Source organism: Lysinibacillus sp. NPDC097279 (assembly GCF_044761745.1).
GTDB lineage: Bacteria > Bacillota > Bacilli > Bacillales_A > Planococcaceae > Lysinibacillus.
Genome location: NZ_JBIWDA010000001.1, coordinates 740,039 through 797,709 on the forward strand (window position 1 = coordinate 740,039; position 57,671 = coordinate 797,709).

The 57,671-nt window shown below is 38.4% G+C and carries 59 protein-coding genes and 2 riboswitches (1 of these 61 cut by a window edge); of the genes, 44 read left to right on the forward strand and 15 right to left on the reverse strand.

The window, feature by feature from the left end; translation table 11 throughout:
* Nucleotides 1–278 precede the first annotated feature (278 nt).
* The gene (locus tag ACIQ1H_RS03555; RefSeq protein ID WP_402886548.1) at nucleotides 279–1,019 is read left to right on the forward strand and encodes a tetratricopeptide repeat protein; all 741 of its coding nucleotides are present in this window, start codon (nucleotides 279–281) and stop codon (nucleotides 1,017–1,019) included.
* A gap of 156 nt (nucleotides 1,020–1,175) precedes the next feature.
* Nucleotides 1,176–1,808, forward strand: a complete 633-nt coding sequence (locus ACIQ1H_RS03560) for a LysE family transporter (protein ID WP_402886550.1) — start codon at nucleotides 1,176–1,178, stop codon at nucleotides 1,806–1,808.
* Between the two features lie 141 nt (nucleotides 1,809–1,949).
* Here the strand turns inward: ACIQ1H_RS03560 and ACIQ1H_RS03565 are convergent, their stop codons facing one another.
* Nucleotides 1,950–2,996 carry a Cj0069 family protein gene (locus ACIQ1H_RS03565; RefSeq protein WP_402886552.1) on the reverse strand — a complete coding sequence of 349 codons (1,047 nt, stop codon included), beginning with the start codon at nucleotides 2,994–2,996 and terminating at the stop codon, nucleotides 1,950–1,952.
* Between the two features lie 180 nt (nucleotides 2,997–3,176).
* Nucleotides 3,177–4,103 (reverse strand): EamA family transporter, encoded by a 927-nt coding sequence (locus ACIQ1H_RS03570; RefSeq protein WP_402888537.1) that lies wholly within the window; start codon nucleotides 4,101–4,103, stop codon nucleotides 3,177–3,179.
* Between the two features lie 108 nt (nucleotides 4,104–4,211).
* Here ACIQ1H_RS03570 and ACIQ1H_RS03575 point away from each other — a divergent pair, with 108 nt between their 5' ends.
* Together ACIQ1H_RS03575 and ACIQ1H_RS03580 are read left to right on the forward strand one after the other, a co-directional pair.
* Nucleotides 4,212–5,096, forward strand: coding sequence for an AraC family transcriptional regulator (locus ACIQ1H_RS03575; protein ID WP_402886553.1), 885 nt, complete (start codon nucleotides 4,212–4,214; stop codon nucleotides 5,094–5,096).
* A 170-nt stretch (nucleotides 5,097–5,266) separates the two neighbouring features.
* On the forward strand, nucleotides 5,267–6,307 hold the full coding sequence (locus tag ACIQ1H_RS03580) for a beta-carotene 15,15'-monooxygenase (RefSeq protein ID WP_402886555.1): 1,041 nt from the start codon (nucleotides 5,267–5,269) through the stop codon (nucleotides 6,305–6,307).
* A gap of 102 nt (nucleotides 6,308–6,409) precedes the next feature.
* Here the strand turns inward: ACIQ1H_RS03580 and ACIQ1H_RS03585 are convergent, their stop codons facing one another.
* On the reverse strand, nucleotides 6,410–6,934 hold the full coding sequence (locus ACIQ1H_RS03585) for a hypothetical protein (protein WP_402886557.1): 525 nt from the start codon (nucleotides 6,932–6,934) through the stop codon (nucleotides 6,410–6,412).
* 89 nt (nucleotides 6,935–7,023) lie between these two features.
* Complete coding sequence (locus ACIQ1H_RS03590; protein ID WP_402886559.1) at nucleotides 7,024–7,488, reverse strand: hypothetical protein; 465 nt, start codon at nucleotides 7,486–7,488, stop codon at nucleotides 7,024–7,026.
* Between the two features lie 230 nt (nucleotides 7,489–7,718).
* On the opposite strand from ACIQ1H_RS03590, the gene bioD reads away from it, so the two are divergent.
* From bioD to ACIQ1H_RS03615, 5 genes are all read left to right on the forward strand, one after another.
* Nucleotides 7,719–8,423 carry a dethiobiotin synthase gene (gene bioD / locus ACIQ1H_RS03595; RefSeq protein ID WP_402886561.1) on the forward strand — a complete coding sequence of 235 codons (705 nt, stop codon included), beginning with the start codon at nucleotides 7,719–7,721 and terminating at the stop codon, nucleotides 8,421–8,423.
* On the forward strand, nucleotides 8,404–9,807 hold the full coding sequence (gene bioA / locus ACIQ1H_RS03600) for an adenosylmethionine--8-amino-7-oxononanoate transaminase (protein WP_402886563.1): 1,404 nt from the start codon (nucleotides 8,404–8,406) through the stop codon (nucleotides 9,805–9,807). Before bioD ends, bioA begins: the two co-directional genes overlap by 20 nt.
* Nucleotides 9,774–10,367: a biotin transporter BioY gene (locus ACIQ1H_RS03605; RefSeq protein ID WP_173478995.1), complete on the forward strand. Its 594-nt coding sequence runs from the start codon at nucleotides 9,774–9,776 to the stop codon at nucleotides 10,365–10,367. The genes bioA and ACIQ1H_RS03605 overlap by 34 nt, the downstream gene beginning before the upstream one ends.
* Nucleotides 10,364–11,359, forward strand: coding sequence for a biotin synthase BioB (bioB, locus tag ACIQ1H_RS03610; protein ID WP_402886565.1), 996 nt, complete (start codon nucleotides 10,364–10,366; stop codon nucleotides 11,357–11,359). The genes ACIQ1H_RS03605 and bioB overlap by 4 nt, the downstream gene beginning before the upstream one ends.
* A gap of 356 nt (nucleotides 11,360–11,715) precedes the next feature.
* Nucleotides 11,716–11,838, forward strand: coding sequence for a hypothetical protein (locus tag ACIQ1H_RS03615; RefSeq protein ID WP_255639584.1), 123 nt, complete (start codon nucleotides 11,716–11,718; stop codon nucleotides 11,836–11,838).
* A 64-nt stretch (nucleotides 11,839–11,902) separates the two neighbouring features.
* Here ACIQ1H_RS03615 and ACIQ1H_RS03620 read toward each other — a convergent pair whose 3' ends face one another.
* The gene (locus ACIQ1H_RS03620; protein ID WP_402886568.1) at nucleotides 11,903–12,499 is read right to left on the reverse strand and encodes a LysE family translocator; all 597 of its coding nucleotides are present in this window, start codon (nucleotides 12,497–12,499) and stop codon (nucleotides 11,903–11,905) included.
* Between the two features lie 113 nt (nucleotides 12,500–12,612).
* Here ACIQ1H_RS03620 and ACIQ1H_RS03625 point away from each other — a divergent pair, with 113 nt between their 5' ends.
* Nucleotides 12,613–13,173 (forward strand): helix-turn-helix domain-containing protein, encoded by a 561-nt coding sequence (locus tag ACIQ1H_RS03625; RefSeq protein WP_402886570.1) that lies wholly within the window; start codon nucleotides 12,613–12,615, stop codon nucleotides 13,171–13,173.
* A gap of 50 nt (nucleotides 13,174–13,223) precedes the next feature.
* On the opposite strand, the gene ACIQ1H_RS03630 is transcribed toward ACIQ1H_RS03625, so the two are convergent.
* Nucleotides 13,224–14,387 (reverse strand): aminotransferase-like domain-containing protein, encoded by a 1,164-nt coding sequence (locus ACIQ1H_RS03630; RefSeq protein ID WP_402886572.1) that lies wholly within the window; start codon nucleotides 14,385–14,387, stop codon nucleotides 13,224–13,226.
* 128 nt (nucleotides 14,388–14,515) lie between these two features.
* Between ACIQ1H_RS03630 and ACIQ1H_RS03635 the strand changes: the two genes are divergently transcribed.
* Nucleotides 14,516–15,919: an aminotransferase-like domain-containing protein gene (locus tag ACIQ1H_RS03635; protein WP_402886574.1), complete on the forward strand. Its 1,404-nt coding sequence runs from the start codon at nucleotides 14,516–14,518 to the stop codon at nucleotides 15,917–15,919.
* A gap of 39 nt (nucleotides 15,920–15,958) precedes the next feature.
* Entirely contained in the window at nucleotides 15,959–17,197 is a 1,239-nt protein-coding gene (locus ACIQ1H_RS03640) for a DNA polymerase IV (RefSeq protein ID WP_402888539.1), read from the forward strand.
* Nucleotides 17,198–17,261: 64 nt separating this feature from the next.
* Here ACIQ1H_RS03640 and ACIQ1H_RS03645 read toward each other — a convergent pair whose 3' ends face one another.
* Nucleotides 17,262–17,810, reverse strand: coding sequence for a GNAT family N-acetyltransferase (locus ACIQ1H_RS03645; RefSeq protein WP_402886576.1), 549 nt, complete (start codon nucleotides 17,808–17,810; stop codon nucleotides 17,262–17,264).
* 221 nt (nucleotides 17,811–18,031) lie between these two features.
* On the opposite strand from ACIQ1H_RS03645, the gene ACIQ1H_RS03650 reads away from it, so the two are divergent.
* Both ACIQ1H_RS03650 and ACIQ1H_RS03655 read left to right on the forward strand, forming a co-directional pair.
* Nucleotides 18,032–18,277 (forward strand): YkuS family protein, encoded by a 246-nt coding sequence (locus tag ACIQ1H_RS03650; protein ID WP_401017425.1) that lies wholly within the window; start codon nucleotides 18,032–18,034, stop codon nucleotides 18,275–18,277.
* A gap of 189 nt (nucleotides 18,278–18,466) precedes the next feature.
* On the forward strand, nucleotides 18,467–18,907 hold the full coding sequence (locus ACIQ1H_RS03655) for a GNAT family N-acetyltransferase (RefSeq protein ID WP_401010194.1): 441 nt from the start codon (nucleotides 18,467–18,469) through the stop codon (nucleotides 18,905–18,907).
* A 245-nt stretch (nucleotides 18,908–19,152) separates the two neighbouring features.
* Here the strand turns inward: ACIQ1H_RS03655 and ACIQ1H_RS03660 are convergent, their stop codons facing one another.
* The 5 genes from ACIQ1H_RS03660 to ACIQ1H_RS03680 form a co-directional block, all read right to left on the reverse strand.
* A complete protein-coding gene (locus tag ACIQ1H_RS03660; RefSeq protein ID WP_402886579.1) occupies nucleotides 19,153–22,674 on the reverse strand; it encodes a S8 family peptidase in 3,522 nt (1,173 codons plus the stop codon).
* 84 nt (nucleotides 22,675–22,758) lie between these two features.
* Entirely contained in the window at nucleotides 22,759–23,631 is an 873-nt protein-coding gene (locus ACIQ1H_RS03665; protein WP_402886581.1) for an energy-coupling factor ABC transporter ATP-binding protein, read from the reverse strand.
* Nucleotides 23,628–24,401, reverse strand: coding sequence for a cobalt ECF transporter T component CbiQ (gene cbiQ / locus ACIQ1H_RS03670; RefSeq protein ID WP_402886583.1), 774 nt, complete (start codon nucleotides 24,399–24,401; stop codon nucleotides 23,628–23,630). Before cbiQ ends, ACIQ1H_RS03665 begins: the two co-directional genes overlap by 4 nt.
* A 3-nt stretch (nucleotides 24,402–24,404) precedes the next feature.
* Entirely contained in the window at nucleotides 24,405–24,677 is a 273-nt protein-coding gene (locus ACIQ1H_RS03675) for an energy-coupling factor ABC transporter substrate-binding protein (protein WP_402886584.1), read from the reverse strand.
* Nucleotide 24,678: 1 nt separating this feature from the next.
* Nucleotides 24,679–25,425, reverse strand: coding sequence for an energy-coupling factor ABC transporter permease (locus tag ACIQ1H_RS03680; protein WP_173478981.1), 747 nt, complete (start codon nucleotides 25,423–25,425; stop codon nucleotides 24,679–24,681).
* Nucleotides 25,426–25,567: 142 nt separating this feature from the next.
* Nucleotides 25,568–25,751, reverse strand: a riboswitch (cobalamin riboswitch).
* 258 nt (nucleotides 25,752–26,009) lie between these two features.
* Nucleotides 26,010–26,189, forward strand: a riboswitch (cobalamin riboswitch).
* Nucleotides 26,190–26,326: 137 nt separating this feature from the next.
* Between ACIQ1H_RS03680 and ACIQ1H_RS03685 the strand changes: the two genes are divergently transcribed.
* The 24 genes from ACIQ1H_RS03685 (at nucleotide 26,327) to ACIQ1H_RS03800 (ending at nucleotide 47,487) form a co-directional block, all read left to right on the forward strand.
* The gene (locus ACIQ1H_RS03685; RefSeq protein ID WP_173478980.1) at nucleotides 26,327–26,698 is read left to right on the forward strand and encodes a (2Fe-2S) ferredoxin domain-containing protein; all 372 of its coding nucleotides are present in this window, start codon (nucleotides 26,327–26,329) and stop codon (nucleotides 26,696–26,698) included.
* Nucleotides 26,699–26,701: 3 nt separating this feature from the next.
* On the forward strand, nucleotides 26,702–28,378 hold the full coding sequence (gene cobJ, locus ACIQ1H_RS03690; RefSeq protein WP_402886586.1) for a precorrin-3B C(17)-methyltransferase: 1,677 nt from the start codon (nucleotides 26,702–26,704) through the stop codon (nucleotides 28,376–28,378).
* Nucleotides 28,379–28,392: 14 nt separating this feature from the next.
* A complete protein-coding gene (locus tag ACIQ1H_RS03695; protein ID WP_402886588.1) occupies nucleotides 28,393–29,313 on the forward strand; it encodes a sirohydrochlorin chelatase in 921 nt (306 codons plus the stop codon).
* Complete coding sequence (cobK, locus tag ACIQ1H_RS03700; protein ID WP_402886590.1) at nucleotides 29,310–30,071, forward strand: precorrin-6A reductase; 762 nt, start codon at nucleotides 29,310–29,312, stop codon at nucleotides 30,069–30,071. Before ACIQ1H_RS03695 ends, cobK begins: the two co-directional genes overlap by 4 nt.
* A 12-nt stretch (nucleotides 30,072–30,083) precedes the next feature.
* Entirely contained in the window at nucleotides 30,084–30,743 is a 660-nt protein-coding gene (locus tag ACIQ1H_RS03705; protein WP_173478976.1) for a precorrin-8X methylmutase, read from the forward strand.
* On the forward strand, nucleotides 30,743–31,876 hold the full coding sequence (locus ACIQ1H_RS03710; protein ID WP_402886592.1) for a cobalt-precorrin-5B (C(1))-methyltransferase: 1,134 nt from the start codon (nucleotides 30,743–30,745) through the stop codon (nucleotides 31,874–31,876). The genes ACIQ1H_RS03705 and ACIQ1H_RS03710 overlap by 1 nt, the downstream gene beginning before the upstream one ends.
* Nucleotides 31,833–33,053, forward strand: a complete 1,221-nt coding sequence (gene cbiE, locus ACIQ1H_RS03715) for a precorrin-6y C5,15-methyltransferase (decarboxylating) subunit CbiE (protein WP_402886594.1) — start codon at nucleotides 31,833–31,835, stop codon at nucleotides 33,051–33,053. Before ACIQ1H_RS03710 ends, cbiE begins: the two co-directional genes overlap by 44 nt.
* The gene (gene cobI / locus ACIQ1H_RS03720; RefSeq protein WP_402886596.1) at nucleotides 33,046–33,753 is read left to right on the forward strand and encodes a precorrin-2 C(20)-methyltransferase; all 708 of its coding nucleotides are present in this window, start codon (nucleotides 33,046–33,048) and stop codon (nucleotides 33,751–33,753) included. The genes cbiE and cobI overlap by 8 nt, the downstream gene beginning before the upstream one ends.
* Nucleotides 33,753–34,538 (forward strand): precorrin-4 C(11)-methyltransferase, encoded by a 786-nt coding sequence (gene cobM, locus ACIQ1H_RS03725; RefSeq protein ID WP_402886598.1) that lies wholly within the window; start codon nucleotides 33,753–33,755, stop codon nucleotides 34,536–34,538. Before cobI ends, cobM begins: the two co-directional genes overlap by 1 nt.
* Nucleotides 34,531–35,652: a cobalt-precorrin 5A hydrolase gene (locus ACIQ1H_RS03730; RefSeq protein WP_402886600.1), complete on the forward strand. Its 1,122-nt coding sequence runs from the start codon at nucleotides 34,531–34,533 to the stop codon at nucleotides 35,650–35,652. Before cobM ends, ACIQ1H_RS03730 begins: the two co-directional genes overlap by 8 nt.
* Nucleotides 35,653–35,663: 11 nt before the next feature.
* Nucleotides 35,664–37,031, forward strand: coding sequence for a cobyrinic acid a,c-diamide synthase CobB (locus tag ACIQ1H_RS03735; RefSeq protein ID WP_402886601.1), 1,368 nt, complete (start codon nucleotides 35,664–35,666; stop codon nucleotides 37,029–37,031).
* Nucleotides 37,024–37,662, forward strand: coding sequence for a precorrin-2 dehydrogenase/sirohydrochlorin ferrochelatase family protein (locus ACIQ1H_RS03740; protein ID WP_402886603.1), 639 nt, complete (start codon nucleotides 37,024–37,026; stop codon nucleotides 37,660–37,662). The genes ACIQ1H_RS03735 and ACIQ1H_RS03740 overlap by 8 nt, the downstream gene beginning before the upstream one ends.
* Nucleotides 37,659–38,426, forward strand: a complete 768-nt coding sequence (gene cobA / locus ACIQ1H_RS03745; RefSeq protein ID WP_173478968.1) for a uroporphyrinogen-III C-methyltransferase — start codon at nucleotides 37,659–37,661, stop codon at nucleotides 38,424–38,426. Before ACIQ1H_RS03740 ends, cobA begins: the two co-directional genes overlap by 4 nt.
* Nucleotides 38,427–38,496: 70 nt before the next feature.
* The gene (locus tag ACIQ1H_RS03750; RefSeq protein ID WP_402886605.1) at nucleotides 38,497–39,057 is read left to right on the forward strand and encodes a nitroreductase family protein; all 561 of its coding nucleotides are present in this window, start codon (nucleotides 38,497–38,499) and stop codon (nucleotides 39,055–39,057) included.
* Nucleotides 39,058–39,071: 14 nt separating this feature from the next.
* Nucleotides 39,072–39,608, forward strand: coding sequence for a cob(I)yrinic acid a,c-diamide adenosyltransferase (locus tag ACIQ1H_RS03755; protein WP_402886607.1), 537 nt, complete (start codon nucleotides 39,072–39,074; stop codon nucleotides 39,606–39,608).
* 107 nt (nucleotides 39,609–39,715) lie between these two features.
* Nucleotides 39,716–41,215, forward strand: coding sequence for a cobyric acid synthase (locus tag ACIQ1H_RS03760; protein ID WP_402886609.1), 1,500 nt, complete (start codon nucleotides 39,716–39,718; stop codon nucleotides 41,213–41,215).
* A complete protein-coding gene (locus ACIQ1H_RS03765; protein ID WP_402886611.1) occupies nucleotides 41,212–42,048 on the forward strand; it encodes a class I SAM-dependent methyltransferase in 837 nt (278 codons plus the stop codon). Before ACIQ1H_RS03760 ends, ACIQ1H_RS03765 begins: the two co-directional genes overlap by 4 nt.
* A 95-nt stretch (nucleotides 42,049–42,143) precedes the next feature.
* On the forward strand, nucleotides 42,144–43,076 hold the full coding sequence (gene rnz / locus ACIQ1H_RS03770) for a ribonuclease Z (RefSeq protein WP_402886613.1): 933 nt from the start codon (nucleotides 42,144–42,146) through the stop codon (nucleotides 43,074–43,076).
* Nucleotides 43,077–43,280: 204 nt separating this feature from the next.
* Nucleotides 43,281–43,511 carry an acyl-phosphate glycerol 3-phosphate acyltransferase gene (locus tag ACIQ1H_RS03775; RefSeq protein WP_402886615.1) on the forward strand — a complete coding sequence of 77 codons (231 nt, stop codon included), beginning with the start codon at nucleotides 43,281–43,283 and terminating at the stop codon, nucleotides 43,509–43,511.
* A 159-nt stretch (nucleotides 43,512–43,670) separates the two neighbouring features.
* Nucleotides 43,671–44,291, forward strand: a complete 621-nt coding sequence (cdaS, locus tag ACIQ1H_RS03780) for a sporulation-specific diadenylate cyclase CdaS (RefSeq protein ID WP_402886617.1) — start codon at nucleotides 43,671–43,673, stop codon at nucleotides 44,289–44,291.
* 109 nt (nucleotides 44,292–44,400) lie between these two features.
* Nucleotides 44,401–44,844, forward strand: coding sequence for a MarR family winged helix-turn-helix transcriptional regulator (locus tag ACIQ1H_RS03785; RefSeq protein WP_402886619.1), 444 nt, complete (start codon nucleotides 44,401–44,403; stop codon nucleotides 44,842–44,844).
* A gap of 52 nt (nucleotides 44,845–44,896) precedes the next feature.
* Entirely contained in the window at nucleotides 44,897–45,838 is a 942-nt protein-coding gene (locus tag ACIQ1H_RS03790) for a ring-cleaving dioxygenase (protein ID WP_402886621.1), read from the forward strand.
* A gap of 14 nt (nucleotides 45,839–45,852) precedes the next feature.
* Nucleotides 45,853–46,908 (forward strand): LLM class flavin-dependent oxidoreductase, encoded by a 1,056-nt coding sequence (locus ACIQ1H_RS03795; protein ID WP_402886622.1) that lies wholly within the window; start codon nucleotides 45,853–45,855, stop codon nucleotides 46,906–46,908.
* Between the two features lie 12 nt (nucleotides 46,909–46,920).
* A complete protein-coding gene (locus tag ACIQ1H_RS03800; protein ID WP_173478957.1) occupies nucleotides 46,921–47,487 on the forward strand; it encodes an NADPH-dependent FMN reductase in 567 nt (188 codons plus the stop codon).
* A gap of 544 nt (nucleotides 47,488–48,031) precedes the next feature.
* Here the strand turns inward: ACIQ1H_RS03800 and ACIQ1H_RS03805 are convergent.
* Entirely contained in the window at nucleotides 48,032–49,057 is a 1,026-nt protein-coding gene (locus ACIQ1H_RS03805) for a DUF2332 domain-containing protein (RefSeq protein ID WP_402886623.1), read from the reverse strand.
* Between the two features lie 124 nt (nucleotides 49,058–49,181).
* On the opposite strand from ACIQ1H_RS03805, the gene ACIQ1H_RS03810 reads away from it, so the two are divergent.
* Both ACIQ1H_RS03810 and ACIQ1H_RS03815 read left to right on the forward strand, forming a co-directional pair.
* The gene (locus ACIQ1H_RS03810) at nucleotides 49,182–50,063 is read left to right on the forward strand and encodes a LysR family transcriptional regulator (protein WP_402886624.1); all 882 of its coding nucleotides are present in this window, start codon (nucleotides 49,182–49,184) and stop codon (nucleotides 50,061–50,063) included.
* A 178-nt stretch (nucleotides 50,064–50,241) separates the two neighbouring features.
* Nucleotides 50,242–50,520 carry a YuzB family protein gene (locus ACIQ1H_RS03815; protein WP_402886626.1) on the forward strand — a complete coding sequence of 93 codons (279 nt, stop codon included), beginning with the start codon at nucleotides 50,242–50,244 and terminating at the stop codon, nucleotides 50,518–50,520.
* 156 nt (nucleotides 50,521–50,676) lie between these two features.
* Here the strand turns inward: ACIQ1H_RS03815 and namA are convergent, their stop codons facing one another.
* Together namA and proC are read right to left on the reverse strand one after the other, a co-directional pair.
* Entirely contained in the window at nucleotides 50,677–51,687 is a 1,011-nt protein-coding gene (gene namA, locus ACIQ1H_RS03820; RefSeq protein ID WP_402886628.1) for an NADPH dehydrogenase NamA, read from the reverse strand.
* Between the two features lie 46 nt (nucleotides 51,688–51,733).
* Nucleotides 51,734–52,540, reverse strand: coding sequence for a pyrroline-5-carboxylate reductase (proC, locus tag ACIQ1H_RS03825; protein WP_402886630.1), 807 nt, complete (start codon nucleotides 52,538–52,540; stop codon nucleotides 51,734–51,736).
* 390 nt (nucleotides 52,541–52,930) lie between these two features.
* Between proC and ACIQ1H_RS03830 the strand changes: the two genes are divergently transcribed.
* From ACIQ1H_RS03830 to argH, 4 genes are all read left to right on the forward strand, one after another.
* Complete coding sequence (locus ACIQ1H_RS03830; RefSeq protein WP_402886632.1) at nucleotides 52,931–53,878, forward strand: MBL fold metallo-hydrolase; 948 nt, start codon at nucleotides 52,931–52,933, stop codon at nucleotides 53,876–53,878.
* 8 nt (nucleotides 53,879–53,886) lie between these two features.
* Complete coding sequence (locus tag ACIQ1H_RS03835; protein WP_402886634.1) at nucleotides 53,887–54,642, forward strand: SDR family NAD(P)-dependent oxidoreductase; 756 nt, start codon at nucleotides 53,887–53,889, stop codon at nucleotides 54,640–54,642.
* A 415-nt stretch (nucleotides 54,643–55,057) separates the two neighbouring features.
* Nucleotides 55,058–56,251 (forward strand): argininosuccinate synthase, encoded by a 1,194-nt coding sequence (locus tag ACIQ1H_RS03840; RefSeq protein ID WP_173478951.1) that lies wholly within the window; start codon nucleotides 55,058–55,060, stop codon nucleotides 56,249–56,251.
* A gap of 79 nt (nucleotides 56,252–56,330) precedes the next feature.
* Nucleotides 56,331–57,671 carry the 5' portion of an argininosuccinate lyase gene (argH, locus tag ACIQ1H_RS03845; RefSeq protein ID WP_402886636.1) on the forward strand. 33 nt of this gene lie beyond the right edge of the window, so 1,341 of the gene's 1,374 nt are visible here — the first part of the coding sequence; the start codon lies at nucleotides 56,331–56,333; its stop codon lies beyond the right edge, outside the window.

The window sequence follows — 57,671 nt, forward strand, 5'->3', positions numbered from 1 at the left end:
GAAAATAATCCAAATAATAACTATTATGGTGATGAAAAACTAGAATTATGCATTATGGTTTTCGTCTTTACTTTCAAACGAGCATGATTCGTATTTTTTGCTCCAATAATTTGCAAATCGAGATTTGAATGTTTTCGACAAGAACAATAGGGTGACCATATGTATATTAAAAAAATGGTCTTTTCATGCATTGCTTTTCATGATAATTGCTGTTTTTCTCTCTAAAGATGGTAAACTACCAATAAGACTTTTCTTTAGGTGAAGGTGAGGATTATATAGTGATAAATCAATTTAATGAACAAGTGCAACAAGTAAATGAATTTTTTGTAAGTGGTCAAGTAAAAGAAAGCTATAATTTGGCAAAAGCATTATTAGTGGATGAATCATTTGGAGCTGACGCTTCATTTCCAACTATCCAACAGCATGTGGCACTTTTAGAGGCAAATGGATATGCCAATATGCCGACGCCAAGTGCGGAAAATGTGCAACAAAGTGTTGAACGTGTAGATGGATCTTATCCTGAGCGTGATATCCTCGCCGCATATATTGGAACTCAGGACGATGAGCAGTTTGGCAAAGTAGTTGATGAATTATTAGCAGGGTCAATAGAAGCACAGGCGAATGCTTACTATACAATGGCTGAATATTTTGTCCTTGCCAAAGAGCCAGATAAAGCAATGGTACAATATGCGGAGGCGATAAAACTTCAGCCTAATAAAGCTTTATACTGGGGAGCCTTTGCCCAATTTATTAATCGTTTGGAAGCGAGCCCATATTTGGCACTGCGCCTTATTGAAGAAGCGATTGAGTTAGATAGAATGAACCCTCGTTGGTACTATATTCAAGGGAATATTTTTTTCCAGCTAGTAGCTTCTACAAAAAATTTAAGTTACATACCTGCATTGGAGGAAGCTTGGCAAAAAGCGAAAAAACGTTGCTCTGCCAAGCAAGTTGAGTTAAAGGTTGAAATTGCGAAGTCTGAGGATTTACTAGCTCAATGGAAGAAACAAATGTTGTAAAGCGAAAAAACACGTCGATAATTATAAATTGTTTGGGTGACTGGCACTTATAAATGAATAAATATAAAAAAATAAACAAATTCTGTATTTTTATGCTAGAATATTTATATAAACGGACGTAAGAAGCTTATTTTATAGCATGAAAGAAGTGTTTGTTTGAGTTTATATGTTGCGTATGTATTAGTTGGACTTGCTATCGCAATGCCTGTAGGCGCCATTACTGTCGAGATGACAAAACAAGGGTTAAAAAATGGCTTTATACATGGCTGGGCAGTAGGTCTTGGTGGTATGACGGTTGATGTAGTTTTAGTTTTTGCCCTATATATGGGACTTGCTACTATATTAGCCATGCCGATAATTCAACTGCCAATGTGGATTATTGGAGCTGGTTTTTTATTTTTACTTGGACTAGATTCGATTAAAAACGCCGATAAGGATATTACGCTAGCGGGTGAAAAGGTGACTAAATCATTTTTCACATCGTATCGAAATGGGCTGCTAGTGGCCATTTCGCCAGGCAACCTCGTTTTTTGGGTAAATGTATTCGGTGTCGTTCTAGCAAAATCGTATGATCAAGGGGAATCGGCTAGCTTCCTAGTAATAGCTGCTGGAATACTTAGCGGCATTTTACTGCACGACATAGGTTTAATGACAATTGTTTCGGTTACACGTAAAGCGATGAGTCGCAAGATGATTAAAACACTTACAATGATCTCAGGCGTCTTATTAATTTGTTTCGCAGGATATTTCATTTATGAGTTTATTCAAGGCATTAAAATGTACAGATAAAGATAAGCATCGACAAGGCATTGAGGAGATTCTCAATGCCTTTTTATAGTGCAACAAAGCTCTAAATACCAAAATAGAAAAAGACTATAAACAATTTGTTTATAGTCTAAAGCTGATGTGAAAATTTTTCGTAGTGAATAGTTATGCAGGAATTTCACGATGTTCATGAAGACAAGCTAAAATCTCTTCTGCAATTTGATGTGCCAAAGTTAGTTCCGAAGTAAAGCCTACACATGAACAATTCATTTCACCTAAAATGTAACAATCTTCTCCTGCTTCATTTGTATCCAACATGAAATCAGCTGTCCAAATAAGCGGTAGGTCGTAATTGCCTAATAAGTTCGTGACAAGAGGTAGCTGTGTTAAAAAGTTTTGTACAAGTTCTTCCCATTCCTCTGGTTTATCGTAGCGATATTGAGCACCGGAGAAAAGTGTTGCACTAAAGGCATCTTCAGTATCGGCTGGTTTTTTATGTACCACGTGAACTGGTTTGTCACGCAACATAAATAAGCGGATTTCGCCTTCAGTAATACGTGGAAGGAAGCGCATATCAATGAGCATCCCATTTGTGCCAGTGATATACTGCTCGCAAAATGTCATGAACTCGCCAAGCTTCCAATATTCTACATGATTGTCTTTTGCCTCAGTACATTTAATCTCGGCATCTAGCGGTACTTCTGTAATGCCAGCAGCAAGCGGTTCGACTAACTTTACACGCCAAATACCCTCTCCAGTTGAGCCTCTATTTTGCTTTAATACTCGCTCAGTAATTGCAAGGGAGGTAGGGAATTGTGCCTTAAATGCTTCAATTGTGTAATAAGCAAATGTATCATCAGGTACTAAATTTGTAGAGACTAATTTCGATAATACATCTTTAGAACCGTAGCCAATCATTGCATCGGGATGTGGCATGCCAATGACCCCAGCTGCACATAAATCACGCAGCATTTCGAAATATGCTTCCTCGTGTTCTAAATTACCAGGGTTAATGCGGGATACATAGGCAATGCCTTGTTCTTTAACGTACTCAAAGATGGCGTCTTTTTTTGTGATATCAAAGAACACTACTTCCGCATCTTGTCCGCGTTGTTTAAGTGCATTTACCATTGGCATCGTATCTTGTCTGAAGCCATCGGGTCCCTTATCAGTGCCTCCACGTACTTCGAAGAAAATTACTTTTCTATTCATATATATACCTCCTTATTGTCATGATATTTTTTAGTATACTGGACAAACAAGGAGAAAAGATATATGAAATATGTAAATTTTATATACAAAATCATAGTTGGAATTTTCAATCTAGTAGTTTATGACTATTAATTTTTGGAATTATCTAATTTTACCGCCTTATGCTAATAATTTGGTTTTTTAGCCCAATTCAAGTTGTTTTTTCTGAAATACCGTAAGATATAAAATCATGCATAGGATAAGAAATGTTCCAAGCATTTGGAAGCCCCCAAACGGAATTTGTAGCCATAGCACACTTGTCAATACAGCTGTTAATGGCTCTAGGCTGCCTAGTAAACTTGTTTCTTTTGGTGATAGGTAATGCAAACTTGCAATGTAGAACCAAAAGGCAAGCATTGTCCCAAAAATAATGATAAACAAAAAGTAAGCGCTCGTAGCAATGGTCCATGTCGATAAGTCGATGTGCCATGGCTGATAAAAAATGCTCATGACAGAACCGCCAATTAGCATTGCCCAACCGACTACAAGTAATGAATGAAATTGCTGTAAAAGCGGTACTGCATATAATGTATAAAAAGCGACAGAAAGCCCCGATAGCACACCCCAAACTACGCTCATCGCTGGTACAGAAAGCGTAGAAAGAGATCCATTTGTCAGCAATAATGTCGTACCTGTAAGTGTGAGTGTAACTGCAATTCCATCCTGCTTCGTGAGTTTGCTTTGCCTTTTAATAATATAAAAAGCGATGATGAAGAGAGGAGCCAAATATTGCAGTAAAGTCGCTACAGCAGAATTGCCGATAGCAATGGACATCATGTAGGTGTATTGTACAGCAAGCATGCCGAGTATACTAAAAAGAATTTGTCTAAAAGCATCTTGCTTTGTTCGCCACATTACAAAAATGGATTGTTGACGGTGTGTAATCTTGTAGACGGCAATTAACAGCATACCTGCTAACAGAAGCCTGCTCGAAACAAGCCACCCAACTTCAATTTGTTCTTGTTGGAAAAGTTTTTGGGCGACTGTTCCACCAATTCCCCAAAAGCTTGCGCCGAGAATGACAAGTATAAAACCAAAAAAGGAATTTTTTTTATTTTCTTGATTCATCACTATAACATCTCCTAAACTATCAATATAGAGATATTATAAACACTTATTACTTTGAGAAATATCGAATTATACGGTTAGAAATATCAATATATTGAGGTGATTACAATGGCGCTAACACATATTAAAGTAGCGAAAGATTTACAGGAATTAACGTTACATGGCTCGAATGCTTTTCCTGTTGCGTTATATGAAACGTATTTGCGAATTGATCGGCGTGATTTTTTACCATTACATTGGCATAAGGAAATTCAATTTGTCTATGTAAAAAGTGGACGCATCAAATATCGTGTAGGTGCTGATGTGTTAATACTTGAGGAGGGCGAGGGCTTATTTGTCAATGCGGCTTGTTTACATGAAGCAAGACCTTACAATGTTGAGCAATCGCAGCTTTTTTGTATAAATGTGGATCCGAAATTTTTAGGAGGACATGAAGGGAGTATTGTCACAGCTAAATATGTCAGTCCATATGTAGAAAATAATAGACTCCCATATGTAAAGCTTTTAGGAGAGCTTGCGCAAGATGTTGAAAGAACTGCTCACCTAATAAAAGAACGAACTGCTTATTTTGAAATTCAAGTGTTGAGGGCATTGCTATCGATATGGGAATCGATATTAATGCAATCAAAGCTAACAGAGGAAACGATGCAGTCATCGATGATTGTCCAACATGAGCGTGCAAAAGAAATGCTCGATTATATCCATTGTCATTATCAAGAAAAAATAACACTTGAAATGTTAGCTGCACATGTTTTTATAAGTAGAGCTGAATGTAGTCGCTTCTTTAAAAAAATAGTGGGTGTAACACCTTTTACGTATTTATTACAATATCGTTTACGAAAAAGTATCGAACTGTTGCGAGATAGTGAGCATTCCATCACTTTTATTGCGTCCATCACTGGCTTTAGTACGGTGAGCTATTATATTGAACGCTTTAAGGAGTATACGGGCTATTCCCCCCATGTGTATCGTAAAAAATTTCTAGCAAAATAACCTACTGCGGAATGACTGGACAAATCAGTGAACATTCAATGACAACTCTAGCATAATAAAAGTCGTTTGTTATGGGAAAGACTTTGCAAATTATACTAAATATTTTAAAGTTAATAATATAGATAACAATAGGAATGGATGTAAGGGCAATTTTAAAGGAGGGATACGTCATGGTAGCCTTAAAAGAGAAGCGAAATATTTGGCTTGTATTTTTATTCGTTGTATTAATTAGTAACTATTCGCTATATAACACAGGCATTGGTGTGTCGATATTACCAGCCGAAACAGCAGGCGTTGTACTCGGTTCATTACTCGATTTTATAATCGTTATGCCAGTGTTAATGATGCTTTATAAACGAAAATTTTCTATTAAGCAAGCGATTATTTTAGCCGCTTCAGGCTGTATTGCTGCACGTTTTATTATTCCAATCGATCATTTACAGCCGTTCGTCGCGGTAACTTGGGCTGGATTTGCGATTGAGGGTGCACTAATTGTTATTGAAGTAGTATTTGTCACAACGCTTGTCTACTATATGCCTAAAATATTAGCGGATGTAAGGGCAAGTGCACTGCCAGATATATTCTCTTTTCCGCAAGCTGTTGAAAAACATGCGCCGAAGTATCGAATAATTCAATTGCTCTGTACAGATTTACTCGTTCTTTATTACGGATTTGCAAGTTGGAAGAGGAAAGAACGGGCGGGAATTACTTTGCATAAAAGCTCCAGCTACATTACCTTTCAAATGATGATGATTCATGCGATCGTCATAGAAACAATCGGTATACATTGGTGGCTCCATGAGAAATCAATGGTATTATCTATCATTTTATTAATACTTAATGTATATTCAGTGTTATTTTTCTTAGCAGATATGCAGGCAGTTCGCCTAAATCCTATTTATGCAACAAACGATGCACTTTATTTATCTTTAGGTTTAATGAAACGAACGACTATTCGCTTTGCTAATATCGAAAAAATAGAAAAAGACCCAGAATTGTTAAAAGAGAAATTATCGAAAGATACCATTGATTTTATCGCACGTGATTTTGGAGAAGCCTATCCCCAAATTATATTGAAGATGAGAGAACCGTTGGAAGTAACGTTTATGTTAGGCATTAAAAAGCGCTATAATCATGTAGCGATTAAAGTTGATCAAATACAGGAATTAAAAGAAATACTTCAGCAAGGTATGGGAAATAATGAAGAGTGATTGTAAAACAGTTAGCGCCTCGCACATATTTGTGCGAGGCTTTTTTTATTAAACTATTTTAATAAGATAGCCAACTTTTTGTAGGGTAATATGAGGTGGTAATTATTTTTTACTAGGGAAAATGATATACGAAAGACTAATAACAGCATCTACTAGTAAAACGATGCCCCAAATTTTCATGACTTGGAAGAGGGAAGATGTATCAGTCAGTTGACCGATAAAAATAATCATCGCATACAATAAGCTAGCACTAATTATGTAGGCAATGACATGAAGACCAAGCATTTTAATTTCATGAATACCTTTCGCTAGTCCTGTTAGTCGTTTCTTTTCTATCGGCAGTTTTAAAAACCATTGTTGAAACTTTTCATCTGCCCAAGTAATCATCGTTATTCCATAGGCAATTGAAACACCAATATACACTGCGGCGATACCATGAGATATGGATGCTGGTGTACCAGCTCGTAAATCCATAACAGTTAGCCATACAAGTAATAAATCAATAATAGGTGTAAGTGCAAAAAAGATGATGCTTAGTTTTTGCTTTTTAAAATGGTATCTACTTATGAGACCTAGTAGGATGACAATCCAAAAGGCAATTTCAGCAGTAATAATCCAAGCAATCATAAAAATATTCTCCTTACTTAATACGGATGTATTTCATTAAATTTACCATACGTTTCAATGTATTACATGAGCAAATTGCCCATCTAGAGTTAATCTAGATGGGCAATTGCTTTTAGTATGTCTTCGCTAACAGCCTCCCAAAATTGTTGCTGTACAGAATCATTATATGTATATAGCTCTTTATTTTGTACGTGCTCATAAATCTCTGCAATTGTTTCCTTATGAAAATGTAGGCGATGATTTAATGCTTGTCGGTCTTCTTCAATACAAAAATTCTTATAAATATCCGCTAGTCGTTCGAGCTTCGTACACTTTTGTTTTGTCGCCTCATACTGGATTTGATGAAAACGTCCTACTGCTGTATGCATTGAAATTTTTGCTCGATGCGCTGCTTGTAATGTTCGATATTCTTCCTGACGAATGGCCAAGCGGTACCAAAATTCATAACGCAGTGGTAAATCCCTAATCTCGTAAGTAAGTAATGAATTTAAAATATTGCTCACTTGCTCATATGGTTCAATGATTTTCTCAGTTTCTTTAAACAATCCAAACATTTTGCCACCCCCTAACTTCTTAATACTACAGAGTAGGACTAAAATCCTTTTTAAATTTTGAAATAACAAATTCATAATAAACCCAAATAAATCGTTAGTGGAACAAGCTTTACCTAATAGAAAAAAGCAGGATTTTTCGTAAAAAACTAAAAAGAGCATTTACAAAATGAAAATATATGTGTTAACTTAAAAACTATAGTTGGTTAACTCAAAATGAAAGGGGGGGTAAGATGCAACATTTTTGGGTTGTTGGCACAGATACGGATGTTGGTAAAACCATTGTTACCACATTATTAGTGCGAAATTTGCAAAAACAGGGCTTCCATGTGACGCCTTACAAGCCAGTACAAACTGGTGAAGTCCATGATGGTGAGCAATCCTACTACTACGATACGTCCATGTATGAAAAATATTCTTTACAATTGCTCGACCGAGAAAATTTAAATGGCTATTCATTTAAAGAAGCAGCCTCGCCACATTTTGCTGCTCAACTGGAGGGGCAGCAAATAAATATACAGCGATTATTAAGTCAGATGCAGCAATTACAGCAAAAATGGGATGTTGTCATTTGTGAAGGAGCAGGAGGGATTTTTGTCCCACTGGACTCAGATGGCGAAACAACACTGATCGATGTTATTGTTCAAAGTAAACTACCAGTTGTCGTTGTCACTCGAACAACACTAGGTACGATAAACCACACGCTTTTAACATTAGAGGCTTTAAGCTCACGGCAAATTGAAGTTCTTGGCATTGTTTTCAACGGTGACATGGGTAGCGAGATGGAACAAGATAATATTAAAACGATTTTAAAACATTACCCATTACCGTTTGCGACGATTCCAAAGCTGAAAGATTTATCGCACATGATTGAATTTGCGATAACGGAAACAACATTGTTTGAAAGGCTATTAAAATATGAAACAAGTAATAACTGAATTACAAGAAATGGATTTGCAACATGTATGGCATCCATGCTCTCAAATGAAGGATTATGAGGACTTCCCGCCAATTGTTATTAAAAAAGGACAAGGTGTATGGTTGTACGATGAAAAGAATAATCGTTATTTAGATGCTGTTTCTTCCTGGTGGGTGAACTTATTTGGACATGCTAACCCGCGAATAAGTCAGGCTTTAAGTGAGCAAGCATTTACTTTGGAGCATGTAATTTTTGCAAATTTCTCACATGTGCCAGCTATTAAGCTCGCTCAAAAATTAGTTGCTTTAACACCACGAAGCTTGCAAAAAGTATTTTTTGCCGATAATGGCTCATCTGCGATCGAAATTGCATTAAAAATGAGTTTTCAGTATCACATGCAAATAGGAAAAACGACGAAAAAACGATTTCTTGCATTAACAGATGCTTATCACGGCGAAACACTTGGTGCTTTATCAGTCGGTGGTGTCGATCTTTATAATGAGGTGTATCAGCCACTTTTACTAGATACAGTGCGAGCTCAGGGACCTGATTGTTTTCGTTGTCCCTTCAATAAAAATCCACAAAGTTGTGATGCCCAATGCATATCTTTTGTTGAAAAAGAACTGAGTCAGCATCATATGGAAATTACAGCGGTCATTATTGAGCCACTGATTCAAGCGGCGGCAGGCATGAAAATGTATCCCGCTATTTATTTACGACGTTTACGGGAGCTATGTACAAACTACGATGTCCATCTAATAGCAGATGAAATTGCAGTTGGCTTTGGTCGAACAGGTACACTCTTTGCCTGCGAGCAAGCAGCTATTTCACCAGATTTTATGTGCTTGTCGAAAGGCTTAACAGGTGGTTATTTACCGCTTTCTGTCGTGTTAACAACAAATGAAGTATACCAAGCATTTTATGATGATTATGCGACGATGAAAGCATTTTTACATTCGCATAGTTATACGGGCAATACACTTGCTTGCCGTGTTGCTCTAGAAGTATTGTCGATGTTTGAAGAAGAGCATTATATAGACATTGTGCAAGAAAAAGGTGAACGCATGCGTAAGCTAGCAGTTGAGGCTTTTAGTGATTTGCCTTTTGTTGGCGAATATCGACAGGTAGGCTTTGTCGGGGCTATCGAGTTAGTGGCGAATCGTGAAATGAAAGAGCCATTCTCGAGTGAGGAGCGTATTGGCTATCAAATATATAAAAGAGCATTAACGAAAGGATTACTTATTCGTCCATTAGGGAATGTTTTGTACTTTATGCCGCCTTATATAATAACGGACGAAGAGATGCAATTTATGATACAGACAACAAAAGAAACAATTGTTCAATTTTTTGAAGAACGGGGGAATAATGCATGTTTCAAAGACAATCAACGCTATCACTTGTGATGATTGCGATGTTTGCTGCTTTAACAGCCATTGGTGCTTTTATTAAAATACCACTTCCTGTAGTGCCGTTTACATTACAAATTGTCTTTGTTTTTTTGGCAGGTTGCTTACTTGGTGGACGCAATGGATTTCTAAGTCAACTCGTTTACATAGGAATTGGTTTAGCTGGCATGCCAGTTTTTACACAAGGTGGGGGCATTACATATGTATTGCAACCGACTTTTGGTTACTTAATAGGCTTCGCACTTGCTGCATTAGTGATTGGTTTTCTAATTAATCGAGTAGAAGCTCCAACAAAAAAACATTTCATCGGTGCCAATATTGTAGGGCTTATCATTATTTATGCAGTGGCGGTTCCATATCTATATTTGGCTTTGAATGTATGGTTAAATATGCAATCAAGCTGGTCTCATGTTTTCTTAGTAGGTTTTCTAAATAGTATTGTTGCAGACTTTTGCTTAGCGATTGCCTCTGCCTTATTAGCAGAACGATTGTATAAAGTATTTCGTTCGGCTAGAGCGATAAAACTTGTGCGAGTTGAAAAGGAGAATGTACAGTGAATTGGTTACAATTAGCAAATGAAGTGATTGCGGGTAAAATAATTAGTCATGACGAGGCACTTGCTATTTTAAATAGTCATGACGATGACATTTTAAAGCTAATGGACGGTGCCTTTGCTATCCGTAAGCATTATTACGGCAAAAAGGTAAAGTTGAATATGATCATGAATGCAAAGAGTGGCTATTGTCCAGAAGATTGTGGGTATTGCTCTCAGTCATCCAAGTCAACAGCTCCTATAGAGAAATACCCTTTCATAACAAAAGAGGAAATATTAGCTGGGGCAAAACGTGCGTTTGAAAATAAAATAGGAACCTACTGCATTGTAGCAAGCGGACGGGGACCAACTCGAAAAGACGTCAATGTAGTGAGTGAAGCAGTTGAAGAAATTAAAGCACAATACGGTTTAAAAGTTTGTGCTTGTCTTGGATTACTAAAGGAAGAGCAAGCGCAGCAATTAAAAGAAGCTGGTGTGGATCGCTACAATCATAATTTAAATACATCTGCGCGACATCATTCTTATATTACGACTACCCACACGTATGAAGATCGTGTAAATACGGTTGAAGTTGTGAAAAAACATGGTCTTTCGCCGTGCTCTGGGGCCATTATTGGCATGAAGGAAACGAAAGAAGATGTAGTGGAAATAGCACGTGCTCTGCACCAATTGGATGCGGATTCGATTCCTGTTAATTTTCTACATGCAATCGATGGGACGAAGCTAGAAGGAACTCAGGAGCTAAATCCTCGCTATTGTTTAAAAGTTTTAGCATTGTTCCGTTATATAAATCCAACGAAGGAAATTCGTATTTCTGGTGGCCGCGAAGTAAATTTAGGTTCTCTCCAACCATTCGGAATGTATGCAGCAAATAGTATCTTTGTCGGGGATTACTTAACGACGGAAGGGCAGGAAGTGAATAGCGATTTTCGTATGCTCGAAGATTTAGGCTTTGAAATAGAGCTTACACAAAAGCAAGAAGAAGTATTTTGTTAAAATCATCATCCTTATAAAATAAAATCTACTACTACTTATTGATGATTGAAATTGGAAGACCGTTTATACGTCGTGGAAAAGGCGTACAGACGGTTTTTCTTATGTGCATGTAAAGTTATCGTAGGCAAGTAAATGGTTCTTCATTTATACCTAAAATATGAAGGTTTTCACAAATTGTTCAATGTAAGCGTTTTGAAATTGAACAGTTTGTGAAGGGCTTCACATAAAGCTTTATTTTTTTAAAAAAGAGCGTAAAATAAGAATCAGCAAGAAGTTGTTATAAGACAGTTTGTTTTTTACATCACATTTTCGTTGATTGTTATATTACAAAAATAAAATAGAAAGGAGAGGTTAAGATGTGGGTTGTAACAGTATTTGAGAATAAAAATGTTCGTATTTTTGAATATACAAACAAAGATGAAGCAACAGCAGCGTTAGCGAAATATAAGAAAAATGCCGTTTTAACATATACAAAATAATGCTTATTCGTTTAAAGAAACCACATTGTACGCAATAACGTACAATGTGGTTTCTTTGTTTTCATTAGTGTATGAGTATTGAAAAGGCACTATAAACTAATAACAGTGCCATTACAATATTAAATGGTTGACGATATTTAATGAGTACTTTGCGAAAAGCTGAACCAAATAGCGCCCAACTAAATGTACTTATAATGCCCACAAACCCTAAAAATAGGGCGAGAAAAATGTAGCTCGTAAACGATGAATAATAAGGGAGAATATAGGTAGCAACTACTGTAATGCCAAATAATATCCCTTTTGGATTTATAAATTGCAAGAAAGTACCGAGCAACAAAAGGCTGCGTTTTTTTTCATTAGAATAGTGACCATTATTATCATCATTCTCTTTTGAAGTAAATATTTTATAAGCTAAATATAGCATATAGACTACCCCTAAAATGGTTAATGGGAGGTTAATAAAAGGCATGACGCTGATGAGTGCAATATTAAAAAAACAACTTAGTGCAGTTATTGTACAAAAACCAATTCCAACACCTAGACAAAACTGAATGGTTTTGGTCAAACCGAATTGATTGGCAAATGCCATGGCCATAATGTTGTTCGGACCTGGCGTAAAGCTAGTAATAACCACGAATACTAAAAAAGATAGGTAGGGCATTTTCATCCTCCTTTTAACTTGTATGTTATAATGTCTGAAATAAACAATATAACGTCGTTCTTTTTATTATACAAAACGTACGTTATATTGTACATATATAAAGAGGTGATCGTATGGAAGAAATTCATCTTATTTTTGCAAGAAATTTAAAAGCCATTCGAGAAAAAGAAAAATTAAGCTTAGAAAAAGTTTCTCAACTATGTGGTGTAAGTAAAACAATGATCGGACAAATTGAAAGAGGGGAGTCTAGCCCGACGCTTACAACAATATGGAAAATCGCAAATGGGCTAAAGGTTTCTTTTACTTCCCTTATCCATCAACCACAAACGGATACTGAAGTAATTTATAAAAAGGATATTCAAGTATTGTCAGAGGATAATGGAAAATATAGAGTATATCCGAATTTTCCATTTCAAGAGGACGGACGCTTTGAAATATATACGATTGAGATTGATAAAGAGGGAAAATTAAGCGCTGAAGCGCATAAGGAAGGAACGGAAGAGTTTATTACCGTTTTTGAAGGCGAATTAATGATACGGGTTAATGACAACGAGTATAGATTAAAAAATGGTGACTCTATTCGATTTAAAGCTGATCGACCGCATTTCTATAGCAATACATGTAATACATTAACGAAGTTAGGGATGACAATCTATTACCCTAATGAAAAATAAAAAGCCGTATGGGCGCATATTAATAGCGCCTTATACGGTTCTTTTTGTCTTTATAAAATACTGCCTAAACGTTTAATTCCTTCACGGATAATTTCAGGTGTAGCATTTGTATAGTTTAGACGCATTGTATTTACGCCTGTTTTAGATGTGTAGAATGGGTCACCAGGAACGAATGCGACTTTTTGTTCCATTGCCTTGTTGAAAACGTCCAATGCAGTTGCTCCGTTATTCATTGTAGCCCAGATAAACATTCCCCCATCTGGTCTTGTGTACGTAACGTGTGCAGGGAAGAATTCTTGCATCGCATCTAGCATTGCATCGGATTGATTTTTATATAATGAAACAATTTTTTTCACGTGTTCTGTATAGTCATTATTTGCTAAATAATCATAAATGACATATTGAGAGAAAATGTTTGTGTGTAGGTCAGTTGCTTGCTTTGCTGTTTCAATATGTTTCATTAACTCTTTGTTTTTTGTAATGACAAAGCCTAGGCGCATACCTGGTGTAACTGTTTTAGAGAAAGAACCTAATAAAATACTATTTTCGAGTTTTCCAGCACCGATATAAGGTAGTGGCTCACCATGGAAACGTAATTCTCCATACGGATCATCTTCAATTAATGCTACGTCATATTTAGCAATGATGTCATAAATTTGTTGACGCTTTTCCTTTGAATACGTTAGTCCCGTTGGATTTTGAAAGTTTGGTACAGTATAGATGAATTTAACGTTAGGTTGCTGTAAAGCATTCTCTAACTCTTCTAAATTAAGACCATCATTTTCAAGTGTTACACCATAAAAAGTAGGCTCGCTTAATGTGAAGGCTTGAATCGCTCCTAAATAGCCTGGCTCCTCAATGATGATGCCATCTCCTTTATTGATAAGTACCTTCCCAATCAGTTCAAGTGCTTGCTGTGAACCAGTTGTTATCAATATATCATCCGCATGGATATCTAACCCATGAACACGTCGATATTTTGCAGCGATGTATTCACGTAGAGGTGCATAACCTTGCGTTGATGAATATTGGAATAGTCGACTACCATTTTCACTAATGGCGTGATCAACAGATGCTTTTAATGCATCAATGGGGAAAGAGATTGGGTTTGGAAGCCCACCAGCAAAGGAAATTACATCCTCGGCATCCGTTACTTTTAAAATATTACGGATAAATGAGGATGGTGTGTTTAAGATTCTTTCAGAATATTGCATAATTTTATCGGTCCTTTTTCTGATTTTTTAAAAATTATATCATTGTAATCATATGCATACAATATTATCATTGTATGCAAGACAATTTAAATATTGTATGCAAATTTGAGGAGAAAGGGGCATAAAATATGCCATTCAATTCATTTGATGAATACCCAATGAGCTGGAAGCCAAATATCCGTAATATTTCAGGACCAATATATATTGCAATTGCTGAACAGCTTGAACAGGATATTAAAGAAGGTATTTTATTGCCAGGAACAAAGTTACCTCCACAACGTGAGCTTGCTGATTATTTAGATGTAAATTTAAGCACGATTACTCGTGCGTTTAAGCTTTGCGGACAAAAAGGGCTCATTTATGCTTCAATAGGGAGCGGTACGTTTGTTTCTTCTGATGCCGCAACAAATAAGATTTTATTACCTACGAGTACTTCTGCTCATATGATTGAGTTGGGTTCCGTGTTACCTACGACATATGCCAATGAGGAAATAACGCGCTATATGAAAAAAATGCTGAATGATTCGCATTTCAGTAATTTGTTTCAATATGGGCGACCTGAGGCGAATGCTTGGCAAACAGAAGCAGCAGCAAAACTTTTCGAAAAAGTCGGCTTTCAAACAGATCAGCCTATCGTGTTGGGGGCAGGGGGACAAAATGCAATTGTTGCTACACTAGCAGCATTGTTCCATCCAGGAGATCGCATTGGAACAGATCCAATTACATATGCGGGGATAAAAACGGCGGCGAATATGCTCGGAATACAACTTGTGGCTATTCACCAAAAAGATGGAGAAATGACAAAAGAAGGGCTCTTATATGCTTGTAAAAATGAACATATTAGAGGTCTTTACGTCATTCCTGATTTTCATAATCCAACTACCCATACAATGTCAATCGATACGAGGAAAATGATTGCAGAAGTGGCAAGGCAAAAAGATATAATTGTTATTGAGGATGCAATATATAGTTTTTTACAGGAACAGCCACTTGCGCCAATTGCACTTTATGCACCAGAAAAGGTAGTTTATATTGCTAGTGTGTCCAAAACGATTTCACCTGGGTTAAGACTATCCTTTGTTGTGACACCTAGTGCTTTAAGAAAGAAAATTATTGAAACATTATATAATATGAATATATCTGTTTCACCAGTCATGGTGGAGCTTACAGCAAGATTAATCCAAGATGGGGTTGCTCAAACGATTTTAGAGAAACAACGATTATATGCTAAACAACAAAACGCCCTTGTTAATCAATATTTAGGTGAGTACAATATTTTAGGCAATGATGAATGCATTTTTAGATGGCTTCTATTGCCTGAAAAATTTACTGGTGTGCAGTTTGAATTGCTTGCATCGAAAGCGGGCGTACAAGTATATGCTGCAGAGCGTTTTGCAGTAGGGAATGCTAAACCTGTAAATGCAGTTCGATTGGCAATAACTGCACCCGAAAATAGCATGCAACTGGAGCAAGCCTTAACCGTATTAAAGGAATTGCTCGAAAGTGATGGAGACTATACTTTTATAGATTAAAAATAGATAGTACATAATAATGGTATGTGTGGTGAAATGATGGAACATAAAGGACGGATTATTTTTCATGTTGATATGAATAGTTTTTATGCATCTGTTGAGCAGGCGCATGATCCTAGCCTAAAAGGGAAACCTATCGCAATTGCAGGGAACCCAAAGGAGAGACGGGGCATATTAGTGACATGCTCATATGAGGCGAGGGCGCTTGGCGTTTATACGACAATGACGGTACATGAAGCAAAACGTAAATGTCCAGATTTATTGTTGCTACCGCCAGATTTTCAAAAATACCGTGAGGCTTCGAAAGCGATGTTTGCTATTTTACGTAGCTATACGGAACTGGTGGAACCAGTATCAATTGATGAAGGCTATATGGATGTGACATTGTTAAGTAAGGAACGCCATGCGCTTCAAATTGCCCAGGAAATACAAAGTCGATTATTAGCTGAATTGGATTTGCCTTGCTCTATTGGTGTAGCCCCCAATAAGTTTTTAGCAAAAACTGCATCGGATATGAAAAAACCGATGGGTATTACAGTATTAAGACTACGAGATATTGAACAAGTACTTTGGCCTCTTGAAGTAGTCGAAATGCATGGCATTGGTGAAAGTACAGCCAAAAAGTTAAATGACCAAGGCATTTTTACAATCGGTCATTTGGCTAAGGTGGATGAACATAAAATCAAACATATATTAGGGAAAAATGGGGTTAGACTCCGCGCAAGAGCCAATGGAATTGATACTAGAGAAGTTGATCCAGAAGCAATTTATGATACGAAAAGTGTCGGTAATTCTACGACATTACCACATGATGTAACCGATTTACGTACCTTGCATAAAACGATTGAAGGATTGTGTAAAAAAGTAGCAGAACGACTTGATGCAAAACGTTTAGCAGGTTCCACGGTCAGTATACAAATTCGTGATGCAGATTGGCACAATCATACACGCTCAAAATCGATGACTAATGTTATTTATCGCTTTGAGGACATTTATGAAATTGCCTGTGGATTATTTGATAAACATTGGGATGAATCGCCTGTTCGTTTGCTCGGGGTGACTGTTTCCAATGTGGTTGATCGGAAAGATTATAGCCAACAGTTGTCTATTTTCAATTTTGAAGAGCATGTAAAAGACGAGCCGATTTTAAAGGTAGTGGATGAGATTGAAGGACGCTTTGGGAAAGGCATCATTAAACGAGGTGTGGATATCGGCAAACGATCATCTTACCAATCACAAACGAGCTTTAGCAAAGACTTTTTGGACGACCACGAGTAGGAGTCAACCTTGCAATTAATAGTACAAAGGGGCATTACGTTCACGTAAGCCCCAACCTGCATCTTTATTTCATCGGATTAATAATTCCGTAAAAAACTATATCTTCAAACACGTCATTTTTATAAATATGGTCTTTTAAAGTCCCTTCATATTGCATACCACACTTTTCCATAATCTTACCAGAAGCGGGATTTGATTTAAAATAGCGAGCGTAAACACGATGATAGTTTTTCTCTGTAAACACAAAGTCGATAAGTGCCTTAGCTGCTTCTGTTGCATAGCCATTGCCCCAGTGTTCTTCACCAATCCAATAAGCAATTTCGCCATTTTTGTATTGTTGATGATTGGAAATACCGATAGCACCATATAACTGACCACTTTGTTTGTCTGTAATAGCAAATTCATATATTTGATCTAAGTCATAATTTTTTTCATGATTTGCAATCCATGTCAGTGCACAATCAATTGAGTATGGATAAGGTAAATTCAACGTGCTTTTGTATAGATTGTAATTGTTGCAATATTTACTGACTTCCTGTGCATCCGTTTCTTTAAAAAGACGTAGCAGTAGCCGATCTGTTTCGAGTGTTTTATCAGTTTTACTATAAATCATGTTCTTCCTCCTTCTTCTAGTTATTTCATGTCATAAAAACTTATTTTCATAGTATATCACATATAAATGGTTATTTTGTATAATTTTAGGTAATTCAAATGTTGAATACAGCTGGAAACATAATAACGATTTTAATAACATTTTGTTCTTAACAAAAAATGAAATAAGTGAATAATTAGCAATCCTATATGGCACATTAACATATAGGAGGTGGAAGAAAAATGTCTAAAATTATTGGTGTCGAACAATCATTATCAAATGTTGAAAATGCATTAAAAGCTAAAGGTTATGAAGTGATTCAGCTTCGCAATGAAGAAGATGCAAAAAAATGTGATGCTTGTGTAATTACAGGGCAGGATAGAGATGTTATGGGAATTAGTGATCCTATAATGGCAGGACCTGTTATTGATGCAGCTGGGCTTTCTGCTGATGAAGTAATACAGCGTGTAGATCATTATTTCCACTAATTATGGGTTAGGTGCTGTTTTTGAAGACTAAAGTGGCTTCAAAAGCGGCATCTTTTAATTTCCAACTGAAGCGAGCTAAGTTTATCTCTTAAGTACTATTCCTAATATCTTTATACCAGCATTTCCTTTATAATTAACACTAGCTACATATTTTAACAATCACGGGTAGACATAAGGGGAGAGACTGAAATGGAAATACTTCACGCGACTCTGGATGAATTAGAAGAAGTAACAGTGCTATTTGATGAATATCGCCAGTTTTATGGATTAGAATCAGATAGAAGTAGTGCTAAAGCATTTATCCAATTACGAATGGCTTTAAAAGAATCCATTATTTTTATTGCTGTTGTAAATGGGAAAACGATTGGCTTTGCGCAACTATATCCAACTTTTTCATCTATCGCATTACAGCGGGCATATATATTAAATGATATTTATGTAACAGACGATGCTAGAGGCCAAGGGGTGGGCAAAGCATTGATGGAGAAAGTGTTTCAATATTGTGAGCAACAATATGCACGATATGTTACACTTCAAACGGCTACAGATAATGTGCATGCACGAAAGCTCTATGAAAATCTTAATATGAAGCAAGATCAATATTGTAATTATGTTAAGTATTTTAATTAGGAACAAGCATCTCATCCATTTTGGATGAAGATGCTTTTTTTATGACTATCTACAGTAGCGTGATAGGTTTCATTGTAATAGAAGTATGTGATAGCTTAATCTTCTTTTTGAATTTTTGCGTACACCAGAGAAGAAAACAATATTTGATTGAGATAAAAGTTAATTTTCGAATGAAGTCGTTGAGAATAAAGACAAAAGGCATCGAGAAACCCAACTCGATGCCTTGCTTTGTTTATAGTTGCTAGTTACTGTACTTCGAGCGTATATGGTTTTGTACTCGCTTTGCCGTTTAGTTCACTAACTTCTATATAATATGTTCCTTTATCTAGTTCGACTGAACCTACTTCCGTATCTTTAGAACCGTAAAGATCTAATGTTTCAACCGTTTTTCCAAATGCATCAATAATTCGAATTACACCATCTAAACCTTTTTCAGTTTGTAAGGAGAAGAACACATCGCGTTTGCGGTCATTGTAAAATTCAAAATAGTCTTTATCGCCAAATGGCACACTGGCATTTAAATATTGATTAGCAACATATTTATCGCCACTTTTCGTTAGCTTTGTTGGTTCTGTTGGCAAACCATTCACCAATGTGGAATTTGCATCTTCATCAACATTTTTATGATTAAATACAGATAATGTGTATGGTTGCAGTGATACGAGCCCAATGTCCGTGCCGTTTATAGTAATAAAATAACCGCGATTTCTTTTTGCTAGGAAAGAGGTGTTGACCTCTGAAGTTCCCGAGAGACCAAGAAATATTTCAAATAAGCTTTCACCTTGTCCAAACGGAATTTCTGTTGCTAGTTCTTCGTCATCGATTTGCATATTGCCATTTGTATCCTCGATAATTGAACCAGAAAACTTCAAGTCAAATTGAAGTTCTTTTGGTAACTGATTGAGTTGTTTATTTGTATAAGGTACGGAAGATATCAGAAGACTTAAAACTGTATCCTCCCCTCGCTGTTTATAGTAGTAGTAATCTTTATCATCGTTATAGAGAAGATGATTTTGATAGTCCTTACCTGGTACAAGTGTTTGGGCATCGATGTCTGAATTTATATCATTGTTTTTGTCATCAGGTATAGCTACCATTTTACTTGTTGATAGTGTATATGGTTCGATGGAACGGCCACCAATATTGATAATTTTCACAACGTACGTTTTATCTTTTTTCAGTGCTATTGCTTTTGCATCGTTTTCATCAATTGTTATGCCGTAAAGTAGACCAATTAGCCCTGGATCATTAGTTAATGAAGAAAGTGGTAGCAATTCATTCTTTTCCTCATCATATTCCAATAAAGTGGCGGCTGGCTTATGATTATATCCTTTTTTAATTTGGAAACCATAAATCGCATCTTCTGGAGCGGTAAATACGAAATAATCTTCATCATATTCCGTTTGGAAGTATGCTTTTTGACTTTCACCGATATTATAAGGAATCGCATTTTCCATAATAAGGTCAGCATCTATACCATTTTCCTCAAAATCTGAACCTATACTTATATTTAAAAAATTATTTACTCGTTCCCGTTTCTTTCCTTTTAATGGAGCTGGTGCGTTTTCACTGTTTGGTAGATCGTCTTCAACAATTGGCTCATTCAAAGGAAGTCCGTCTTCATCTTCAGGAAGATGAACAATTTCTCCTTTTAACGTGTAAGGAATAATAGATTCATTAATGGTCGATTTTTCCTCATTATCAATACCGCCGCTAAGGAGAATATCGATTGAGATTACGCCACTGTTGTCATTGGAAACGCTTAATACATACTCTTCCTCAGGGATTGCATCAAATACGATACTTGCATTTTCACCTTTTTCGGAGCTGAAAGATGCTTGTATTGGGTAGGGGGCAATTTCATTCTGTTCTTCATCATCTACTTGGTCTGTTGGGATGCTATCCAACTCACTTTTTAGATAGATTTCCATTGATGCTGTAACACCTGGTATACCTGATAAATCAAATTTTAATGTAGATGGTTCAGTTACAGAAAAAGTAAAGTAATCTTTGTCGATTTGTTGATCCTCTGAAAGTAAAGTATAATTTTCCCCCGCCGTACTAAATGGGAACTGTTGAATATTATATGGACTGTCTATTGCTAATGAATCGATAGGTAATTCCTTCGTCGTTTCAGCTGTGAAAATGAAGTTAGAAGCACCTTTTAGGCTATAGCTTCCATTATAATCTTTGACGCCAATAAGAAGCGTTCCTGCTTGATCTGCTTTATAAAGGTAACCTTCTTGTTTTCCTGCGCGAACATCATTTACATTAATCGTTTCTGACTCATCTTTTTGACCTGTAGGGTAGAAGTATAGGTCAAATGCATAGTCATAGTAGCTAGCTCCTTTTAATGACAGTTGTGCATATTCACCTGCATCTAATTCAATTTTATACCATTTCCTTTCATCAGGTAGCTTGAACTCGCCTTTTTCGGTATTTTTACTATTTTTATCTAGCACTTTGGCATTGTTTAGACGCTCTTCATTTGTTTCAGAATAGCGCTTCGGTAGGTTGTTTAAATCGAAGTGTAATGCTTTAAATGGGTCGACGAGGCCATGTCCATAGGTGAGGTCGTAGCCTCTTTCACCTAAATCCTTTGCGGTCATTTCGAGTATTGCCTCTATTTCATGAGGCTTTAAAGTAGGATATTTTGATTTTAGTAGTGCAGCTACACCCGCCACAACAGGAGATGCCATTGAAGTCCCGCTAAATGCTGTGAATGAGGATCCCTTTTTTTCATCATAAACGGTACTATAAATTTCTTCTCCTGGCGCAACGATGTCCACTGATGGTCCATAGTTTGAATAGCTTGATAATTTATTGTGTTTATTTGTTGAACCAACGCTAATGACACCTTCGAAAGAAGCGGGGAAGGAGTAATGATCTGTTGAATCATTCCCTGCAGCAGCTACAATTGTAATGCCTTTATCGATTGCTTTTTGTACGGCTTCCTGCATAAGAGGGGACTCGCCGTAGCCACCGAGACTCATATTAATAACGTCGGCATTTTGTTCAATGGCGTGCAGTATGCCCTGTGCTATAACGAAATCATTTGCACTTTGTTTGCCGTTAAAGACATCGATTGGAAGAATCTTTGCTGCTGGGAAAACACCGTATCCACCAAACCCGTTATCTTTAGTAGCTGCAATAATGCCTGCTACATGTGTCCCATGGGGGTCAGAAAAGGTAGTATTGGCAGGTGTTGCAGCATTATATGGTGGAAGTATTTGAGACTTCAAATCTGGATGATTATAATCTACACCAGAATCGATAACTGCCACTTTAACCTCATGATTTCCTGCTAATGATAAAGCCTTATCAATTTGCAGTAAGTCTAAATGATACATATCTTTTTTCTTTGGATCTACAATCGTATTAAAGGAATAATACTTGTAGCTTGGAGATACACTTTTAACTCCGTTTTGCTTGCCATAATACGAAAAAGCCTCTTCTAATGTTACACCTTTTTTTAGTTGGACCACTTCGTAGCCTAATGAAGGAATCGATCGAATTACTTTTGAACCAATTTTACTATGTACGGTCTTAGCAAGGCCCGAATGTTTGACGATAATCGTATCGGGACTAATCCATTCGTTTCCTCCTGTTTGATAGTTGAACTGCTTTAATGCTTGCTTTTTTTTGCTAGCGAGCATACTTGTCACCAATTCTGGGTTCTGTGGTGCTTCAGCAAAGGCAGAAGCAGCAGGAACCATTAGTGCAGAACATGCTACGACAGCGATTGATTTCATCACCCAGTTTTTCAATTGTTTTCCCTCCTTGAGTAAAATATGACATTTCACTATTTATAACGGATGGATAAAAGAAAAGTTTCATTCCTCAATAAATTTTTATAAAATTGTTTGTAAATTGTTTGAGTGCCTGTCACCCAAATGCTCGATTAGTTTTTGTAAGTCTTCTTTTGAACGAGGCATCTGTATATTCTTATCAAAAAGATTTTTATTTTGCAGGGCGAGAGCTATGTCAAAAACCCAAGGTCGTTCAAGATGCGCTAGTTCAAGCAACTTCTCCTGATAGAACAATTCAACAGGATCCCCATTATAAATAACTTTACCAGCCTCCATCACAATTATTTGATCTGCCCATTCATAAGCCAAAGCAATATCATGGGTCGCCAATAAAAATGTTCGTTGCCCATTTTCTAATTTAGCTAAATAATGTAAAAGCTGTGCAGCATAATAATTGTCTAGTCCAGCAGTTGGTTCATCTAATAATAAAACAGATGGTTCCATTGCGAGCACACCTGCCATCGCCACACGTTTTTTCTGTCCGACACTTAAAAAATGAATCGGTTTCTCAAGTAATGATTCGACCTCTGTTTGTGCGACAGCCCAGGCGATTTTTTCCTCGATTTTTTCTTGTGACCAGCCAAGATTTAATGGACCGAAAGCGATGTCTTGCTTTACGGTACCTGAAAAAAGTTGATTGTCAGCATCTTGAAATACGATGCCTACTTGTTGGCGTAATGCTGATAATGCTTTTCTTGAATAGCTAAGTGCTTCGTTGCAAAAGGTAATATTGCCAGCGGTCGGTTTTAAAATCCCATTTAGATGCTGGAATAATGTTGATTTACCAGCACCATTATGACCGAGTAGGGCGATTTTTTTCCCCTTTGGAATTTGTAATGTAATATCTGTTAGTGCCTCAGTACCGTCTGCATAGGCATACGATAACTGTTGAAGCTCAAAATAAAGTTCAGTCATGAGAAAAAACCTCCATATAAGATGAGGAATAAAAAAATAATAACCATTCCAACCCAATTTTTCTTGCTGTATCGTACACTATCTTGCCAATAGACCGATTCGCCACCACGTGCCTGCATCGCATTATTAAGTTCGCGACTACGTTGAAACATTTCGGCAAACAAAGCTGCAATGAGCATGGAAATCGACCTAAGCCATTGCATTGGTGATTGATAGCCAAGGCGTGATTGTTGCGCAAGATGGATTTTTTGCATGCTATTTAAAAAAATGAAAATAAATCGATACGTAAGCTCTACTAACTCTACAAATAAAACAGGTAGACGCCATTGACGTAATACGTGGCAAATAGATTGGACCGATGTTGTTAATATTAAAAAGTACAAACAACTAATGCTACCTAGTACACTGAACAATAACTGCTGTGCTGTAATCAAACTTGCATTACCGATAAAAAAAGTCCAATGACTAAGTGAAAATGCAAAGGAATGTGCTGGTAGTATACTTGAATTTGGCGCAATTGAAATCAAAATAGATACTAAACTAGATAGTAGAAAAAAACCTGGTAACAATAGTAATTTTACATAATATGAAAAGGGGATTTTTGCGTATAAAATGATAAAAGCACTCATTACAATAAATGTAATGAGTGAAATAAGTTCATCTTTCACGATAAGCGATAATAGCAGTAACCCTAAGGAAAACGTCATTTTTTCTAACGGATGAACAGTCGCTAGTTTATTCATATAAGCATATTTATCAATGAGTAACATTGTTTAACCTTCCTTATGCTTGCCGCGCATATAGCCTACAAAATAGCCGATAAAGCCAGCACCAATCGCAGCCTGTAATACGAATAATAAGCTTTCGATTTCACCGCTTGGTGGCTCCCATAAGCTTTCAAACCATGGTTCATACTCTGCATTAATTTCACCGATTGCAGCTTCCGCTTCTCCGTCAGCACCACCAAATTCTGCACCCTTTTGTACGAAAAGGGGGATGATTGCTAAAAGCACAACGACAGCAAGTAGTAACATATTTTTCTTCATCTTAATGTGCCTCCTTTGCTGAGAAAACACGAAGAGCCTTTAATTCGCTCACGTTGTATTTTTTTAGGAAATTCATGACGATAACAGTTAAAATCCCTTCACTAATTGCGAGAGGAATTTGTGTTAAAGCAAAAATCCCTGCAAATTTTGTGAATGATGCCATAAAGCCTCCTACTTCAGAAGGGAAAGCTAGTGCTAATTGAACTGAAGTGACAACATAAGTACCTAAGTCCCCAAGCATCGCGGCAAAAAAGACAGCGATAGAAAATGAAAGACCAATTTTTTGAGAACCTTTAAAGACATAATATGCAATAATTGGACCTACAATCGCCATTGAGAAAGCATTTGCACCTAAAGTAGTAATACCACCATGCGCTAAAAGTAAAGATTGAAATAATAAAACGATTGTTCCAATTACGCTCATTGCTAATGGCCCGAAAAGAACCGTACCAAGACCAACACCAGTAGGATGTGAGCAGCTTCCTGTTACTGATGGGATTTTCAGTGCTGATAAAACGAATGCAAACGCACCTGATAAGCCTAATATCATTTTTGTTTCAGGATTTTCATCAATTGTTTTACGAATAGAACGCAATCCTAAAATAATAAATGGAATCGAAACGACCCACCAAAAAATCGCCCATTCAATCGGCAAAAACCCTTCCATGATATGCATGGCAAACGCTCGATTTGGTACTAGTAAAAAAGCTAGTAAGAAATAACTAAGTTTCCAAAAAGAAAATTTCAAAACCATTCCTCCTTCACAGTCATTTTCGAATGTAAGATGCGCAATAAAAAAAGCACTTCTCCGTCTAGGAAAAAGTGCATAGCTGAAAAAGCAAATACTAATGGTCATTTGCTAAGCCGCACACCTATCCTCGTAGGTTGAAACGATCACGATTTTTTCGGCAGGTCTCCTGGCTTAAGATCAACATTTTATAGGCCTTCCCGTCCTTTGGACAGTGACATTTTCTATAAAATTCCCTCATACAGTGGCGGGACCGCGCCGGACTTAAACCGGCTTCCCTTTTAAGCGAAATGTATACACTTCACACCGAAAAAAGATGAAATTGTGAGTTTTCACGAAGAAGTGTAACATGTTTTTCCAATCATTAGCTATTCTTTTTTTTTTTAAAAGATTTTTTAATAGAATTACATTCTAGAAAATTCAGATAAATGTAAGAGAGAATCAATCAAATTTAACGGAATATTTGTTGAAATTTTATTAAAAATCTAATAAATGAAAAAAGAAATGTTGAAAAGAGTAAAAATAATAGGCTATGATAGAAACAGTTTTATACTCTTTTTATGAATATTTCATTTCAAAATTTAATTATAAATCCATCATTAAGTGCTCGAAATACTTCGAGATAATAGGGAAATCGGTGTAAATCCGATACAGCCCCCGCTACTGTAATAGCTGATGAAATCGCAATGCCACTGGAAACTTGGGAAGGCGCGAAAGTAAGAGGAAGCTTAAGTCAGGAAACCTGCTTAGTTGATGATATGCAAACTTTTCGGAGGGAGAAGTGAAGCGAGAGCGGATACGTGTATATTCGTTTTTATTTTGGCTTCTATAAAACCTTTACTCTTCGATGTTGAGTAAAGGTTTTTTCTTTTTCCTAAAAGTCAATGAGGGGAGAACAGCAATGACAACTTGGAACTTAGAGGGCATGAAAACACATCTTTTTATTTGTAATGGTAGTAGTTGCATGAAAAAAGAGGCTGAGGAAATTACGTTGGCCATACGAGATGAAATAGAGAAATTAGCACTCGATAAGGAAATACATACAACAAGAACGCGTTGTAATGGCAGATGCAAAGATGCATGTGTTGTAATCGCGTATCCACAGGGAAATTGGTATCGTGTGCCAACAGTAGAGCATGGTAGAACGCTTGTAAAAGATTTAAACGATGATTCTTTACATAGTGAGCATGTGTTTACTTTGACAGAAGGTACGTTGCAGCGTACCCCGCAAACAACAGCCATAAAAGGCATCGACAAGGTGAAAGAGGGGTAGAAAATGGCGCAAAAAGGAAAGATTTTTGTTGTAGGCTTTGGACCTGGTGATTTCAAACATATTACAACCCGTGCTGTAGAGGCATTGCAACAAAGTGAATTTATTATCGGTTATAAAACATATGTTGAGCTCATTCAAGATTTAGTAAGTGCAAAGTCGATTGTGAGTACTGGCATGACAGAAGAAGTGTCACGTGCACAAGAAGCAGTTCGTCAAGCCGAGGCTGGAAATATTGTTGCGGTTATTTCGAGTGGTGACTCGGGCGTATATGGAATGGCTGGACTTGTATATGAAGTCCTCATTGAGCTTGGTTGGACGGAAGCAACAGGGATTGAAGTTGAGATTGTGCCAGGAATTTCTGCTATTAATTCTTGTGCAAGTTTGCTAGGCGCACCGATTATGCATGATTCATGCACGATTAGTTTAAGTGATCATTTAACGCCTTGGAATTTAATTGCAAAGCGTGTGGAAGCTGCGGCGATGGCGGATTTTGTTATTGCTTTATATAACCCTAAAAGTGGTCGACGTACACGTCAAATCGTTGAAGCGCAACGGATTTTACTAGAATATCGATCACCTGATACGCCTGTAGGGCTTGTGAAAAGTGCGTACCGAGATCGTCAGGAAATAACAATGACAACGTTAGCAGAGATGCTCGAGCATGATATCGGCATGTTAACTACAGTAATTATTGGCAATTCATCGACATTTTTCTATGACAATAAAATGATTACTCCACGTGGCTATCAGCGCAAATATACACTTGGAGATGAAAAACAGCCTTTACGTCCACATCAGCGTTTAAGAGAAGAAAATGAACCGTGGGCAATGAACCAAGAAACAGGTACCGCACGCCAAGACTTTGCGGCAGATCCCAATGCAGGACGTATGAAAAGTAGTATTGCAGTAGCACCTGCGCCTGTAACAGTACCAGAAAAATCATCATTGGAAATGGCAGCAACAGCACTTGCCATGGTGAAAGGAACAACTGTCACAAAGACAACAACAAAGTTAGTCCAGCAAAAAATGGAGTCGATTTTTGAACTTGCTGTTAGTCCAGGGGTAGCAAATAAATTTTTCACGCCACAGCAAATGATGACGTTAGCTGAAGTTGTGGGAGATGAAGGCACGATGGAATATACACCAGACCATCAAATTCATTTGAAAATTCCAACGACAGAGCCTGAGATGATTACTGAAAAGTTAAGAGCAGTAGGCTTTTTACTTGCACCAATAGGGGATGTGCTGTCATTAAAAGCCTGTGATTTCTGTTATGGCGAGAAGGCAGATTCAATTCCATATGCAGAGGAAATTCAAGATAAGCTTGGTGGATTATCGCTGCCTAAAACTTTAAATATTGGCTTTAATGGCTGTGGCATGGCGTGCTATCGAGCAGTGTTTGACGATATCGGTATCGTCTATCGAAAAAGTAAATTTGATGTTTTTATTGGCGCTAAGCCAGTAGGGCGGACAGCCCATGCGGCACAGCCTGTTGTAGAGGGGCTAGAGCCAGAACAGCTTATTCCACTTATTACAGACATTATTGAGGAATACAAGGCAAATGCACATCCAAATGAACGCTTGTTCAAATACTTCAAACGGGTGAAAAAAATACTGCATTTTACGTATCAAGATATGTCGTCAAAAATAAAAGTAGAGCCAGCTCCGTGCGGCGATTAGTGAGGAGATAAAAGATGAAAGCAATTTTATTTGTTGGCCATGGTAGCCGTTTAGCAGCAGGAAACGACGAGGTGCGCACGTTTATCGAGCAAATGACACCTCGAGTTGATAAAAGTTTTTTAGTTGAAACATGTTTTTTGGAGTTTGCCTCGCCTAACATAGAAGAAGGTATTACGAATTGTATAAACAAGGGTGCTACAGAGGTCCATGTAATTCCGATTATTCTACTTCATGCAGGCCATTCAAAAATGCATATACCTGCAGAAATCGAACATGCACGTGAACATTATCCAAACATTACATTTACCTATGGGCAAACAATCGGTATTCATGATGAAATATTTGCTATTTTAGAAGACCGCTTAGCAGAAATCGGCTTTAATACTGAGGAAGAACATAAGGATACTGCCATTTTATTAATTGCACGAGGTGGTAGTGACCCAGCTGCAAATGGTGATTTTTATAAAATTACTCGTTTGTTATGGGAAAAACTGAATGTTCCGTATGTGGAAAGTGCTTTTATGGGAGTGACAGATCCTCGTGTTGAAGAAGGCATTGAACGCTGCGTTAAACTAGGTGCGAAAAAAATTATTATGCTACCGTACTTTTTATTCACAGGTATTTTAATGGAACGTATGAATGGTATGTGCGAGCAATTTAATAAGCAATATCCTGACTGTGATATTCAAATTGCTAACTATTTTGGCTACCATGAACGTTTGCAAAATGTGCTTTTAAACCGTATTGAGCAAGCAGTAAATGGTACATCAACAGGTATGCAAGATTTAGAAAATTATCGTGCTTATGCGGCGGTACATGGACATGCGCATCATCATCACCATCATGACCACGATCACGACCATCATCACCACGATCACCATCATGACCATGACCACCATCATGACCATCATCATGACGAGGAGCTAGTAAAATGATTTTCATGTTAGCTGGTACGAGTGACGCAAGGAATCTTGCACTTGAATTGCAGTCAGTGGGCTATGCTGTGACGGCGACAGTTGTGACAGATTCAGCCGCTTCAAGTCTTGCAGAGGTAGGTCTACCACATCTAGTTGGTAGACTAACGGCTGAGGAAATGGCAGCAATACTTACAGAACAAGGGTATCGCTTAGTTGTCGATGCTTCACATCCATTTGCAGAGGAAGCATCTAAAAATGCGATGGCAGCAGCAAAGAGTGCTGGTGTTCCATATATTCGATATGAACGTGCGAATGAGCATTATGACCACCCGTTGATTACAGTTGTCAAAGACTATGAGGAAGCAGCACAATTAGCCGCAATAAAACGTGGTGTCATAATGCTGACAACGGGCAGCAAAACGCTTGCAACGTTTACAAAAGTATTACAAGGCTTAGAAAATACACGTGTTATCGCACGTATGCTTCCGCGCCTTGATAATATGGAAAAATGTGAGGCACTTGGTGTGGCGCAAAGAGACATTGTTGCTATTCAAGGTCCCTTTTCGAAAGAATTAAACGAAGCGTTATTTCGTCAATATGACGTGACATTGATGATTACGAAAGAAAGTGGCAAGGTCGGCTCAGTCGATGAAAAGCTTGACGCAGCGCTTGCTTGTGGTATTGAAACGATCTTAATCGCACGACCAAATATAAAATACGGCCAGCAATATTCCTCATTTGAGGAAGTAGTACAGGCGGTACAACACATACTTTAGGAGGCATTCCATATGGATTTCAAAACAGATTTCAAACCATTAACAGTAGACCCAGACAAAATTTATGACTATAGTTTCTCGATAATTGCAGAGGAAATGGGCGAACATGATTTTACAGAAGATGAGTGGAAAATTGTACGTCGTATTATCCATGCTTCTGCTGACTTTGAATTAGGACGTAGCGTCATTATTACACCAGGAGCGATTGAAGCAGGCATTAAGTCAATCCTTGCAGGTCGTCATGTCATTGCTGATGTACAAATGATTGAAAGTGGTTCAGGAAAAAAACGTTTCCAAAAGCATGGTGGGGATTTACACTGCTATATCGCAGATGAAGACGTTTCTATTGAAGCGAAAAAACAAAATACAACGCGTGCGATTATCTCTATGCAGAAGGCATCAAAATTACACGAAGGTGGCATTTATGCAATCGGAAATGCACCGACAGCCTTACTAGAGTTAATTCGCTTAATTAAAGAAGGGTTAGCCAAACCAGACTTAATTATTGGTATGCCAGTAGGCTTTGTATCAGCAGCAGAGTCGAAAGAAGAGCTGTTAAAGCTAGAGGGAATTCCTTATATTACAAATGTTGGGCGTAAAGGCGGTAGTACAGTGACGGTTGCTGCTTTAAATGCCGTTTCATTATTAGCGGATGAACAGGCGAAAAAATAATGGAGCGGAAGCCAAAAAAGGATCCTAAAGACATGCGTCACGGTTATACAACAGGAGCCTGTGCAACTGCAGTTACGAAAGCAGCATTACTAGCACTCATTACAAACGAAGAGCAAGAAACGAGTACTATTCATTTGCCTATTGGACGAGACGCAACATTTACGATTGAAAAATGTACGTTTAGCAGCAATGAAGTAAGCTGTGAAACGATTAAGGATGCTGGTGATGATCCAGATGCGACACACAAAGCCCTTATTATTGGCACAGTAAGCTGGGCTAATACACCTGGGATACATTTAGATGGAGGTATTGGCGTCGGGCGCGTAACAAAGCCCGGCTTGCCTGTTGCTGTTGGGGAAGCAGCAATTAACCCTGTACCACGAAAAATGATACATAGTACCGTACAAGATGTGCTAGACGAGTTTCAAATTAATCGCGGCGTAAATGTTGTTATTTCTGTACCAGAAGGTGAGGAAATTGCAAAAAAAACATTAAATGGTCGTCTTGGCATTATTGGGGGCATTTCCATTTTAGGCACAAGGGGAACCGTCGTGCCTTTTTCGAGTTCTGCATATATGGCAAGTATTGTTCAAGCTATTAGTGTCGCTAGGGCAGCTGGCTGTGAACATGTTGTTGTCACAACAGGTGGGCGAAGTGAAAAGTTTGGGATGGCCCAATATCCTACATTACCTGAGGAAGCATTTATTGAAATGGGTGATTTTGTCGGCTTTACATTAAAGCATTGTAAACGACTTGGCATTAAGCAAGTATCGCTCGTTGGAATGATGGGAAAATTTTCGAAAGTAGCACAAGGTGTAATGATGGTGCACTCCAAAAGCGCAGCCATTGATTTTAATTTTTTAGCGCAGCTAGCCATTGATATTGGGGCAGATGAGGAAACAGTAGCGCAAGTAAGAGAGGCAAATACCGCATCACAGGTTGGTGAAATCATGGCTGAAAAAGGCTATGATGCTTTCTTTCATCACCTATGCGAGGCGTGCTGTTATTCATCTTTACATCATATTAGAGGGGGCATGACGCTCTCCACATCGATTTATTCGATGCAGGGACAATTATTAGGAAGGGCTGATGACATTGCATCAATCGATGAAATTGATTGGGATCGGGGATAACGGACAGGAAAGTTTGCTACCACTGTATAGACAGTGGATTGAAGACTGTGAGGTGCTCGTAGGTGGTGAGCGTATCCTTGATTTTTTCCCAAGCTTTACAGGAGAAAAAATGGTCATTAAAGGCGGACTTTCAACGCTTGTTGAAAAACTCACCGAAGAAACGAGACAGACAGTTATTTTAGCTTCAGGTGATCCTTTGTTTTATGGCATCGGGGGCTATTTAGCCAAGAAGCTGAATATCGAAGTATATCCGTATATGAGCTCCGTGCAGCTCGCATTTTCAAAAATGGGCGAAAGCTGGCAGGATGCCTATGTAACGAGTATTCACGGGCGACCAATGAAAGGCTTAGCGCAACGTATTGATGGCAAAAAGAAAGTAGCTTTACTAACAGATGCAGACAATAATCCAAATGCGCTGGCACGTTATTTAAAGCATTTTGGTATAACCGAATACCGAGCTTTTGTGGCAGAAAATTTACAAGGTATTGATGAAAAATATGGCTGGTATACTCTTGATGAATTAGAAAAAGCAGAATTTTCACCTTTAAATGTTGTTATCCTACAGCAAACATCAGCTCCTAAGCACTATACACTTGGTATTGATGATGAAGAGTTTTCGCAACGTAAACCAGACAAAGGACTAATTACGAAAAAGGAAATTCGTGTGTTAAGTTTACAAGCTATGCAAATTCAAAAGGATAGTACGATTTGGGATGTTGGTACATGCACAGGATCGATGGCAATTGAAGCTGGTAAACTGGCACCTGAAGGTCAAGTGTATGCAGTGGAAAAAAATGCTCCTGATTTAGAAAACTGTCTACAAAATCAACAGAAATTCCGCGTGGACATTACCGCTATTCATAGTAAAGCGCCAGCTGGACTTGAACATTTTCCAGACCCAGATGCGATTTTTATCGGCGGAACAGGTGGGGAAATGGTGGAGTTATTACAGCTTTGCTGTGCGCGCTTAAAGCCCAATGGTCGCATTGTCTTAAATGCGGCTACAATTGAAAATTTATATAAGGCAGTTGAGGCGTTTAAAGCTTGTGGCTTTGCAGTAGAAATTTTACAGGCGCAACTTGCACGTAGTAAACCAATTTTAGATATGACTCGCTTTGTCCCATTAAACCCGATCTATATTATTTCGGCATATCGAAAGGAAGAAAATCATGAGTAATCTTGGTATTTTATATGGCTTAGGCGTAGGCCCTGGCGACCCAGAATTAATTACAGTAAAAGCATTTCGAGTTATCCAGGAGTCACCCGTTATTGCCTACCCGAAAAAATTAAAGGGTAGTAAAAGCTATGCACATCGCATTGTAGATGTTTACATTAATCCTGAGGAAAAAGATATGCTTGGTCTTGTTTTCCCAATGACGAAGGATGAAGCAGTTTTAGAACGTGAATGGACGAAATCTGTTGAACTTGTTTATGGTAAATTGAAAGAAGGCAAGGATGTTGCATTTGTGACAGAAGGTGATCCTCTTTTATATAGTACTTTTATTCATATGATGAAGTTAATGCAAGACACGCATCCAGATGTAGAAATTCGTACAGTACCTGGTATTTCTTCGTTCAATGGTTCTGCATCACGACTAGGCATTGCCCTTGCGGATGGAGATGATCGTGTTGCTATCGTTCCAGCACATGATAATTATGAAGCAATGCGTGAAGCCATTGAAAGTCATGATGCGGTTGTATTTATAAAAGTAGCAAAGGTTATTGATTTAATGTTAGAAGTGCTACGTGATTTAGACTTGCTTGATAAGGCTTCCGTTGTGACAAAGGTTACGTCCGATGAGGAAATTATTTGGGATGTGCGTGAGCTAGACGGTGTAGATTTAGAATATTTAACGTTAATGGTGGTGCGTAAATAATGAAGAAAATTTATATTGTTGGTGCAGGCCCAGGAGACCCAGAATTAATTACAGTTAAAGGCTTACATATGCTACAAACAGCGGATGTTGTCATGTATACGGATTCACTAGTCAATGAAGATCTTATTGCAAAGGCAAAGCCAGATGCGGAAGTTATTCGTACAGCTGGTATGCATTTAGAAGAAATGGTGGCGGTCATGGTTGAACATGTCAATGCAGGGAAAGTAGTCGCACGTATGCATACGGGCGACCCTGCGATGTATGGTGCTATCATGGAACAGATTGCATTGTTGAAGAAGGAAGGGATTGGCTACGAAGTTATTCCTGGAGTTAGCTCGGTATTTGCTTCAGCGGCGGCAATTGGTGCGGAATTAACCATTCCTGATTTAACACAAACGCTTATTTTAACACGTGCAGAAGGTCGTACACCTGTACCTGAGTTTGAAAAGCTACGTGATCTTGCCAGCCATCATTGTACGATTGCGCTGTTTTTAAGTGCAACGCTAACAAAGAAAATTGTCAAAGAATTGCAAAGTGCGGGATGGTCTGATGATACACCAGTTGCGGTCATTCAGCGTGCAACTTGGCCCGATCAAAAAATTGTTCGTACGACATTAGTTGAGCTTGATGAAGCGATGCGTGTCAATGGTATTCGTAAGCATGCGATGATTTTAGCTGGTTGGGCATTAGACCCAAATATCCATGATAAAGACGAGTACCGCTCAAAACTATATGATGCGACCTTTACACATGGCTTCCGAAAAGGTGTGAAAACAAGTGATTGAATTACAAGAGGGTGTATTGCCTGCAGTTGATCAGCGCAATCCGTATGCTGTTGTGGCCATTACAAAGCATGGTGTTCAAATCGGTCGCAAGCTACAGCAAACATTTGCGGCAAGCGACCTATATTATATGAGTAAATTTGAACAGGGCGACGAAGATGAAAAGCATATTCAGCTTTTTTCTGGTACTGTTCGTTTATTACTACCGACGCTTTTTAAGCAGTATAAAGGTTTAATCTTAATTATTTCACTTGGTGCAGTGGTACGCATGATTGCACCAATTTTACAGAATAAGAAGACTGATCCTGGTGTGGTTGTTATTGATGACCGTGGGGAAAATGTGATAAGTGTGCTATCGGGCCATTTAGGCGGAGCGAATGAGCTAACGCATGAAGTTGCAGCGGCGCTTGGAGCAAACCCTATTATTACAACAGCTTCTGACGTTCAAAAAACAATTCCTGTTGACTTATTTGGTGCTCGCTTTGGCTGGGTTTGGGACAGTGCAGATAAGCTAACACCTGTTAGCGCCTCTGTTGTTAATGAAGAACACGTTGCAATTGTGCAGGAAGCTGGGGAACGTGATTGGTGGATGCGTGATACACCAATGCCTGAGCAAATAAAAATTTACCCATCAGCACACGATGCGATTGAAGCAAAACCACACGCTACGCTGTTCATTACCGACCGTCTCATTGAACCTGAGGAAGAAGTGCTTCTTGAAAATGGCGTCATTTATCGACCAAAAACGATTGTACTTGGTATGGGCTGTAATCGTGGGACGGCAGTTGAAGAGATTGAACAAGTTATTGATGAAACGCTAGCAGAGCTGAAGCTTTCGAAAAAAAGTGTCAAAGCACTTTGTACAATTGATTTGAAAAAAGATGAATCATGCTTTATTGAAATAACAAAAAAATATGATTGGGCGTTCGTAACATATACTCCCGAACAATTAAATGAAATCAATTTCCCATCACCATCTGAGACAGTATTTAAATATACAGGGGCATATGGGGTAAGTGAACCAGCTGCTATGCGCTATGCACAGGTTGATTCACTGCTATTACCAAAGAAAAAATCAGGCAATGCTACGATTTCTGTAGCAAGATTAGTATATTAAGGAGGAATCCTATGCAAACAAATCGCTTTGTACTTGCAGGGACAGGCAGTGGTGTTGGCAAGACAACATTTACAATTGGCCTTATGAAAGCTTTGCAAGAAAAAGGTAAAGTCGTACAAGGCTTTAAATGTGGTCCTGATTATATAGATCCTAGTTACCATACAGCCGTAACTGGACGTGTATCACGTAATATTGATAGCTGGATGTTTTCGCATGATGCGGTACGTGATATTGTTGCACGTGCGAGCATGGATGCAGACGTTTCGATTATAGAAGGCGTAATGGGCTTTTATGATGGCAAAAGTCCGTTGTCTGATGAAGGTTCGGCTGCGGACATTAGTGTTGTGACAGAAAGTCCAGTTATTTTAATCGTTAATTGTGCAAGTATGGCTCGCAGCGTAGCAGCTGTAGTTAAGGGCTTTCAGCTACTATCTGACCAGCCAAACATTGTCGGCGTTATTGCGAACCAAGTAGGCAGTGTTGGTCATTATGAAATTGCCAAAGCTGCGATTGAGCAGGAATGTGGTATTCCAGTTATCGGCTATTTAAAACGTGAAACAGGCATAGATATTCCAAGTCGCCATTTAGGGCTTATTCCTGCGATTGAACGTGGTGAGCTCGATTCATTTTTTGACAAGCTAGGTGCTTTAATGGCAGAGACGATTGATTTGGATTTACTATTGTCATTAACAAAGGCACCCGTTCTAAAAGAGACGGGACAACTATTTGCCACACAACCTACAAAAGATATTTGTATTGCTGTTGCAAAAGATGCTGCATTCAATTTCTATTACGAGGAAAATCTAGCACTTTTACGAGCTAAAGGTGCAACAGTGCAATTTTTCTCACCACTTGCAAATGAACCCGTACCAGCGGAAGCAGATGGTTTATATATCGGTGGGGGCTTCCCAGAGGAGTTTGCCGATACGCTAGCAAAAAATGAAATCGTAAAATCTTCCATTCGTGAAGCCATCACGAAAGGTTTACCGACATTAGCGGAATGCGGAGGCTTTATGTATTTGACTGAAGCAATTACAAATAGTCAAGGAGAACGCCATGAAATGCTAGGAGTTATTCCTGGGGAGGTAGCGATGCAAACAAAGCTTGCGGCACTTGGCTATCGTGAAATTTTTGGAACAACGTCTAACTTTTTAATCGGTCAGGACGAACAAGCAAAGGGGCATGAATTCCATTATTCTTCATACAGTGGTACCCATGAAACGCCTGCCTACGAAACAAAAGGGCGTTTTGGCAATAAACAAGAAGGTTACCAAAACGGAAATTTAGTAGCAGGCTATACGCATTTTCATTTTGTTTCCAATCCAAAGCTAGTTGATAACTGGTTAACTGCATGTAAGAAGGTGAAAACACATGACTAATTACTTTCCTATCCATTTAAATATTGAATATAAAACAGTTGTTATTGTTGGTGGAGGTCATGTTGCAACGCAAAAGGTTACTTCATTGCTACCTGCTAAAGCAAATATTGTAGTAGTTAGTCCAACTTTACACAACTCATTAGTGCCACTTGCAGAATCAGGGCAAATTACATGGCGCGAAAAAGAATTTGAGCCACGTGATTTAGATGATGCAATATTAATTATTGCCGCAACGAATCATACGAACGTCAACAATGCGGTCCAAGAAGCAGCGCAACATTGGCAACTCTTAAATCGCGCAGATGTACAAGGAGAGAGCGACTTTATAACTCCTGCAACCATTCGTCGCGGCCCTTTAGTGTTGACAGTTTCCACATCTGGTGCAAGTCCAGCACTCGCACGCAAAATTAAAGAAGATTTAGCGGAGCAGTTTGATAACGTCTATGAGGATTACGTATGCTTTTTACAACAAGCGCGTCTAATGGTTACTGCTACATTTGATAAGGGTGACCAAAGACGTGCCGCGTTACAAGCATTACTTGAGCCAAAGTTATTAGAATGGACACGAAGTGGAGAGATTGACCGACGAGAGGCCTATTTACAACAACTATTGACGGGAGAAACGCGATGAAAGAGGGAATTGTATATTTAGTAGGGGCTGGCCCGGGAGATCCAAAGCTCATTACAGTGTATGGGCTAGAATGTATTCAAAAGGCCGATGTCATTGCATACGATCGTCTAGTGAATCCGAAATTATTGGATTTTGCAAAAAAAGATGCAGAGCTTGTGTACTGTGGTAAATTGCCTGGTAAGCACCATCTAATTCAAGACGAAATTAATGCATTGCTTGTAGAGAGAGCACAAGAAGGCAAAGTTGTAACTCGTTTAAAGGGTGGTGATCCCTTTGTTTTTGGTCGTGGTGCTGAAGAGGCTGAAATATTGAAAAATCACGATATACGTTATGAAGTGGTACCAGGTATTACTGCGGGAATTGCAGCTCCTGCCTACGCAGGCATTCCTGTTACACATAGAGATTTTGCTACAAGTTTTGCACTAGTTACAGGTCATGGTCGAGAGGAAAAAGGACAAGATTTTTTAAATTGGCCAGCACTTGCAACTGGTATTGATACTGTCGCATTTTATATGAGTGTAGGCAATATTGCATATATCGCGAAAAAACTCATTGACAATGGTCGCCCAGCGACTACGCCCGTTGCGGTCATTGAATGGGGGACAACTGAGCAACAACGTACAATAACAGGACCACTAAATGACATTGCTAGTATTATTGATCGAGAGGGTTATCATAATCCGTCTATGATTGTTGTAGGGGACGTAGTTAAGGTTCGTGAAAAAATTCAATGGTTTGAAGAGCAAGGGCTCGCTTTTAGCTAATTGCTATTTTCTTATATAAATAAAAAGTCGAGCAAATGACAAAAGAGATAGATCAAAGGAGGATCACTAAATGACAGTAATGGAAGCATTAAAAAATCGCCGAGCAATTCGTAACTATACAAACCAGCCTATTGAGAAAGAAAAAATAGAGCAAATTTTACAAGCTGCGACGTATGCACCTAATGACCGAATGCGAGAACCTTGGCATTTTTATGTTATAGAAGGTGACGCAATGAACCGTTATGAAGCAATGGCTAGTACATATTTGCAAGAACGATTTCCAACGAAGCCTCATTTAGTGGAAAGTTCATTAAAGGTTGTCCAAACAACACCTGTGGCAATAGTGGTGACAGCCGATATTGTGGAAGATGATAAAGACGCAACAGAAGACAATATTTTTGCTGTATGCAGTGCGATTATGTCTATGTGGCTAGCTGCCGAGGAGCTAGGGTTAGGATTTGTTTGGCGTACGAGAGGTGTTGGACTTGTGCATGATTCTCGCATGCATACATTCATCGGTGCAGGTGACAATCAAAAGGTCGTAGGTACTATTTTCATAGGTTATCCCGAAGAGCAAGAGCTTAAAGAAAAAAAACGTACATCATTTGAAGAAAAAACAACTTGGCTCTAAAGGAGGTAGGAGAAATGGCTAGAAAAGGTTTATTTTTAGTATACACAGGTGATGGCAAAGGAAAAACGACAGCTTCCCTTGGTGTAACATTACGCGCGGTAGGGCGTGGTTTAAATGTGCGTTATATGCAGTTTATAAAATCGCCAGAGCGTACGTACGGTGAAAAAATCGCCTTGTCAAAACTTGGAGTAGAAATGGAGCAAATGGGAATAGGGTTTACTTGGACAAAAACACCCGAGGAACATCGTGCTGCATTAGCAAAAGCTTGGCAAAAAACAAAGCAAGCATTACAAGATGACAGCATTGATTTACTCGTTCTAGATGAGCTTAACAATGCGCTCGCAATTACAAAATTTCCAATCGATGACGTACTCCCATTAGCTGAAGTGCTCGAAGCCATTGCACAGCGTCCTTCCACAATGCACCTTGTCGTAACAGGACGCAGTGCGAACCCCGCCCTTATTGCTATGGCAGACTTAGTATCAACAATAGATGCAACGAAACATTATTATGAAGAGGGAATTCCTGCAGTCAAAGGACTAGAATTCTAAATCTATCTGTTCAAATTACGATATTACATTCTATGGGGGGATATTCAGTAGTGATTTAAGTCACTGAATATAAGCGACCCTCCTAATTATCAAGGAGGGAAATCAGAATGCCAGCAAAATCAATTATGATTCAAGGAACAGCCTCTGACGTTGGGAAAAGTATGATATGTACGGCATTATGTCGTATTTTTTCAGATGATGGGCTAAAAGTGGTACCTTTTAAGTCGCAAAATATGGCGCTAAATTCATTTGTAACCGAGGATGGCGGGGAAATTGGCCGCGCACAAGGGGTACAGGCTGAAGCAGCTCGTGTTGTCGCGACAACACATATGAATCCGATTTTATTAAAGCCAAAACAGGATATGGTATCTGAGGTAATTGTTCACGGCAAGCATTTTTTAAATATGGATGCCAAGAGCTATCGCAACCAATTTGTACAGCAAGCTATGCCGATTGTTGAGGAGTCAGTACGTACGTTACAAAATACATATGATGTCATTGTGCTTGAAGGTGCGGGAAGCCCAGCTGAAATTAATTTAAAAGATCGTGATATCGCGAATATGCGCATGGCACATTTAGCAGATGCGGCAGTTGTGTTAGTGGCAGATATTGACCGCGGTGGTGTGTTTGCTTCGATTATTGGGACACTCGCTTTACTTGATGATGCCGAGCGTGCACGTGTAAAGGGGCTTATCATTAATAAATTTCGAGGCATGCGTGAGCTATTAGACGATGGCATTGAATGGGTTGAACGTGAAACAGGCATCCCTGTGCTAGGCGTTGTGCCATATGTAGATGTCAATATCGAAGCGGAGGATTCATTAGCGCTGTCTGCACTGCGATTTAAAAAACCAAAGCCTGGAGAGTTTTCAGTTGATGTGGCGATGATACGTTTACCTCGTATATCGAATTTTACAGATGTTGATCCATTTTTTGATGAGCCAGAGGTAGGTGTGCGACTAATCGGTAACGTAGCAGAGCTAGGAACACCAGATTTACTCATAGTACCAGGCACCAAAAGCACAATGGATGATTTAGCATGGCTTAAAGCACAAGGCTTTGCACAGGCGATTGCAAGCTTACGTGCACGTGGAACTAAAATTATTGGCATATGTGGCGGCTTTCAAATGCTAGGTGAAGTATTACTCGATCCTGAGGCAGTTGAAGGAAATGGTGATTCAGCACATGGACTTGGTCTATTACCAATAGAAACAGTATTTGTAGGAGATAAAAAAACTGTGCAAATGTCGGGAGTGCGAGGAAATGACACACTGACAGGCTATGAAATCCATCTTGGTCGCACAAACATTTTACGAGATGAAGTATCACCATTTTTACAGTTAGCAGATGGACGTGTTGATGGAGCTGTAAGTGCAGATGAACAAGTTATCGGTACATATTTCCATGGTCTATTCCATAATCGTACCTTTACACGACAGCTTGTCAACGAAATTCGCCAATCAAAAGGTCTTGCCCCATTGCCTTTAGAAGTCAAAAGTGATGCTGAGCGTAGGGAAGATGCCTATAATATGCTAGCATCGCATGTGCGTGCTAATTTAAATATGGAAAAAATATACGAGATGTTAAAAATTGAGGTACATGGATGACAAGAAAAGGACCGTTAGCTATTAACTATGAAGCATTATGGCAAGAAGGAATGAAGGATTGGCAAGGACAAATGCCAGAGCGCATGGTCAACGATCAGTTAGAAGAACAGTTTTGGTCTCAGTCGATTGCGCGCAAAAAAATGGGTCAAACAGATCCTTATGCAGCTCAAATTTTTGAAGAAATGAAGAAACATATTCAGCCACAACATTCGGTAGTTGAGATTGGTCCAGGGTGGGGCAATTATACGTTCCCTCTTGCTGATTATGTTAGCAACCTTACGTGTGTCGATAGCTCAGACAGCATACTTGCCTACTTGCAACATTGTTTGCAACATAAGAACCATGTATCCTATGTGCATGCGAAATGGGAAAAGCTTGCTGAAACTGAGTTAGCAGCACATGATATTGTAATTGGCGTGAATTGTTTTTACCGCATGTATGAAATTAAAGCAGCACTATATCACATGAACCGACTTGCTAAAAAACGTGCGATTATCGGCATGACAACAGGACCAATTCAACCGCATTACGAAATATTACATGATAAATACGGTTACGATATTAAATTTCCACGAAGAGATTATATTGAGTTTTTGAATTTACTTTATGAAATGGATATATATGCAGATTGTGCCATTATTCCATTAAAGCGAACGTATGAATATGAAACATATGAACAGCTTGTGACTACACAAAGCAAAAAAATATTAAGTGCGGACTTTAATCGATCACATGTTGAAGAGTCGCTTGCCCCGTATATTGAGGAAAAAAACGGTCGATTTTACTATCGTCATGACTTCCACGCTGCACTCGTATCGTGGCAACCGAAATAATAGAAAAACCTTTGGTGATAGCTTTCACCAAAGGTTTTTCTTCTGTTTAGCAATAGGGTACAATAGAACGACAGAAAAGAATTGAGGTGGCAGTTGTGCAACTACATTTTTTAGGAACAGGCGCAGGCATGCCTTCAAAGGAACGCAATACGAGCGCATTAATGGTAAAGCTACTAGATGAAAACGGTGAAATGTGGCTATTTGATTGTGGAGAGGCGACACAACACCAAATTTTGCATACATCATTAAAGCCACGTAAAGTGTCAAAAATATTTATTACACATTTACATGGGGACCATATTTTTGGTTTACCAGGATTTTTGAGCTCGCGGTCTTTTCAAGGTGGAGATGAGCCGCTGACTATTTTTGGTCCAGCAGGCTTACAGCAATGGGTAGAGCAAACATTTGCATTATCAAAAACACATTTAACGTACCCATTACAATTTGTAGAAGTACACGATGGTATTATTTACGAGGATGAAAAGTTTACAGTGCATGCTAGTGAATTACGTCATGTTGTTCCATGTTTTGGCTACCGAATAGAGCAAAAGGACTTACCTGGTGAGTTACTGATGGAGAAAGTACAAACTTTCGGCGTACCAAAAGGACCTTTACTTGGCAGGTTGAAAAGAGGACAAGACATTGAACTAGAAAATGGAACAATCATTAGAGCAAAGGATGTTGTTGCACCTCCCAAAAAAGGCTTTACACTTACAATTTTAGGGGATACGAAATACTGTGAAGAAGCAATTTCATTGGCGGATCATGCAGATATCCTTGTACATGAGGCAACATTCGATGGAAGCACAACCGATTTAGCAGCTAGCTATGGGCATTCAACAAATGTCGAAGCAGCTATGATAGCTAGTAGAGCAGGTACAAAATACTTACTTCTTAATCATTTAAGTGCACGTTTTTTGCCACATGATTTGCCAGTATTTTTAGCAGAAGCTCAAGCAATCTTTCCACAAACTTTCCTCACATCCGACCAATCGGTATTTAATTGGAGTCAGGAGAAATTATTATAGTTTCCGATGAGTGTTTAATACTATGGAAGTCGATAAATATGAGTAAAGCACATAACAACTAGGATCGACGTTTTCCAAAAAGGCTAAAGTTAGAGCAAACGGCTGGCAAGTATAAAGTAAAGTTGTTAAAAGCTAGGGTAATTGTAGAAATATAGTGCGTTTAATAGATGATTTCCGTATAATTAAGTAAAGGGGAGTGGTTGTATGGATCAACAAAAGATGCCACCAGCTATTTTACGTTTACTCGTTATCTTTCCAAACGTGTTAAGCTATTTACTATTAGGCGGACTCATTATTTATGTTACTTCAAATTATGATTTGTTAAAATCAACAGAGAGCTTGAAGGTATGGCTCATTTTTATCGCAGTACTTGCACCAGCAGCAGCTTTTACAACCTTTCGTATCGTCAAAAAAATCCGCGCTGGTCATATGTAATAAACTATAACGTTCAAAGCAACACGTTGTATCTTGTAAAAGATGCAACGTGTTTTTTAATAGAAAGAAAGTAAATGATAAAGCGAATAAAAAATTATCATATAGGAAAACTAAAAATACAAAGTATGAATCGTTATTATAAAGAACTGAGGTGTACTCATGAATCAACCAAATTGTGATTCTGCTCCATTAAAACAAACCATTAAAGAAGAACTTAGTGAACTGATATTGTCTTTACAGCAAAGTTTAAGCGCAATGGATACGATAGAAGAATGCCTACTAGCAGATTTAAATAACATTAAGGAACAATTTATAACGATAGAAATGCAGGCAGCTACGTTTTATTTAAATTGCTATTTGTCTCCATTTACAGAAAAATATCCAGAGCTATCGATTTGCGTGCAAAATATGTCCAAAAGACGCCATGGCGGATTAATTGTATTTGAAAGAGAGAATCCTATTGAGCATCTTATAAAGCCAGGAATTCATATTGGGGCAGAATTAACACATTCTTTATTAGAGTCCATTTTTTACCCAGGTAATCCTCTCCATGATGGCGCTGTCTTAGTTAAGAGTAATCGAATTATCTCAGCAGCAAATGTACTACCACTTTCAGACATTAATACTGGCGATAAAAAACTTGGAACGAGACATCGAGCTGCGATTGGTTTAAGTGAGCGCAGTGATGCTTTAATCATGGTGATTTCAGAAGAAACTGGAAGAATTTCTTTTGCGTTTAATGGTAGCTTACATCCTATTACATCAGATGGTATTTTATAGTGCAAAATAGGCTCTTTATATAATATCTCAAATTCGAGATATTTCCCTTGCAACTGAATCACTTGCGTGGTAAAGTGATAATACAGTTCGAAGAAGGGAGGGCAAAGTGATGGAAAAACATACACTAGGCTCACTAACATGGTTGCGAATGATGCGCTTTACCAATCAAAGTAATCAGCTATCGAATGAATTTTTAAAGCGTTTTAACTTAACAACAGCTCAGTTTGATGTACTAATTCAAATTAAGACGTACGCACCTTTAACACAGTCGCAGCTCGCGGAAAAAGTTACAGTTACGCAAGGTGGTATATCACGAATGCTTGCCCGTCTTGAAAAAGAGGGACTAATTGAGCGTAAACAAAACTGGAAAACAAAAACAATATCATTAACAAAAAAAGGTGAGCATTTAATTGATGCGGCTACACCAAGTCAGCTTCACTTTCAATCCTCGTTTTTTGAAGACGTGCTATCAGAGGAAGAAATGAAATCTTTATATACACTTATGTCGAAACTAGAAAAGCATAGCCGAGAAAAAAAATTACCTTGGATGTAGTTTTTTTTACAGCATCACTTGCTTAGTCAAGTGAAAATAGGAGGACTCTACTTTGAATAAATTAAGCGGACATCATCATATTTCAATGTTAACAAAAAATGGCAAACGCAATAATGCGTTTTATACAAAAATCCTTGGTTTACGTCGTGTGAAAAAAACAGTCAATCAAGATTCGCCTTCGATGTACCATTTATTTTATGGTGATCGTACAGGATCAGCTGGAACAGAATTAACATTTTTTGAAATGCCTGTAGCAGGACGAACAGTACGTGGAACGAATGCTATTACACGCATAGGGTTATTAGTCCAAAGTTATGATAGTTTAATATACTGGAAAAATCGCTTTGAGCTTTTACAAGTGGAACATAGTGACATTGTGACATATGCAGGTAAAGATGCATTGTTTTTTGAAGATCATGAAGGGCTACGTCTGGTGCTTATTAATCATAATGGACAGACGATTCCAGCCGAATGGCAAGTGTGGGATGGGACTGATATTGTACCAGAACATCGGATTTTAGGGATGGGCACTGTTGAAATTACGGTTCGTTATTTACAGCGTACAGTGAATTTATTACAAGAACTTTTTGACTATACAGTTGTCACTGAAGATGACAAAGAAGTACGACTTCAATCGATTGCGGGAGAAACATTTGGTGAAATCCTTGTTAAGGAATTGGAGGGACCAAGTGAAAAACCAGGGCGAGGCAGTATACATCACCTTGCAATACGAGTAGCAACGCTAGAAGAACTTAATAAATGGGATGAATTAATTAAAGCACGTGGTTTAGACAGCTCGGGCGTTGTGGACCGTTATTACTTCCAAAGTCTTTATTTTAGAGATCGTAACGGCATTCTCTTTGAAATGGCGACAGATGGACCTGGTTTTACTGTAGATTCCGCTATAGAAGATTTGGGGAATAAACTAGATCTGCCACCATTTTTAGAAGGAAAACGTGCAGAAATTGAAGCGATTTTAGAACCACTTGATTAAAAGGAGAGAGCACAATGGAAAACTATCGTATCGATCAATCAGCAGGCTTAGAATTTGGACTTTATTCATTGGGAGATCATATTCCAAACCCTTTAACAGGTGAGCGGTTGTCTGCTCAGCAACGTATACAGGAGCTAATTGAAATGAGCCAATTAGCAGAGCAAGCAGGGATAGATGTATTTGGCGTAGGTGAAAGTCATCAATCGTATTTTACAACACAAGCACATACAGTCGTTTTAGGCGCGATTGCACAAGCAACGAAAAAAATTAAAATTTCAAGCTCTGCAACCGTATTGAGTGTCTCAGATCCTGTAAGAGTCTATGAGGATTTTGCGACAATTGATTTAATATCTGATGGACGTGCAGAAATAGTAGCAGGGCGAGGTTCACGAGTTGGAGCATATCATTTACTTGGCGTCAATTTACAGGACTACGAAGAAATTTTTGAGGAAAAATTAGAGCTGTTAAAAAAAATTAATGATGAACAGCTCGTGACATGGGAAGGGCAGTATAGAGCTCCTCTTCACAATGCACAAATTTTGCCACAGCCTAAAAATGGTTCACTACCAATTTGGCGCGCTGTTGGCGGTCCGCCTGCAAGTGCGATAAAAGCAGGTTACATGGGTATTCCGATGATGTTAACAACATTAGGCGGACCTGCAATAAACTTTAAACCATCTGTCGATGCATATCGTGAGGCAGCCGAAAGAAGTGGTTTTGATGCAGAGCAGCTACCCATTGCCACAACAAGTTTATTTTATGTTGCGGATACATCGAAAGAAGCGTTGCAAAATATGTACCCACACCTAAATGGGGGCTTTCAAGCCATTCGTGGAGGCGGCTATCCAAAACAACAATTTGCCCAAGCAGTCGATCCACGTGATGCATTAATGGTCGGTAGTAAAGAACAGATTATTGAAAAGTTGCTTTATCAATATGAACTTTATGGCATGCAACGTTTTATGGCACAAATTGATTTTGGTGGGGTACCTTTCGATAAATTGATGAAAAATATTGAAATTATCGGCAATGATATCATACCAGCAATTAAAAAATATACAGCGAAATAAGGAGCGAGCAGTATGAAAATCGTTGCATTAGCAGGTTCAATCGTAGGCTCAAAAACAAAAATAGCCATTCATAAAATCGTTGATATACTACATGAAAAATACCCAGAGCATGAAGTGACAATTCTTGACCTAGCTCAGTATAATATTGCATTTAGTGATGGTCGTAATTATGTAGATTACGAGGGTGATACGAAGTATGTAGCAGAAACTATTATGGCTGCGGATGCATTGGTCATTGGTACACCAACATTTCAAGCATCCATACCAGCAACTTTAAAAAATATTTTCGATTTGCTCCCAGTCAATGCCTTTCGAGACAAAACAGTGAGCGCAATAGTAACAGCAGGGACATCGAAACATTATTTAATGGTTGAGCAACAGCTAAAGCCAATACTTGCTTATATGAAAGCACATATTGTACCAACTTACGTTTTTATAGAAGAAAAGGATTTTTTACGTCAAGAAATTGTCAATGACGATGTCCTCTTCCGCTTAGAGCGTTTAGCCGAAGATACGATTATGGTAGCAGATGCCTTCGCTGAAATCCGTGCTAAAAAAGATGCGGAATATGATTTCTAACACCACTTTAAGGGGAAGACTACTAATTTAAAAGAATTATAAACACCACTGTATGATAGTCATGCAGTGGTGTTTTACATTGCGGGCGGACGCTTTTTGCGGGTACAACGTAAGCCGCAACTCTATAACGCACAGATAGTTGCGTCTTACGTTCTGTGCTGTTCCCACAGGAGTCTACGTGGATTTTTACTTGGCTATTCAAAATTGTTTGGGTGCCTGACACTGCAACTATTCAAAATTGTTTTGGTGCCTGACACTTCGCAGGGTACCAAGCATAATATTGGCTCCTAAATCGTAAAAATCCACTTCGCTTTCCGCGGGCACCCCCGTAAGCCGCAACCCTCGCGTACGCGCGGATTGTTGCGTCTTACATCGCGTGCGTTCCCACAGGAGTCTACGTGGATTTTTACTTGGCTATTCAAAATTGTTTGGGTGCCTGACACTGCAACTATTCAGAATTGTTTGGGTGCCTGACACTTCGCATGTGTTTGGGTGGCAGGCACTTCGCATGGGTACCTTGCGGAAATCACCGTCAGAAGTCAACCTATTCATTCGCCCATTTAAACCATCTTCCATGACCATCGGGTTGATCGATTGTCCGAATGGATTTGATTTTACCTTCATGCAGAAAGTCCTGATGTAACTGCAAATCAAATAAATTATTATAACAATGATATAGTGGCCTTTCTAAACTAATATCCTTTAAACGGTCGATTAATGTATGACGTAACTTAACTGGAATTTGATTGGTTACATGCGTATGATAGACAACTAACATTGTCTGTGGATCGATGTGTCTACTAATATCTGTTAGACGTTCGATTGCATCCCCTTTAACTAGCGTTACATCGAGTTGTTGTAAGATTGGAATGGCTTGATTTAAAAGTTTACGTCGTTCATGATGTTCAGGCCAAATTAACGCTTGAAGCCATCCAACATCTTTATCTTCTGTAACATTCATTGGATTTAAATCAATACCGATTCTCTGTGCCACAATCAACGGCTGGCTAATAGAAGGAGGAAGAGTATCCCCTATATTCTCCGATGCTAAAACGAGTTTAGTAGTGGAATTGTTAACTAACAACGTTTGATTATAAAAGTAATTATATTGATCCATAGCAAGTTGTAGGCCTGCACTTGCTCCAATTTCAATAAAAGTTAATGGCATCCGATGCTTTTGATAAATTTCAGTCATCATTGGATAAAGATAAGCACAACGAAGGATTTCGTTTGTTTGTACGAGCCTTTCTTGAAGGATTTTCTTTACTTCATCTACATGGGACAAAACAAACTTTTTAAAAAAAGGATATACACTATTTAGGGGCTTCGTAGCAGTAGTGAACGAAGGATAAAAATTAGCTAAGTCGTCATCCTTATACGTCAATAGCAAATAGTGTACAGCAGCAAATAATAAATTAGGAATAGGCTGTCCGTTAGTAGCTTCCTTTGCAATCAGCAATAATTCTTCATCATTAGTAATTTGATAGGCTAAATGTTCATAAAGTGGGCTTGAGTTTTTACATTCCTTTTTTGCGAATGTGTGGAACTGCTTACTTAACGTAGCTAACATTCTGTTTCTCCCCTTTGTCGTAAAATGAACTATCTAGCCTTGAGTTTAGTATTGTTATACAATTTAGTAAATTAAATATATTTAATGAATTTAATTAACATTTTTAATTGAAGTAGGTGAAGGTATGGATTATAAATGGGTAAAGTCTTTTGTTGTAGCAGCAAAATTCTGTAATTTTCGCATGGCTGCTGAAGAACTACATGTTTCACAACCGAGTATTACTGTACATATCCATCAATTAGAGCAATTTCTAAATGTGACATTATTTAAACGAGAGAAAAATCGCGTGCAGTTAACAGAGGCAGGACAGTTATTTTTAAAGGAAGCGCTACAAATTATGCAACAGTGGGAAAAAAGCATCGAGCGCTTTCAATTAGTGACGAAGGGCATTAAAGAAAAAATCATCATTGCAATGACACCGTTAATGGTGGAAACAATTTTACCGCATGTAATTTACCAGTTTATAAATGAACATCCGACAATAGATATATCAATTCTAGTGGAAGAATCATCGAAAATGGAGGAATTAATTCATAGTGACAAAGCACACATAGGTATTTCTTTATTGCCAACACGCTATCGAAATTGGTGTCAAGAATTGTTAGTAGACAGTCCTTTAGAATTGGTCATTCCACTGGACGCGTTTGATGATGAAACAGGTACTTATATTGATTACGAAGAACTATTCCAAACATATACACTATTTACCCATCATCATCCAACTATTTGGGAAGATTTATTACATCAAATTAATAATAAATATTTCTATTCAAGACAAGTGTCAATTTCACAATCATATGTTGTAAAACGATTAATCAAAGATGGTTTAGGAATGTCATTTTTACCTCGAATGATTGTCAGAAGAGAGCGAATGGAAGGCCGCTTTAATATCGTGCCCTTTACAGAGTTTGCATTACCTAGTGTCCCCGTTTACCTTTTTTACAAAGATTCTGTCCAAGTTCCACAAGATTTATTGCAATTATTTTTAACAAGGGACTACTTATGAAAAGGAGCATGTTTAATGAAATTTGCCGTTGTGGCGGATATTCACGAAAAGGTTTGCTCAATACACATTCGTTACTAAATTGTCACGAAGACATCAACACTAGTAAAGGAAATGGACATTTAGATTGGACCTGTGCATTAGAAACTGGGAGAATGTAGTTAAAAGGAGTGGAGATTTTATGGTATTTTCATTGTTTAAGAAAAATAAAAAGCCTCAGCTAATGACGAATAGAGTCGAGTTTTGCATAACAAACTTATCCCTTGGTGCAGCTGATGCCTACGACGTATTAGCTGAACGCTCAGATATAGAGATAGAAGAATCTGGTTGTACATCACACTGTGAAATTTGTGAGCAAGGTCTCTTTGCAATTGTTAATGGAGAGATTATTACGGCACCTGACGCACCGTCACTTGTACAAGCAATTGATGAGGAAATCAAGCAGAACCCACTTTTTTAAAATGATAGGGTTTAGCAGTAGGGAAATCGCCTGTAAACATGGAGAAATCGCCGCTAAAGTTTCATGAATCACCGAAAACGCGAATAAACAAAAACGCTGATAGCTTCAAAATTAACAAGCTATCAGCGTGACAAGGTATTGATTTAAGAGGTCAAGTTACCAACCACGAACATATTGCACAGGTGGTTCGATATTTGCGCCAAGTTCTTTTGCAGCATGGAGCGGCCAATAAGGATCTCGTAATAAAACACGACCTAAGAAAATTAAATCAGCGCGATTATTTTGCAAAATTTCTTCCGCATGCTGCGCGTGTGTGATGAGACCAACCGCACCAGTAGGAATATTTGCCCCAAGCTTTATCGCTTCAGCATGTGGAACTTGGTAGCCAGGGAACGCATGAATATGTGCCTGAACGACTCCACCAGTGGAGACATCGACTAAATCTACGCCCTGTGATTGCATCCATCGACTAAAGACGATAAAGTCTTCCATTGTAGTGCCATCTTGTGCATAGTCTTCCGCAGAAACACGAACGAGTAGAGGGCCCTCCCAAACGCTTCGAATTGCATCAATTACTTGACGTAGCAAACGATAGCGATTTTCCTGAGAGCCGCCGTATAGATCACTTCGTTTATTCGTTGCGGGTGATAAAAATTCACTTATTAGATAGCCATGTGCGCCGTGAATCTCCAGCACATCAAAACCTGCTTGACGAGCACGAACGGCAGCTTTTTTAAAGGCTTCAATGACATAGTTAATATCGTCAAGTGTCATTTCAGATGGTGTTTTATACTCATCACTAAAAGCAATGGCTGAAGGAGCGAAAATTTCACCATCTACTGTTGCTTTACGTCCTGCATGGGCAAGCTGAATGCCTGTTTTAGCACCGTAATCTTGCATATTTGTTACTAATTGCTGTAACCCTTCGATATGCGCATCATCCCAAATACCGAGGTCATTACTAGAGATTCGACCTTCAGGTACTACAGCAGTAGCCTCTAATATTATTAATCCAATTTGTCCAGCGGCACGCGTTGCATAATGCACAAGGTGGAAAGGTGTAACAAAACCATCCTCCTTAGCAGAATACATACACATTGGGGCCATGACAATGCGGTTTTTTAACTTAATCGATTGTAACTGGTATGGTTCAAATAATTTAATCAAAGCAGAGCCCTCCTAATTCCTAGTTAATACCTCTATTTTGCATGGGTTACTTACTTTTTGCAAGTAAGCGAGATCGAGCTTCTGCTTCTTTTATACATGCTTCAATCGCTTCATTAAACTGGTATTGTTCGAGCGCTTTAATTCCAGCTTCTGTTGTACCCCCTGGACTTGTAACTTTTTTCCGCAGTACATTAGGCTCATCAACGGATTGTTTTAGCATTTCAGCTGTTCCAGCAAGTGTTTGCGTCATCAGCAATCTTACAGTGTCTTTTGACAGTCCAACTTCAATTCCTACACGTTCGAATGCTTCCATTAAATAATAAATATAAGCAGGGCCACTGCCAGATAGCGCTGTAACGGCATGGAGCTGATCTTCCTCCACCTCAATTACCGATCCAACAGCTTCTAATAATTGTAAAAACATTGTGCGCTGTGTAGCTGTTACCTGATCATTAAATGCAATACCACTTGCTGACATACCAATTGTTGCAGAAGTATTCGGCATCACTCGAGCTACAGGGCGTAATCCTAACTGTTCAGTTATCGTGCTAATGGCAATACCTGCTAATATCGAAAGAATTGCAGTATGCGCTGTTATTTTTGATTGCAACTCAAGCATAGCCTTTATGGCATCCTTTGGTTTCATAGCTAAAATAATAAGATCTGCTTGCTGATAAATCGACTCTTCAAAGTTACAATGAATGCCGTACGTGTCATGTAAAAATTGTAAACGGTCCTTATCTGAGCGATTGGTGACATAAATTTCTTGTGCTTTAAATACATTTTGCTTAATCCAGCCTTGCATTAATGCTTCAGCCATGGAACCTGCACCAATAAAAAGTATTTTTTTCATAGGAAAAACCTCCGATTCAAAATAAAAAAGCGCTCTCGTCCTTATATTGAAGGACGAAAACGCTCTCGTTTCCGCGGTACCACCTTTGTTTGCCAATTGGCACAACTCTTAGCCCTTTTATCGCAAGGGAGGACGGTTATGTTGTCATAACTGCTCAGAAGTAGGTTCTGTAATGGGAGTGGGTGATGTTACTTGCAGCAAATGTAACACTCTCTTGACACCTTCACCAACTACATACTTGGCTTCCTCAACGCACACAAATAATTTGATTATTCAAAATTATATTGATAATATGTCAAGCTGTCAACTGGAGGGGTGACTTAAGAAAGAAAAACTTGTAGAATAGATGAATCGGTATTCATTAGTAGCGTAAAAAAGGGGGAGACAGCTTTGTCGATACATAAAATAGAAATTCCAACACCCTATGCAGTAGGAGACGTCAATGCATTTGTAGTCAAAGGAGATGCATTAACCATATTTGATGTTGGTCCAAAAACAATGGAAGCTTATGATGCCCTAAAATGGGGAATTCGAGCAGCTGGCTTTGATTTACGAGATATAGAACAAGTTGTATTAACCCATCACCATCCCGATCATGCAGGTTGGGTGGATGCTTTTCCTTATGCGGAAATTTTAGGTCATGCCTATAACGATAAATGGCTGCGTCATGACGAAGAGTTTTTACGTTATCATGAGATGTTTTACAGTGAGCGTTTGTTCGAACATGGCGTCCCACGAGAATATATTCAACAGAGCGTCCATGTTCGTCGAGAATTGGAGCTTGTGGGGGAACGCCCATTGACACAAATTTTACATGATGGAGATGAAGTACCAGGGCATCCTGGTTTAAAGGCAATCGAAACATTAGGACATGCACAAAGTCATTTCATTTTTTGGGATGAAAACACGCATAATGTTATCGGCGGTGATTTATTATTAGAAAAAATTACACCTAATCCATTAATCGAGCCACCTTTAGATCGCACATTAGGTCGTCCAAAATCATTGTTGCAATATAATGCATCGCTTGAAATATTGCGTCAATTGCCTGTCAACATTATGTATACAGGGCATGGAGCAAATTTAGAAGACATCCCACATTTAATTGAGAAGCGTCTCGAACGCCAACATCATCAATCGATGAAGGTGTATGAGTTATTTGGAAGCGATGAACTAACAGTCGTACAAATGACAAAACGTTTATATCCATCGATTTTTCAGCATCAGCTTGGCTTAACATTATCAAAAACACTTGGACATTTAGACTATTTAGAGGCAAATAACCTAGTGGTTTCTGAGAAGAATAATGAAGGTGTCTATTTGTTTAAACGAAAGTAGGTTTATACATGGAAATGAATAAAAAGACAATCTTTGTAACAGGTGCAACGAGTGGAGTTGGCTTGAAAATTACTGAATTATTAGTTGCACAAGGGCATATCGTATATGCAACAGGGCGTAATGAAGTAGCTTTAAAAACATTACAACGTCTAGGTGCTAATGTGATACAAGCGGATTTAACTTCTCTAACTGCCATTGATAAAGTATGTGCACAACTACCTGCGCTCGATGTAGCCATTTTTTCAGCTGGTGTAGGAAAGTTTGCTATTGCACCGATGTTAACTGATGAAGATATTACTCAAATGGTAGAGCTCAATATTCGTGTCCCAATCTATTTAGCAAAGCGTATAGCGACTAAAATGATTGCGCGTGAGCAAGGTCAATTAATATTTATTGGTTCACAGGCTGGTAAGGTAGCGACGCCTAAAGCAAGTGTTTATGCTGCGACAAAACACGCCATTGTTGGCTTTACTAATGGCCTGCGTATGGAGCTAGCTCCGTACAATATTAAAGTAACAGCCATTCATCCTGGACCAATTGACACACCTTTTTTAGATAAAGTCAATGATGAAAGTGGTTATCGGGAGTCGTTAGGACGATTATTATTAACGCCAGAAGAGGTGGCACAAGCGACAGTAAAAACAATTGAACGGCCAGTACGAGAAGTGAACTTGCCTCGAATGATGGGGTGGACAAGTAAACTTTATGCATTAGCGCCCGCTACCATCGAATTTTTAGCAAAACCGTTATTCAACAAAAAATAAAGTGCCTGTCACTCGAACAATTTATAAATATTCAAGCTAATAACCCTACGAAGACCTTGCAGTAATGCACATTTATTTAGTGTCAGGCACCCAAACAATTATAAATATTCAAGTGAAAGCCCACGTTGCTTCCTCAGGAAAGCGATGTGGGTTTTTGCGCATTACATGCCATCCTTTTTAATATTGTATACACTTTTATATAGGAATAAGTCGTATTTTCGAGTGAAAATAATCACTGTTCGAATACTAGCGATAGTTATTGGTATTGCAGACTTTTAACATTCTTCGCAAAAGTGCATTTTTTTATAAAAATGCACTTGTATTTATTTTTATAACATGATACTATTCGTGTATAAACTTTTAAGTGAGTGTATAAACATACATATCATATAGAGCAATTGGAGGCGCATTTCGTATGGCAAATAAAAAAGTAGTATTAGCATACTCAGGCGGTCTTGATACTTCTGTAGCAATTCCGTGGTTAAAAGAACAAGGTTGGGACGTAATTGCAGTTTGTCTAGACGTTGGTGAAGGTAAAGATCTTGAATTTGTAAAAAATAAAGCACTTCAAGTAGGTGCAATTGAATCGTATATGGTTGATGCAAAGGATGAATTCGCTGAACAATATGCACTTATTTCGTTACAGGCGCATACTTGGTACGAACAAAAATACCCATTAGTATCAGCACTTTCACGTCCTTTAATTTCTAAAAAATTAGTAGAGATTGCTAACCAAGTGGGTGCGGACGCAGTAGCTCACGGTTGCACAGGTAAAGGAAATGACCAAGTTCGTTTCGAAGTTTCAATTAAAGCATTAAATCCAGACTTAGAAGTTTTAGCACCTGTACGTGAGTGGGGCTGGAGCCGTGATGAAGAAATCGAATATGCAATGCAACATAATGTTCCGATTCCTGCAACATTAGATTCACCATTCTCGATTGACCAAAACTTATGGGGTCGTGCAAATGAAGCGGGCGTAATGGAAGATCCTTGGGTATCACCACCAGAAGAAGCTTATGGCTTAACAGTTTCTGTAGAAAACGCACCAAATGAAGCTGAATATGTAGAAATCGAATTCATTGCTGGTAAACCAGTATCATTAAATGGCAAAGAAATGAAGCTTGCTGATCTAATTCAAGAACTGAACGCAATAGCTGGTGCTCACGGTGTTGGCCGTATTGACCATGTTGAAAACCGTTTAGTTGGTATTAAATCTCGTGAAGTATATGAAATTCCAGGTGCAAAAGTACTTTTAACGGCGCATAAGGAGCTAGAAGACTTAACACTAGTGAAAGAATTAGCACACTTCAAACCAGTTATTGAGAAAAAATTATCTGAACTAATATACGATGGTTTATGGTTCTCTCCTTTACGTGATGCATTACAAGCATTCCTTGCAGAATCACAACAATACGTAAATGGTACTGTTCGTGTGAAACTTTATAAAGGTCATGCGATTGTAGAAGGACGTAAATCACCAAATTCACTATACAATGAAAAATTAGCAACTTACTCTAAAGAAGACCAATTCAACCACGCATCAGCTGTAGGCTTCATCGAACTATGGGGTCTGCCAACAGTGGTTAACTCTTCAGTTAATAAAAAATAATTATTACATTAGGGTGTAGTGTAGCATGAACGCTGTACTGCACCTTTTTGATAAGAAATGTAGAAAAAGGTGAGCTGTTATGACAAAACTTTGGGGCGGACGTTTCCAAAAATCAGCAGAAGCTTGGGTTGATGAGTTTGGTGCATCAATCGGCTTTGACCAACAACTTGTATTAGAAGACCTAGAAGGTAGTGTCGCACATGTCACGATGCTTGGTGCTACAGGAATTTTACCAGCAGTTGATGTAGAAGCGATTCTTGGCGGTCTTGCACAACTACAGGAAAAAGCAATCGCTGGTGAACTAGAATTTACTGTTGCGAATGAAGATATACATCTAAACCTTGAAAAAATGCTTATTGATTGCATCGGGCCAGTTGGTGGTAAACTTCATACAGGACGTAGCCGTAATGACCAAGTAGCAACAGATATGCATATTTTCTTAAAGAAACGTGTAAAGGAAGCAATCGATTTAATCGAGACATTCCAAAAAACGTTATTAGAAAAAGCAGAGGAGCATGTTGAAACCATTGCGCCAGGCTATACGCATTTACAACGTGCACAACCGATTTCATTTGCCCATCATTTAATGGCCTATTTTTGGATGCTTGAACGCGATAAACAACGTTTGACAGAATCCATGAAACGCATTGATATATTACCACTAGGTGCTGGAGCAATGGCAGGGACAACTTTCCCGATTGATCGTTTAAAATCAGCAGAGCTACTTGGCTTTAGTGAAGTATACGCAAATTCCATGGATGCGGTAAGTGACCGTGATTTTATCGTCGAATTTTTAAGTAATTCATCGTTATTAATGGCGCATTTATCTCGTTTTGCTGAAGAAATTATTTTATGGTCAACAGATGAATTTAAATTTATTGAATTGGATGATGCCTTCTCTACAGGCTCTTCCATCATGCCACAGAAGAAAAACCCCGATATGGCAGAGCTAATTCGAGGAAAAACTGGTCGTGTCTACGGTAACCTTATGGGCTTACTAACTGTATTAAAAGGGACACCGTTAACTTACAACAAAGATATGCAAGAAGACAAAGAAGGTATGTTCGATACCGTGCATACGATTCTAGGATCTTTAAAAATCTTTGAAGGCATGGTGCGCACGATGACAGTAAATACAGAGCGACTGCACAAGGCAGTACACTCTGACTTCTCCAATGCAACGGAATTGGCGGATTATCTTGCAACAAAAGGGATGCCGTTCCGTGAAGCACATGAAGTAACAGGTAAATTAGTCTTTACATGTATTCAAAAGGGCATTTATTTATTAGATTTACCAATTGAAGACATGCAAAAAGAAAGTGAGCTTATCGAAGCTGATATTTATGAAGTATTAGCACCAGAAGCTGCTGTACGCCGTCGACATTCATTAGGTGGTACAGGTTTCGACCAAGTTACGATT

Bases quoted from the DNA above. Each gene is read 5' to 3' on its own strand.
- ACIQ1H_RS03565 (WP_402886552.1), bottom strand. From the start codon at position 2,996: ATGAATAGAAAAGTAATTTTCTTCGAAGTACGTGGAGGCACTGATAAG.
- ACIQ1H_RS03570 (WP_402888537.1), bottom strand. From the start codon at position 4,103: ATGAATCAAGAAAATAAAAAAAATTCCTTTTTTGGTTTTATACTTGTC.
- ACIQ1H_RS03575 (WP_402886553.1), top strand. From the start codon at position 4,212: ATGGCGCTAACACATATTAAAGTAGCGAAAGATTTACAGGAATTAACG.
- ACIQ1H_RS03580 (WP_402886555.1), top strand. From the start codon at position 5,267: ATGGTAGCCTTAAAAGAGAAGCGAAATATTTGGCTTGTATTTTTATTC.
- ACIQ1H_RS03585 (WP_402886557.1), bottom strand. From the start codon at position 6,934: ATGATTGCTTGGATTATTACTGCTGAAATTGCCTTTTGGATTGTCATC.
- ACIQ1H_RS03590 (WP_402886559.1), bottom strand. From the start codon at position 7,488: ATGTTTGGATTGTTTAAAGAAACTGAGAAAATCATTGAACCATATGAG.
- bioD (WP_402886561.1), top strand. From the start codon at position 7,719: ATGCAACATTTTTGGGTTGTTGGCACAGATACGGATGTTGGTAAAACC.
- bioA (WP_402886563.1), top strand. From the start codon at position 8,404: ATGAAACAAGTAATAACTGAATTACAAGAAATGGATTTGCAACATGTA.
- ACIQ1H_RS03605 (WP_173478995.1), top strand. From the start codon at position 9,774: ATGTTTCAAAGACAATCAACGCTATCACTTGTGATGATTGCGATGTTT.
- ACIQ1H_RS03615 (WP_255639584.1), top strand. From the start codon at position 11,716: ATGTGGGTTGTAACAGTATTTGAGAATAAAAATGTTCGTATTTTTGAA.
- ACIQ1H_RS03620 (WP_402886568.1), bottom strand. From the start codon at position 12,499: ATGCCCTACCTATCTTTTTTAGTATTCGTGGTTATTACTAGCTTTACG.
- ACIQ1H_RS03625 (WP_402886570.1), top strand. From the start codon at position 12,613: ATGGAAGAAATTCATCTTATTTTTGCAAGAAATTTAAAAGCCATTCGA.
- ACIQ1H_RS03630 (WP_402886572.1), bottom strand. From the start codon at position 14,387: ATGCAATATTCTGAAAGAATCTTAAACACACCATCCTCATTTATCCGT.
- ACIQ1H_RS03635 (WP_402886574.1), top strand. From the start codon at position 14,516: ATGCCATTCAATTCATTTGATGAATACCCAATGAGCTGGAAGCCAAAT.
- ACIQ1H_RS03640 (WP_402888539.1), top strand. From the start codon at position 15,959: ATGGAACATAAAGGACGGATTATTTTTCATGTTGATATGAATAGTTTT.
- ACIQ1H_RS03645 (WP_402886576.1), bottom strand. From the start codon at position 17,810: ATGATTTATAGTAAAACTGATAAAACACTCGAAACAGATCGGCTACTG.
- ACIQ1H_RS03650 (WP_401017425.1), top strand. From the start codon at position 18,032: ATGTCTAAAATTATTGGTGTCGAACAATCATTATCAAATGTTGAAAAT.
- ACIQ1H_RS03655 (WP_401010194.1), top strand. From the start codon at position 18,467: ATGGAAATACTTCACGCGACTCTGGATGAATTAGAAGAAGTAACAGTG.
- ACIQ1H_RS03665 (WP_402886581.1), bottom strand. From the start codon at position 23,631: ATGACTGAACTTTATTTTGAGCTTCAACAGTTATCGTATGCCTATGCA.
- cbiQ (WP_402886583.1), bottom strand. From the start codon at position 24,401: ATGTTACTCATTGATAAATATGCTTATATGAATAAACTAGCGACTGTT.
- ACIQ1H_RS03675 (WP_402886584.1), bottom strand. From the start codon at position 24,677: ATGAAGAAAAATATGTTACTACTTGCTGTCGTTGTGCTTTTAGCAATC.
- ACIQ1H_RS03685 (WP_173478980.1), top strand. From the start codon at position 26,327: ATGACAACTTGGAACTTAGAGGGCATGAAAACACATCTTTTTATTTGT.
- cobJ (WP_402886586.1), top strand. From the start codon at position 26,702: ATGGCGCAAAAAGGAAAGATTTTTGTTGTAGGCTTTGGACCTGGTGAT.
- ACIQ1H_RS03695 (WP_402886588.1), top strand. From the start codon at position 28,393: ATGAAAGCAATTTTATTTGTTGGCCATGGTAGCCGTTTAGCAGCAGGA.
- cobK (WP_402886590.1), top strand. From the start codon at position 29,310: ATGATTTTCATGTTAGCTGGTACGAGTGACGCAAGGAATCTTGCACTT.
- ACIQ1H_RS03705 (WP_173478976.1), top strand. From the start codon at position 30,084: ATGGATTTCAAAACAGATTTCAAACCATTAACAGTAGACCCAGACAAA.
- ACIQ1H_RS03710 (WP_402886592.1), top strand. From the start codon at position 30,743: ATGGAGCGGAAGCCAAAAAAGGATCCTAAAGACATGCGTCACGGTTAT.
- cbiE (WP_402886594.1), top strand. From the start codon at position 31,833: ATGACATTGCATCAATCGATGAAATTGATTGGGATCGGGGATAACGGA.
- cobI (WP_402886596.1), top strand. From the start codon at position 33,046: ATGAGTAATCTTGGTATTTTATATGGCTTAGGCGTAGGCCCTGGCGAC.
- cobM (WP_402886598.1), top strand. From the start codon at position 33,753: ATGAAGAAAATTTATATTGTTGGTGCAGGCCCAGGAGACCCAGAATTA.
- ACIQ1H_RS03735 (WP_402886601.1), top strand. From the start codon at position 35,664: ATGCAAACAAATCGCTTTGTACTTGCAGGGACAGGCAGTGGTGTTGGC.
- ACIQ1H_RS03740 (WP_402886603.1), top strand. From the start codon at position 37,024: ATGACTAATTACTTTCCTATCCATTTAAATATTGAATATAAAACAGTT.
- cobA (WP_173478968.1), top strand. From the start codon at position 37,659: ATGAAAGAGGGAATTGTATATTTAGTAGGGGCTGGCCCGGGAGATCCA.
- ACIQ1H_RS03750 (WP_402886605.1), top strand. From the start codon at position 38,497: ATGACAGTAATGGAAGCATTAAAAAATCGCCGAGCAATTCGTAACTAT.
- ACIQ1H_RS03755 (WP_402886607.1), top strand. From the start codon at position 39,072: ATGGCTAGAAAAGGTTTATTTTTAGTATACACAGGTGATGGCAAAGGA.
- ACIQ1H_RS03760 (WP_402886609.1), top strand. From the start codon at position 39,716: ATGCCAGCAAAATCAATTATGATTCAAGGAACAGCCTCTGACGTTGGG.
- ACIQ1H_RS03765 (WP_402886611.1), top strand. From the start codon at position 41,212: ATGACAAGAAAAGGACCGTTAGCTATTAACTATGAAGCATTATGGCAA.
- ACIQ1H_RS03775 (WP_402886615.1), top strand. From the start codon at position 43,281: ATGGATCAACAAAAGATGCCACCAGCTATTTTACGTTTACTCGTTATC.
- cdaS (WP_402886617.1), top strand. From the start codon at position 43,671: ATGAATCAACCAAATTGTGATTCTGCTCCATTAAAACAAACCATTAAA.
- ACIQ1H_RS03785 (WP_402886619.1), top strand. From the start codon at position 44,401: ATGGAAAAACATACACTAGGCTCACTAACATGGTTGCGAATGATGCGC.
- ACIQ1H_RS03795 (WP_402886622.1), top strand. From the start codon at position 45,853: ATGGAAAACTATCGTATCGATCAATCAGCAGGCTTAGAATTTGGACTT.
- ACIQ1H_RS03800 (WP_173478957.1), top strand. From the start codon at position 46,921: ATGAAAATCGTTGCATTAGCAGGTTCAATCGTAGGCTCAAAAACAAAA.
- ACIQ1H_RS03805 (WP_402886623.1), bottom strand. From the start codon at position 49,057: ATGTTAGCTACGTTAAGTAAGCAGTTCCACACATTCGCAAAAAAGGAA.
- ACIQ1H_RS03810 (WP_402886624.1), top strand. From the start codon at position 49,182: ATGGATTATAAATGGGTAAAGTCTTTTGTTGTAGCAGCAAAATTCTGT.
- ACIQ1H_RS03815 (WP_402886626.1), top strand. From the start codon at position 50,242: ATGGTATTTTCATTGTTTAAGAAAAATAAAAAGCCTCAGCTAATGACG.
- proC (WP_402886630.1), bottom strand. From the start codon at position 52,540: ATGAAAAAAATACTTTTTATTGGTGCAGGTTCCATGGCTGAAGCATTA.
- ACIQ1H_RS03835 (WP_402886634.1), top strand. From the start codon at position 53,887: ATGGAAATGAATAAAAAGACAATCTTTGTAACAGGTGCAACGAGTGGA.
- ACIQ1H_RS03840 (WP_173478951.1), top strand. From the start codon at position 55,058: ATGGCAAATAAAAAAGTAGTATTAGCATACTCAGGCGGTCTTGATACT.